This window comes from Pseudomonas sp. 13159349 (assembly GCF_013305685.1).
Classification (GTDB): domain Bacteria; phylum Pseudomonadota; class Gammaproteobacteria; order Pseudomonadales; family Pseudomonadaceae; genus Aquipseudomonas; species Aquipseudomonas asiatica.
In genome coordinates, this window is sequence record NZ_CP045553.1 from 4897539 (window position 1) to 4954374 (window position 56836).

Below are 56836 nucleotides of genomic sequence, written 5' to 3' on the forward strand. Positions count from 1 at the left end.
CATCCACCGCCACATCGCGATACTTGGGATCGTACATGTCCGGGGCACGCAACTGGATCAGGCGAATGCCACTTGCCACTGCCTTCTGGATGCCCTTGAGCATCTGCGGCACTTCCAGGCCATCGGGGGTGACCAGGTACTGATCCGGCAGGCGCGCGGCTGCAACGATCGGCTTGTTGGCCTCAGGGAATTCGTATTGGGGCAAATCGCGTGGAGCAACCCATTCCAGCGGCTGCCCTTCGGCGCCATGCGGCTCGCCGGTGAATGCCTCGACTTCGCGCACATCCAGCAGCACCTGCTTGTCCGGGTAATCGTGGCTGACCTTGATCAGCGCGCGCGAACGACTCACCTCGATACCCAGCTCCTCTCGCAGCTCGCGGGCCAGCGCCGCCTCGACGCCCTCACCCTCTTCTACCTTGCCACCCGGGAATTCCCACAGACCGCCCTGGTGCTGGGTATCGGCGCGCCGCGCGATCAGAATACGGCCGTCAGTACCGCGAATGACAGCAGCTACAACATGAATCCGTTTCACCCTTCACGCTCCGCCAGGCCAGCCTTTTGCCAGGCCTGGAAGGCTGGCCACTGATAAATGGTCTCGATATAAGTCGCCGCCTCCGCAGGCACTTCCACACGGTAGGTGCGCAGGCGCACCGCCACCGGGGCGAAGAAGGCATCAGCCAGGCTCGGCCTGCCGAACAGGAACGGGCCGCTGTCCTTGGCCGCAAGGCGACATTCCGACCACAGTGCAACGATACGGTCGATATCGATTTGAACCTCCAGCGGCACGCTGTCCAGCGCCTGGTCGCGCGACAGGTCGAACGGCATCGCGCCGCGCAGGGCGAAGAAGCCGCTGTGCATCTGCGCGCAGGCCGAACGGGCCTGGGCCCGGGCCGCCACGTCGGCAGGCCACAGCTGGGCGTCGGAATGGCGTTCGTTGAGGTATTCGGCAATGGCCAGCGAGTCGGCGATCACACCGTGCTCTGTCTTGAGCAGCGGTACCTTGCCGGTAGCCGAGAAGGCGAGGATGCGCTGACGGGTGTCAGGCTGGTTCAGCTTGATCAGTGTTTCTTCGTAAGGCACGCCAGCCAGCTCGAGGGCCAGGGCGCCACGCAGCGACCAGGAGGAATACAGCTTGTCGCCGATGATCAGGTGATAGCTCATGGTTCGGCTCCATCGTTTGGGAATTCTGGGGCTGCTTTGCAGCCCTTTCGCGACACAAGGCCGCTCCCACATGGGGCGGTGTAAGCAGGTGCTTGTGGGAGCGGCCTTGTGTCGCGATCGGGCCGCAAAGCGGCCCCAGCTACATCAGGTACGGTACTCGGCGTTGATCTTCACGTACTCGTGGGACAGGTCGGTGGTCCAGATGGTTTCGCTGCACTGGCCACGGCCCAGCTCGATACGGATGGTGATCTCTTCCTGGGCCATAACCTTGGCACCCTGGTCTTCGGTGTAGCTCGGGCTACGGCCGCCTTTGCTGGCAATGCAAACGCTGTCCAGGTACACATCAATCAGGCTCACGTCCAGCTCCGGTACGCCGGCACGGCCGACGGCGGCGAGGATACGGCCCCAGTTGGGGTCGGAAGCGAACAGCGCAGTCTTGATCAGCGGCGAGTGGGCCACGGCGTAGCCGACGTCCAGGCATTCCTGGTGGTTGCCACCGCCGTTGACCTGCACGGTAACGAACTTGGTGGCGCCTTCGCCGTCACGGACGATGGCCTGGGCCACTTCCATGCACACTTCGAACACTGCCTTCTTCAGCGCTTCGAACAGTGCGCCGCTGGCTTCGGTGACTTCCGGCAGGTTGGCCTTGCCAGTGGCAATCAGCATGCAGCAGTCGTTGGTCGAGGTGTCGCCATCGATGGTGATGCGGTTGAACGACTTGTTGGCGCCGTCCAGCATCAGGTCCTTCAGCACCGCCGGGGCAACCTTGGCGTCGGTGGCGATGTAGCCGAGCATGGTGGCCATGTTCGGGCGGATCATGCCTGCACCCTTGCTGATGCCGGTGACGGTAACCGTCACGCCATCGTGCTGGAACTGGCGGCTGGCCCCCTTGGGCAGGGTGTCGGTGGTCATGATGCCGGTGGCAGCTTCAGCCCAGTGGTTTTCCGACAGGTTGTCGAGGGCGGCCTGCAGTGCGCCTTCGATCTTCTCGACCGGCAGCGGCTCGCCGATCACGCCGGTGGAGAATGGCAGTACCGACTCGGCCGGTACGCCGGCCAGTTCGGCCAGCTTGGCGCAGGTGCGCTCGGCGGCGGCCAGGCCTGGCGCGCCGGTGCCGGCGTTGGCGTTACCAGTGTTGGTCAGCAGATAGCGCACGGTGCCCTGCACACGCTGCTTGGACAGGATCACCGGCGCTGCGCAGAAGGCGTTGAGGGTGAACACGCCAGCCACGCTGGAGCCTTCGGCGCAGCGCATGACCACCACATCCTTGCGCCCCGGGCGCTTGATGCCGGCAGAAGCGATGCCGAGTTCAAAACCCGGAACCGGGTGCAGGGTGGGCAAAGGACCAAGACCAACAGCCATTAGAGCGCTCCTAGAAAATACGGTGAACAGGTGATGGAAGAGCGGGGCCGCTTCGCGCCCCATTCGCGGCACAAGGCCGCTCCTACAAGGACATCGCAACCATTGGGGCGGGCGCGGTCCCTGTAGGAGCGGCCTTGTGCCGCGAATGGGCCGCAAAGCGGCCCCGGATGTTTCAGGTTACAACAGCCTGGTCAGATCACTCGATCTGCCCGTGGCAATGCTTGAACTTCTTGCCCGAACCACACCAGCACGGCTCGTTGCGGCCCAGCTTCTGCTCGTTGCGCACCGGTGCCGAGGCAACAGCCACTTCGGCGCCCTCCTCGTTCAGCTGCTCGCTTTCCAGGCCCGGAGCAGCGGCATGCTGGAACTGCATGCGGCTGGCCAGTTCCTCGGCCTCGCGGCGCAGGCGGGCTTCCTCTTCGACCGGGTCTTCGCGGCGTACCTGAACGTGCGACAGCACGCGGATGGTGTCGCGCTTGATCGACTCGAGCAGCTCCTGGAACAGGCTGAAGGATTCGCGCTTGTACTCCTGCTTCGGGTTTTTCTGCGCATAACCACGCAGGTGGATACCGTGACGCAGGTGGTCCATGGTCGACAGGTGGTCTTTCCACAGGTCATCCAGCACACGCAGCAGGATCTGCTTCTCGAAGGTACGCAGGGCTTCGATACCGGCCTGGTCTTCCTTCTCGGTGTACGCGGTGGTGATTTCGTTCAGCAGCTTCTCGCGCAGGGTCTCTTCGTAGAGGTGATCGTCCTCGTCGAGCCACTGCTGGATCGGCAGCTTCATGGCGAAATCGCTGGCCAGCGAAGCCTCCAGGCCGGCCACGTCCCACTGTTCCGGCAGCGACTGCGGCGGAATGTGCTGGCTGATGGTAGCGTCCAGGACTTCCTTGCGGAATTCGACGATGGTGTCGCCGATGTTCTCGGCGGCCAGCAGGCTGTTGCGCATGTGGTAGATCACCTTGCGCTGCTCGTTGGCCACGTCGTCGTATTCCAGCAACTGCTTGCGGATGTCGAAGTTGCGGCCTTCGACCTTGCGCTGGGCCTTCTCGATGGCGTTGGTGACCATGCGGTGCTCGATGGCCTCGCCGGACTGCATGCCCAGCGCTTTCATGAAGTTCTTCACCCGGTCAGAGGCGAAGATACGCATCAGGCTGTCTTCCAGCGACAGGTAGAAGCGGCTGGAGCCCGGGTCGCCCTGACGGCCGGAACGGCCACGCAGCTGGTTGTCGATACGGCGCGATTCGTGGCGCTCGGAAGCGATCACGTGCAGGCCACCCGACTCGATCACCTGCTGGTGACGTTTCTGCCAGTCGGCCTTGATCTGGGCGATCTGCTCGGCGGTCGGGTTTTCCAGGGCTGCCACTTCGGCTTCCCAGTTACCGCCCAGCAGAATGTCGGTACCACGGCCGGCCATGTTGGTGGCGATGGTCAGGGCACCTGGCGCACCGGCTTGCGCGATGATCTCGGCTTCCTTCTCGTGGTACTTGGCGTTGAGCACCTTGTGGTCGATACCTTCCTTCTTCAGGAGGTTGGACATGTGCTCGGAGGTTTCGATGGTCGCAGTACCCACCAGCACCGGGCGACCCTGCTTCATGCTTTCTTTGATGTCGGCGATGATCGCGGCGTATTTCTCGTCGGCGGTCAGGTACACCAGGTCGTTGAAGTCTTTACGTGCCAACGGTTTGTTCGGCGGAATGACCATCACGTTGAGACCATAGATCGACTGGAACTCGAACGCTTCGGTGTCAGCGGTACCGGTCATGCCGGACAGCTTGGTGTACAGGCGGAAGTAGTTCTGGAAGGTAGTCGAAGCCAGGGTCTGGCTCTCGGCCTGGATGTTCAGGTTCTCTTTGGCTTCGATGGCCTGGTGCAAGCCTTCGGACAGACGACGGCCTGGCATGGTACGGCCGGTGTGCTCGTCGATCAGCAGGACCTGGCCGTCCTGGACGATGTATTCGATGTTGCGGTGGAACAGCTTGTGCGCGCGCAGGCCAGCATAGACGTGGGTCAGCAGGCTCAGGTTATGCGCCGAATACAGGCTCTCGCCCTCGGCCAGCAGGCCGGACTGGGTGAGCATCTCTTCGATGAACTGGTGACCGGCTTCGTTCAGCTCGACCTGACGGCTCTTTTCGTCAATGGTGAAGTGGCCTTCCTGGGTGACCTGGCCTTCCACCTCCTCGATGTGCTGGGTAAGGCGCGGGATCAGACGGTTGATCTCGATGTACAGCTTGGAGCTGTCCTCGGCCTGGCCGGAAATGATCAGCGGGGTACGCGCTTCGTCGATGAGGATGGAGTCGACTTCGTCGATCACGGCGAAGTTCAGTTCACGCTGGAACTTCTCTTCCTGGCTGAACGCCATGTTGTCGCGCAGGTAGTCGAAACCGAATTCGTTGTTGGTGCCGTAGGTGATGTCGGACGCGTAGGCGGCACGCTTTTCTTCCGGCGGCTGGAAGGCCGAGACGATGCCGACCGACAGGCCGAGGAACTCGTACAGCGGGCGCATCCAGTTGGCGTCGCGGCGGGCCAGGTAGTCGTTGACGGTGACCACGTGCACGCCCTTGCCGGACAATGCGTTGAGGTACACGGCCAGGGTACCGACCAAGGTCTTGCCTTCACCGGTACGCATTTCTGCGATCATGCCCTCGTGCAGGGTCATGCCACCGATCAGCTGCACGTCGAAGTGGCGCATGCCCATCACGCGCTTGCCGGCCTCACGGGCCACGGCGAAGGCTTCAGGCAGCAACTGGTCCAGTGTCTCGCCTTTGGCCAGGCGCTCCTTGAACTCTGCGGTCTTGCCCCGCAGTTGCTCGTCGGAGAGGGCCACCATCTTCTCTTCGAGAGCATTGACGATGTTCACCGTCTTGAGCATGCGTTTGACTTCACGCTCGTTCTTGCTTCCAAAAAGTTTCTTTAACAAAGGCGCAAACATATCGGCAGGATCTTCCACACGTAGGGATGGAGGGCGGCCCCATGAGTCGCCCGTGCAGCCCTGAGGCCGCATGCGAACGAGCATTCTACCCGGAAACGATGGTGAGGAAAGTGGTGGATTTCCACGATGCTTGGACAGCGTTTTGGCGGGGGCTTGTTTTAGATAGGGGCATTTTCCCTGAGTTCAAGGTTCGGGAAGATGAAACGTATCGAGAATGAGTCTTGTCCTTGGTTGCCTGTGTCGGCCTCTTCGCGGGCTTGCCCGCTCCCACAAGATCACCACAGGTCTCAAGTGTTGCGTAATACCTGTGGGAGCGGGCAAGCCCGCGAAGAGGCCGGCACAGGCTACAAGAGGTGTTAAACTGCCGATCTTGTAACCTCATGCACATACCCATGGCCTACAAACCCTCCCCCGCCCAGCCGCCCTCGGCCCTGCTCCGCCAGGTCCGCCCGCTGCGCCTGCTGCTGAACCAGGCCGAACGCCTGGAGCACCTGCAGCGCCTGCTGGAAAGCCAGCTGCAACCGGCCGCCCGCGAGCACTGCCATGTGGCGTCGTGGCGCGATGGCACATTGTTGCTGGTGGTGACCGACGGCCATTGGGCAACCCGCCTGCGCTATCAGCAGAAACGCTTGATCTCTGCATTACAGGCCATGGAGGCATTCGCCAACCTCAGGCGCATCCTGTACAAGGTCCAGCCCCCGCTGGTGCCAGCCAAGCGTGGCGGCAATGCCGCAGAACTGTCCAATAACGCAGCCGAGAGCCTGCGCGATACCGCCGAGGGCATCACTGACCCCAAGCTGCGCGCAGCACTGGAACGATTGGCCGCCCACGCCCGGGACAAGCCATAAAAAAGGCCACCCGAAGGTGGCCTTAATGAACTAGAGAGTGTTCGAACTTACACGGCCGCAACAGGGCGCATGTACGAGATCGGTGCCGTGCTGGCATCTTCGAAGGTGACCACTTCCCAGGCATCGGTTTCGGCAATCAGCTTGCGCAACAGCTGGTTGTTCAGCGCGTGGCCGGACTTGTAGCCCTTGAACTCGCCGATCAGGCTGTTGCCCAGCAGATAAAGGTCGCCAATGGCGTCGAGGATCTTGTGCTTGACGAATTCGTCATCGGAACGAAGGCCGTCTTCGTTGAGCACACCGGTCTCGTCGACCACGATGGCGTTCTCGACACTGCCACCCAGCGCAAGGTTGTGCTTGCGCAGGTACTCGATGTCACGCATGAAGCCGAAGGTACGGGCGCGGCTGACTTCCTTCACGAACGAGGTGCTGGAGAAGTCGACGACCGCACTCTGGGTCTGGCCCTTGAGGACCGGATGATCGAAGTCGATCTCGAAGCTCACCTTGAAGCCGTCGAAAGGCAGGAAAGTGGCGCGCTTGTCGCCCTCTTCCACGGTTACCTCACGCAGGATGCGGATGAACTTCTTGGCTGCGTCCTGTTCTTCCAGGCCGGCAGACTGAATCAGAAATACAAAGGGTCCGGCGCTGCCATCCATGATCGGCACTTCCGAGGCGGAGAGCTCGACGTAGGCGTTATCGATGCCCAGGCCCGCCATGGCGGAGAGCAGGTGCTCGACCGTATCGACCTTGACGTCACCGTTGACCAGCGTCGTCGACATGGTTGTCTCGCCGACGTTGGCCGCGCGCGCCGGGATTTCGACCACAGGGTCGAGGTCGGCGCGGCGGAAGACGATGCCGGTGTCAACAGGTGCAGGCTTGAGGGTCAGGTAAACCTTCTCCCCGGAGTGCAGACCGACACCTGTGGCACGGATGGTATTCTTCAGGGTGCGTTGTTTAATCATGGCATTGGCCGCTTCAGCGCAAATTGCGAACAGGTATCAACAAAGGCTGGGGATGATAACAGACCCAACCTTTGATGAATACCAATCACCTTTATACCCCTGATAAATTCCATTAATCAGCCTGACGACGCAGGAATGCCGGGATATCGAGGTAGTCCAGGTCATCCTGAGGGTTCAGTTTAGCGGCTGCAGCAGCACCTGCATGAGCCTGGTTGCGCATTACGGTCGGGCGCTCCAGGTCACGGTAGTTGACCGCAGGCTGCTCTTGGCGAACCGGCGCCGGGTTGGAGGCCTCGTACACCTGCTGGGCAGTCTGCAGGGTGTTGTCGACCACCTTCACAGGCTTCTCGATGCGCGCGCCCAGGCCAGTAGCCACCACGGTCACGTGCAGCTCGTCACGCATGTCCGGGTCGATCACGGTGCCGACCTTGACCATGGCGTGGTCGGAGGCGAAGGCTTCGATGATGCTACCCACATCGGAGTACTCACCCAGCGACAGGTCAGGGCCTGCGGTGATGTTCACCAGGATGCCGCGGGCGCCCTGCAGGTTGACGTCTTCCAGCAGCGGGTTGCGGATCGCTGCCTCGGTGGCTTCACGCGCACGGTTCGGGCCGCTGGCACAGCCAGTACCCATCATGGCCATGCCCATTTCACCCATCACGGTACGCACGTCGGCGAAGTCGACGTTGATCATGCCCGGGCGCTTGATGATATCGGAGATACCGCGCACGGCACCGGCCAGTACGTCGTCGGCCTTGGCGAAGGCAGACAGCAGGCTGGCATCCTTGCCCAGGATGGTCAGCAGCTTCTCGTTGGGGATGGTGATCAACGAGTCGACGCTTTCGGCCAGCATGCGGATGCCTTCATCGGCGATCTGCATGCGCTTGCGGCCTTCGAACGGGAACGGACGGGTCACCACGGCAACGGTGAGAATGCCCATTTCCTTGGCCACTTCGGCGATGATCGGCGCTGCACCGGTACCGGTACCGCCACCCATGCCAGTGGTGATGAACACCATGTTGGTACCCTGCAGCACTTCAGCGATGCGCTCACGGTCTTCCAGCGCGGCCTGACGGCCGACTTCCGGATTGGCACCGGCACCCAGGCCCTTGGTCACACCAGTACCCAATTGCAGGATGGTGCGCGCGCCGATGTTCTTCAGCGCCTGGGCATCGGTGTTGGCGCAGATGAATTCCACGCCTTCGATGCTGCTCTTGACCATGTGGTTGACGGCGTTGCCGCCACCACCGCCAACACCGATCACTTTGATGACCGGGCTTTGCGGGACGTTGTCTACGAGCTCGAACATTTTCCCTCTCCTTACAGTTCTCTAGTTGTCGCGCCTACCACTACTGCTTTGAAACTTAGAAATTGCCCTGGACCCAGCGCTTGAAGCGTTCAAGCACTGGAGCCTTCGGTTCATCGCCATAGCTGTTGTTGCTGCTGTTACCGGTCAGGGGCAGGTCTTCGGTCTGCTTCTGCAGGCCGTAGGTGAGCAAGCCCACGCCGGTGGAATAGATCGGGTTGCGAACCACGTCGCTGAGCCCCCGAACGCTGTGCGGTACGCCCAGGCGTACCGGCATGTGGAAGATTTCCTCGGCCAGTTCCACGGCGCCTTCCATCTTCGCGGTGCCGCCGGTGAGAACGATGCCGGCTGGCACCAGGTCCTCGTAGCCACTGCGGCGCAGTTCGGCCTGGATCAGGGTGAAGAGCTCGTCGTAACGTGGCTCCACCACCTCGGCCAGGGCCTGGCGCGACAGCTCGCGCGGTGGGCGATCGCCCACGCTCGGCACCTTGATGGTCTCGCCGGCGCCAGCCAGTTTGGCCAAGGCGCAGGCGTAGCGGATCTTGATTTCTTCGGCGTACTGGGTCGGAGTACGCAGCGCCATGGCGATGTCGTTGGTCACCTGGTCGCCGGCAATCGGGATCACCGCGGTGTGACGGATCGCGCCCTCGGTGAAGATGGCGATGTCGGTAGTGCCACCGCCGATGTCCACCAGGCACACGCCCAGCTCTTTTTCATCGTCGGTCAGCACCGAGTAGGCCGAGGCCAGCTGCTCGAGGATGATGTCGTCGATTTCCAGGCCGCAACGGCGTACGCACTTCTCGATGTTCTGCGCCGCGTTGACCGCGCAGGTGACCACGTGGACCTTGGCTTCCAGACGTACGCCAGACATGCCCAGCGGCTCGCGCACGCCTTCCTGGTTGTCGATCACGTAGTCCTGCGGCAGGGTGTGCAGCACGCGCTGGTCGGCCGGGATGGCAACGGCCTGGGCGGCGTCGAGTACGCGCTCCAGGTCGGCCAGGCTGACCTCGCGGTCGCGGATGGCGACGATGCCGTGGGAGTTCAGGCTGCGGATGTGGTTGCCGGCCACGCCGACGAAGGCCGAGTGGATGCGGCAGCCGGCCATCAGCTGCGCTTCTTCCACGGCGCGCTGGATCGACTGCACGGTGGACTCGATGTTCACCACCACGCCTTTTTTCAGGCCGCGGGACGGATGAGTACCGATCCCGACGATTTCCAGGGTGCCGTCCTCGCCCACTTCACCCACCAGCGCCACCACCTTGGAGGTGCCGATGTCCAGCCCGACGATCATTTTGCCGCTATGCGCGTTTGCCATGGTCCTGCCTCTCTCTAATTCTTCGCAACGGCGGGTTGGGCCGTCGTCGGTGCAATCGGTTCCCGCCAACCAACGGCAAGTCCGTTGGAGTAACGCAGATCAATGCGGGCGATAGTGGTGATCTGGTCTTTGAGTGTCTTGTCGTAAATGGCAATGAAACGGCGCATCTTCTCCACCAGATGGTCGCGCCCCAGCAGCAGCTCGATGCCCGGCCCGGCGCTGCTCGCGCCCGTGGTCAGGAACCAGCTGCCTCGCTCGCGCAGCTCCAGGCGAGCGATGGAAAAGCCCAGGGGGCGCAGCATCTGGCTCAATACCTGATACTGCTGCATGACTTGTTGCTGAGCACGCTGCGGCCCGGCCAGCTGCGGCAGGTGCTCGTAGTTGGCCAGTTCGCGCGGGGTGAAGGCCTGGCCCTGGTTGTTGAGCAAGGCTTCGTCACCCCAGCGCGCTACCGGCAACTGCTCTTCCAGGCGGATCACCACCTCGTCGGGCCACACCCGGCGCACTTCGGCGTGGGCGATCCACGGCATCTGCTCGAGCTCTGCGCGCATCGCCGGCAGGTCGACACTGAAGAAGCTCGCTGCCACATAGGGCGCGATACGCTGCTGCACCGACTGCTGGCTGATGTAGCTGAGGTCGCCCTGCACGTCGATCTTGGTGATCGGCCGGTCCGCATACGGCATCAGGCGAATGGCGCCCTCGTAGGCGCCAAACCCGGCCGCCACCAGCAGCACCGGCCACAGCAGGCGCTTGAGACCACCCAGGCTTGGCCGCGGCAGGCGCGCCGATACGGGCTCGTCGGCCACCAGCCGGCTGGCACCACGCGGCACCGGCTTGCTACGGCCGGTAACGGGTTGCTGCTGACGTATCATCGCGCCTTGCATGGTTTTAACCTCGCGTCGCCACGCTCTCGGCCAGGATCGCCAGCACCAGTTGCTGGAAGTCCAGGCCGGCCGCGCGGGCCGCCATGGGCACCAGGCTATGGTCGGTCATGCCGGGTGCGGTGTTGACTTCGAGCAGCCAGAACCGGCCCTGCTCGTCCTGCATCACGTCCAGCCGCCCCCAGCCTTCGATGCCGATGGCATCGCAGGCACGCGCGGTCAGGTCGATCAGTTCCTGTTCCTTGACGCTGTCCAGGCCGCAGGGAATGCGGTACTGGGTATCGTTGGCGATGTACTTGGCGTCGTAGTCGTAGAACACGTGCGGCGTACCCAGGGCGATCGGCGGCAGTACCTGGCCGCGCAATACCGCGACGGTGAACTCCGGCCCGTGGATCCACTGCTCCACCAGTACCTGGGAATCGTATCGGGCGGCATCCTGCCAGGCGGCGACCAGTTCCTGGGCGCTGTTCACCTTGGCCATGCCGATGCTGGAGCCTTCATGGGCGGGTTTGACGATAAGCGGGAAGCCCAGTTCCGTACTGGCCTGCAAACAATCGCTTTCGCTCGCCAGCACCGCGTGGCGCGGGGTCGGAATGCCCAGGCTCTGCCACACTTGCTTGGTGCGCAGCTTGTCCATGGCCAGTGCCGAGGCAAGGATGCCACTGCCGGTATAGGGAATGCCCAGGCACTCGAGCAGGCCTTGCATGCTGCCGTCTTCACCGCCACGGCCGTGGAGGATGATGAAGGCGCGGTCGATCTTCTCGCTTTGCAGGCGGTCGAGCAGGTCGTCACCCACGTCGATGGCGACCACGTCGACACCGGCGGTGGTCAGCGCGTCGATCACTGCGGCACCGGACTTGAGCGACACTTCGCGCTCGGCGCTCTTGCCGCCGTACAGCACCGCGACGCGGCCGAACGCCTTGACGTCCAGGGTCGAGTGCAGCTTGTCGTAGGCGCTGGTCATTTCGACTTCTCCTGCTTGGCGCCAGCGAACAGCGGGCTTTTCATCAATTGAGGGGCCAGGCCGCCGACATCACCGGCACCCTGGCAGATCAGGATGTCGCCAGCGCGCAGCAGTGGCTTGACCAGCGGCGCCAGGTCGACGCCACGCTCGATGTAGATCGGGTCCAGCTTGCCGCGCTGGCGGATGCTGTGGCACAGCTGGCGGCTGTCGGCGCCGGGGATCGGCTCTTCGCCGGCCGGGTAGACCTCCATCAGCAGCAGCACGTTGGCATCGCCAAGCACCTGGACGAAATCGTCGTACAGGTCGCGGGTACGGCTGTAGCGGTGCGGCTGGTAGACGATCACCAGGCGACGGCTTGGCCAACCGCCGCGCACGGCCTGGATCACCGCAGCCACTTCGGTCGGGTGGTGGCCGTAGTCGTCGACCAGCATCACGCTGCCGCCTTCGACCGGCAGTTCGCCGTACACCTGGAAGCGGCGGCCGACGCCCTGGAAGCCGGACAGGCCCTGGACAATGGCTTCGTCGGTGATGCCTTCGTCGGTGGCGATGGCGATGGTGGCCAAGGCATTGAGCACGTTGTGGTTGCCGGGCATGTTCACCGACACCTCCAGCGGCTCGCGATCACGACGCAGCACGGTGAAGTGGGTCTGCATGCCCATCTGGCGCACGTTGATGGCGCGGATGTCGGCCTCGTCGCTGAAGCCATAGGTCACGGTCGGGCGCTTGACCTGTGGCAGGATCTCGCGCACCACCGGGTCGTCCAGGCACATCACGGCCAGGCCGTAGAACGGCAGGTTGTGCAGGAATTCGACAAAGGTTTTCTTCAACTTGTTGAAGTCACCTTCGTAGGTCGCCATGTGGTCGGCGTCGATGTTGGTGACCACGGCCACCATCGGCTGCAGGTGCAGGAAGCTCGCATCGCTCTCGTCCGCTTCGGCAATCAGGTAGCGGCTGGTACCCAGCTGGGCATTGGTGCCGGCAGCGGTCAGGCGGCCACCGATGACGAAGGTCGGGTCCAGGCCGCCAGCGGCGAACACCGAGGCCAGCAGGCTGGTGGTGGTGGTCTTGCCGTGGGTGCCGGCAACGGCCACGCCATGGCGATAGCGCATCAGCTCGGCGAGCATCTCGGCACGCGGCACCACCGGAATGCGCCGCTCGAGAGCGGTGGCGACTTCCGGGTTGGCCGGGTTGATGGCGCTGGACACCACCAGCACATCGGCGGTGGCGGCGTTCTCGGCACGGTGGCCGACGAAGATCTCGGCGCCGAACGACTCCAGACGCTCGGTGACCGGCGAAGCCTTCAGGTCGGAACCGGACACTTCATAGCCCAGGTTCAGCAACACTTCGGCAATGCCGCACATGCCCACGCCGCCGATACCGACGAAGTGGATACGGCGGATACGGCCCATCTTGGGCTGGGGCATGGCTTTCTGGCTTTCAACCATGGGCCACCTCCAGGCAGATATCGACCACGGTGCTGGTTGCGGCAGGTTTGGCCAGGCGCCGTGCGGTGCCTGCCATGACGTTGAGTTTCTCGGGTTGCATCAGCACCTCGTTCAGGCGTTCAGCGAGCTGCGCTGCGCCAGTTGTCGCTTGTGGCATCAGGAAGGCAGCGCCTTCCCGGGCCAGATATTGGGCGTTGTGGGTCTGGTGGTCGTCGATCGCATGGGGCAATGGCACCAGCATCGAAGGCAGGCCCGCTGCCGCCAGCTCACTGACGGTCAAGGCGCCGGCCCGGCACACCACAATGTCGGCCCAGCCATAGGCTTGGGCCATGTCCTTGATGAAGGGCTCTACCTGAGCCTCGACGCCCGCCTCGCGATAACGCTCGGCGGTGGCTGGCGCGTGTTGCTTGCCGGCCTGGTGGAATACCTCTGGCCGCAGCGCGGGGGGCACTTCGGACAGGGCCTTAGGCAACAATTTGTTCAATGGTTCCGCCCCCAGGCTGCCGCCCATCACCAGCAGGCGCGCACGGCGCTCGGCCAGCGGCGCGCGCAGGGCGTCCATGAACAGCTCCGGGCGCACCGGGTTGCCGGTGGTGCGCAGTTTGTCGCTGGCGGCGAAGGTGGCCGGGAAGGCTTCGCAAACACGCGCAGCCAGCGGCAGCAGCAGGCGGTTGGTAGTACCGGCGCGCGCGTTCTGCTCGTGGATCACCAGCGGTACGCCGCACAGGCGTGCGGCCACGCCGCCTGGGCCGGTCACATAGCCACCGAAGCCGACCACGCATACCGGCTTGAGCTCACGCACGATACGCCGCGCCTGCAGCACGGCCTTGACCAGGGTGAACGGCGCCTTGAGCAACGACAGCTTGCCCTTGCCGCGAAGGCCGCTGACCTGGATCAGATGCAACGGCAGGCCGGCCTGGGGCACCAGTTCGTTCTCGATGCCACGCGGGGTGCCCAGCCAGTGCACGCTGTAACCGCGCGCCTGGAATTCACGAGCGCAGGCCAGGGCCGGGAACACGTGGCCCCCGGTTCCGCCCGCCATGATCAGTACGTTCCTGCCGTCAGCGGCCATAATTGGTCTCCTCGGCAAAATCGCTTTCGCTGAATTCGTGCTCCTCACTACCCAGGTGCGTACGGCTTTCCCACTCGATGCGCAGCAACAGGCCCACGCAGGCACAGCAGATCACCAGCGAGCTGCCCCCGTAGCTGAGGAACGGCAGGGTCAGGCCCTTGGTCGGCAGCAGGCCGACGTTCACACCGATGTTGATCAGGAACTGGCCGATCCACAGGAAGGCCAGGCCGAACGCAACATAAGCGGCAAAGAACTGTTTGGCTTTTTCCGCCCACAGGCCGATATACAGGGCACGCACAGTCACGAATACGAACAGAGCAATAGTCAGCAGCGAGCCGACCACGCCAAGTTCTTCGGCCAGTACCGAGAACACGAAGTCGGTGTGCGCTTCAGGCAGGTAGAACTGCTTCTGCACGCTGTTGCCCAGACCAACGCCGAACCACTCGCCACGGCCGAAGGCAATCAGCGCCTGGGTCAGCTGGTAGCCCGAGCCGAACTGGTCGGACCACGGGTCGGTAAAGGTAATCAGGCGCGCCATACGGTAAGGCTGCGCCTGTACCAGGACGAACACCGCAACGACCGCCAACACCACCATCAGGCTGAAGCGGAACAGCCCCACCCCGCCGAGGAACAGCATGGCCGCCGCCGCGCCCATCATCACCACGGTGGCACCGAAGTCCGGCTCCATCAGCAGCAGGGCAGCCATGGGCAGCAGCACGATGAATGGCTTGAAGAAGCCCATCCAGGTTTCGCGTACCTCGGTCTGCCGGCGCACCAGGTAGCCGGCCAGGTAGATGACCACGAACACCTTGGCAATTTCCGAAGGCTGCACGTTGAAGAAGCTGAAGCCGATCCAGCGCATGGAACCGTTCACTTCGCGGCCGATGCCCGGCACCAGCACCAGCACCAGCAGGCCGAAGGCCCCCAGCAGCATCAGGAAGCCCATGCGCTGCCAGGTGGCGATCGGCACCAGCATGGTGGCGCCACAGGCGACCAGGCCGAGGAACACGTACACCAAGTGGCGGAACATGTGGTAAAGCGGGTTGCCAGACTGCACCGCAGCCACTTCCGAGGACGCCGAGGTGATCATCACCAGGCCCAGGCCCAGCAAAGCCAGGCAGCCGGCGAGCATCGCGAAGTCCAGGTCGATGCCACGGCCGCTGATCAGCGGCGACGGATAGGGCTTGAGGATGCCAAAGATCATGCAAGGCCTCCCGCTGCCTGGGCGAACAGGCGCCCGCGCTCTTCGAAGTTCTTGAACATGTCGAGGCTGGCACACGCCGGCGACAGCAGCACGGCATCACCCGGCCGGGCCAGTTCGGCGCATTGCTGTACAGCCTCGTCGAGAGACTTTACGCGGACCAGTTGCACGCCATCGCCCAGGGCTTCGGCCAGGCGCTCGGCATCACGGCCAAGCAGCACCACGGCGCGGCAGAAGCGCTTGACCGGCTCGCGCAACGCGGCGAAGTCGGCGCCCTTGCCGTCGCCACCGGCGATCAGCACCAGTTTGCCTTCGATGTCGGAACCCAGGCCTTCGATCGCGGCCAGGGCAGCACCGACGTTGGTGGCCTTGGAATCGTCGTACCAGTTCACGCCGTTGCGCTCGCGCACCCACTGGCAACGGTGGGCCAGGCCGCCGAACTCGCGCAGTGCCTCGAGCATCGGTTCGAACGGCAGGCCGGCAGCGTGCCCCAGAGCCAGAGCCGCCAGGGCGTTGCTCTGATTGTGGGCGCCACGAATCTTCAGCTCACGTGCCGGCATCAGCGCCTGGAACTCGAACGCCAGGTATTTTTCGCCGTCCACTTCACGCAGGCCGAAGGCCTTGAAATCCGGTTGGTTGAGACCGAAGGTCCAGCATGGGCGGCCTTCCACCGGCAGCGGCCGGGACAGGGCATCCTGGCGGTTGACCACGACCTGGCGGGCACCACGGAAGATCCGGTGCTTGGCCAGGTGGTAAGCCGGCAGGCCGCTGTAGCGGTCCATATGGTCTTCGCTGATGTTCAGCACGGTGGCCACTTCGGCGTTGAGCTGATCGGTGGTTTCCAGCTGGAAGCTGGACAGTTCCAGCACGTACAGCTCGACATCATCGGCCAACAGGTCCAGCGCCGGGGTACCGAGGTTGCCGCCCACCGCCACGCGCTTGCCCGCCTTGGCGGCCATTTCGCCCACCAGGGTGGTGACGGTGCTCTTGGCGTTGGAGCCGCTGATGGCAATGATCGGGGCCTTGGCGTGGCGGGCGAACAGTTCGATGTCACCGGACAACTTCACCCCACGCGCGGCCGCCTGCTGCAGGGCCGGGGTGGCAAGGGCCAGGCCGGGGCTGACATACAGCTCGTTGGCGCGGCACAGGAAGTCCACGTCCAGTTCACCACAGCGCACTTCCACCTGCGGGTAATCACGGCGCAGGGTGTCCAGTTCCGGCGGTTGCTCGCGGGTGTCGGCGACCGCAAAGGCAGTGCCCCGGCTCGCCAGGAAGCGAACCAGGGACATGCCGCTCTTGCCGAGGCCGACAACGATGCGGAATTGGTCGGAAGCGATCAAGGACACGCTCATCTACCTCAGTTTCAGGGTTGCAAGGCCGATCAGCACCAGGATCACGGTGATGATCCAGAAGCGGACGATCACCCGTGGCTCTGGCCAGCCCTTGAGTTCAAAGTGGTGGTGGATCGGCGCCATGCGGAACACGCGCTTGCCGGTCAGCTTGAAGGAGGCAACCTGGATCACCACCGACAGGGTTTCCATGACGAACACGCCGCCCATGATGAACAGCACGATTTCCTGGCGAACGATCACGGCGATGGTGCCCAGCGCGGCGCCCAGCGCCAGCGCGCCGACGTCACCCATGAATACCTGCGCCGGGTAGGTGTTGAACCACAGGAAGCCCAGGCCGGCACCGATCAGCGCGCCGCAGAACACGATCAGCTCGCCCGAGCCCGGCACATAGGGGATCAGCAGGTATTCGGCGAACTTAACGTTGCCCGACAGGTAGCAGAAGATGCCCAGGGCGCCGCCGACCATCACCGTCGGCATGATCGCCAGGCCGTCGAGGCCGTCAGTGAGGTTGACCGCGTTGCTCGAACCGACAATGACGAAGTAGGTCAGCACGACGAAGCCGATGCCCAGCGGAATGGTGACATCCTTGATGAACGGCAGGATCAGCGTGGTTTCGACGCTGGTCGGCGCGGTCTTGTACAGGAAGACGGCTGCAGCCAGGCCGAACACCGACTGCCAGAAGTACTTCCAGCGGCTTGGCAGGCCACGCGAGTTCTTTTCGATCACCTTGCGGTAGTCATCGACCCAGCCGATGGCACCGAATGCCAGGGTAACGATCAGCACCACCCACACATAGCGGTTGGTCAGGTCGGCCCACAGCAGCGTGCTGACGGCGATGGCGGACAGGATCAGCGCCCCACCCATGGTCGGGGTGCCGGACTTGGACAGGTGCGATTGCGGGCCGTCGTTACGCACGGCCTGGCCGATCTGGCGGATTTGCAGGGTACGGATCATCCACGGCCCCAGCCACAGCGCCAGGGACAACGCGGTCAGCACACCCAGAATCCCGCGCAGGGACAGGTACTGGAAGACCGCGAAGCCTTTGTGGAACTGTTGCAGATACTCGGCCAACAGCAGCAGCATTAATGTTTCTCCCCGCTGGCACCGCACAATGCCGCCACGACGTTTTCCATCGCAGCACTGCGCGAGCCCTTGATCAAGATAGTGGTGTCGCTGGCATTCTCGGCGCCAACCGCGTCGATCAGCTCAGCTTGAGTAGCGAAATGGCGGCCATTGGCTCCGAATGCCTTGACCGCGTGTGTCATGTTGGAACCCACTGCGTACAGGGCGTCGACCTTGCCACGCGCGTAGTCACCCACCTGACGGTGGCCTTCTTCCGCCCATTGCCCCAGTTCGCCGATATCCCCAAGCACCAAGACGGTGCGCCCGGAAAAGCCGGCGAGTATATCAATGGCCGCGCACATGGAGGTGGGATTTGCGTTGTAACTGTCGTCGATCACCCGCACGCCGTTCGGCGCGATCTGCGCCACGGTACGGCCCTTGACCGGTTGCACGGCAGCCAAGCCTGCGGCGATGCCGCTCAGGCTCAGACCAACGGCATGGGCAGCGGCAGCGGCGGCCAGGGCATTGCTGACGTTGTGCTCACCGAGCACATTGAGTTGCACGTCTACCGTGTCGCCAGCGCCATGCAGCTTGAACGAAGGGCAACCACGGGCATCGCGGCCGATGTCAGAGGCATGGAAATCGGCCTTTGGATTGTTGCGGGCAAAGCTGAAGACTTTGTGCGCGCCGGCACGTGCCTTCCATATATCAAAGGCCTTGTCGTCCAGGTTGAGGATGGCGATACCGCCCTCGCCCAGGCCTTCGAGAATCTCGCCCTTGGCTTCGACGATCTTTTCCGGGCCGCCGAACTCGCCAACGTGGGCGGTGCCGGCGTTGTTGATGATGACCACCTGGGGCCGGGTCAGGCCGACGGTGTAGCGGATCTCGCCAATGCGCGAGGCGCCCAGCTCGATCACCGCGGCGCTGTGCTCGGGAGCGATCTCCAGCAGGGTCAGCGGCGCGCCGAGGTCGTTGTTCAGGTTGCCGCGGGTGGCGTGCACCAGGCCACGGGTGCGCAGGATGCTGGCGAGCATCTCCTTGACCGTGGTCTTGCCGCTGGAACCGGTGATGGCCACCACCGGTTTGTCGAATGCAGCACGGTTCAGCGCGCCAAGCTGGCCGAGGGCCAGGCGGCAATCGGCGACCAGCAGCTGCGGCAGGTCGACATCGGCCACTTCACGCTCGACCAGGGCAGCGACAGCGCCCTTGGCCTTCACATCGGCCAGGTAGTCGTGGCCATCGAAGCGCGGGCCGGCCAGGGCCACGAACAGTTGCCCGGCGCCAACACTGCGGCTGTCTATGCTGACGCCGGTGAAGGTGGCGTCGGCACCGACTTGTTGACCACCCAGCGCTTTGGTCAGCTGGCTGAGTGACATCGGCTTAAGCATGTGGAGCCTCCCAGGCTGCAAGTGCCTTTTCGGCCTCGGTCAAATCGGAGAAATCATGGCGCTCGCCATTGATCTCCTGGTAATCCTCGTGCCCCTTGCCGGCCAGCACGATCACATCGTCGGCAGCGGCGGTGGCGATCAGGTGCGCAATGGCTTCGCCACGACCGGCAACGAACTCGACCTCGGCAGGCTTGGCGAAACCCGGGCGGATGTCGTCAAAGATGCGCAGCGGGTCTTCAGTACGCGGGTTGTCGTCAGTTACCAGCACGCGGTCGGCCAGGCGCTCGGCCACTTCGGCCATCAGCGGACGCTTGCCGCGGTCTCGGTCGCCGCCGCAGCCGAACAGGCACAGCAGCTTGCCGTGCGCATGCGGGCGCAGGGCTTCGAGCACTTTCTCCAGGGCGTCCGGGGTGTGCGCATAGTCGACCACCACCAGCGGCTTGTCGCCCCCACCCAGGCGCTGCATGCGGCCGATCGGCCCCTGCAGCTGCGGGGTGACCTTGAGGATTTCGTCCAGCGCGTAGTCCAGCGCCAACAGGGTCGCCACGGCGGCGAGCATGTTGCTCAGGTTGAAGCGGCCCAGCAACTGGCTGCGCAGGGTACGTTCGCCTTGGGCGGTGACCAGGGTGGCGCGCACGCCATCGTCATTGAACACGGCTTCACGGCAGTACAGCGAGGCCTCCGGGTTCTCCAGGCTGTAGCTGAGCAACCGGGTCTCGATATGGTCGACACTCGGGCGGCGGGCAAAATCGGCGGCCAGGCGACGGCCGAAATCGTCATCCAGGTTGACCACCTGGCAACGCAGGCTCGGCCAGGCGAACAGCTTGGCCTTGGCGGCCTCGTAGGCCTCCATGCTGCCGTGGTAGTCCAGGTGGTCGCGGGACAGGTTGGTCATGACCGCGATGTCGAATTCCAGAGCGGCGACCCGGCCCTGCTCCAGGGCGTGGGAGGAAACCTCCATGGCCACGGCCTTGGCGCCACCTTTCTTGAGGTCGTTGAGGGTCGACTGTACGGCGATCGGGTCGGGCGTGGTCAGGCGACCACTCTGCAGCTCACCATAGAAGCCGGTACCCAGGGTGCCGATCAGGCCGCAACGCTGGCCAAGCAAGTCCAGCGCCTGGGCCACCAGCTGGGTGACGCTGGTCTTGCCGTTGGTACCGGTAACGCCCACCAGGTTCAGCTGGCGGCTCGGTTCGCCATAGAAGCGACCTGCGATATCCGAAAGCTGGGCGATCAGGCCCTTGACCGGGATGAGCGGCACATCGGTGATTGGCAGGACGCTCGTGCCCTGCTCTTCATAGGCTACAGCGGCAGCGCCACGCGCCAGGGCATCGGCGATATGCTCGCGGCCATCGACCTTGGCGCCCGGAACAGCCAGGAACAGATCACCCGGACGCACATTGCGGCTGTCCAGCGTCAGTTCACGGATCAACGGGTCACGGCTGGCGTGAGCGAAAAGCTTGCTCAATGGCATTGTCATCATCCACGCCCTCCCTTGGCGGTTGCAGCAGCATTGACTTGCGATTGTTCTACAGGTGCCGGTGGAGGCAGGTTGTCTGGCGGAACGTTCATCAGGCGCAGAGTGCCGGACATGACCTTGCTGAACACCGGTGCCGAAACCAGGCCACCGAAGTAACCGCCCTTGCCAGGCTCATCGATTACCACGACGATGGCATAGCGCGGGTCGCTCATCGGCCCGAAGCCGGCGAACAGCGAGCGGTAGGCGTTTTCGGTGTAGCCCTTGGAACCGACGGTGGCCTTACGGGCGGTACCTGACTTGCCGGCCACGTGGTAGAACGGAACCTGGGCACGGAACACCCCGCGCGGCGCTTCGATCACCTGCTGCAGCATGCCCTGAATGGTTTCGGCGGTTTCCTTCGGAATGGCCTGCACCGCTTCCGGGGCCTTGTCGACCTTGAGGATCGACAGCGGCACCATCTTGCCGTCGTTGGCCAGCGCCGCGTATGCATGCACCAGCTGCAGGGCGGTCACCGACACGCCATAGCCATAGGACAGGGTCGCAGTCTCGGCCTTGCGCCACTCGCGATGGTTGGGCAGGTTGCCGACGCGCTCGCCGGGGAAGCCAAGGCCGGTGTACTGACCCAGGCCGACCTGGGACATGACCCGGTAGATGGCCTCGCCGCCGATGTCGAAGGCGATCTTGCTCATGCCGACGTTACTGGAGTTGATCAGGATACCGGTCAGGTCGAGGATCGGGCCTTCGCTCCTGGACACGTCCTTGATGGTGTAGCGACCAATTTGCAGGCTGCCCGGGTACACCTCGACCTTGTCGGTCGGCTTCCAGCGGCCACTTTCCAGTGCCGCACTCATGGAGATCGGCTTGACCGTGGAGCCCGGCTCGAACACGTCGATGATCGCGCGGTTACGCATGGCGGCCGGGAACATGCTGCGGCGGTTGTTGGGGTTGTAGGTCGGCTGGTTGACCATGGCCAGGACCTCACCGGTCTTGACGTCCATGATCACCAGGCTGCCGGCCTTGGCATCCTGTTCGGCAATGGCGTTGCGCAGCTCGCGGGTGGCCAGGTACTGCAGGCGCAGGTCTATCGACAACGCCAAGGTCTTCCCGGCCTTGGCGTTCTTGGTTACCTGGATGTCCTTGATCAGCCGGCCGCGCCGGTCCTTGATGACCTGCCGCTTGCCGGGTACGCCAGCCAGCCATTCGTCATAGGCCAGCTCCACCCCTTCGCGACCGTGGTCGTCGAGGTCGGTGAAGCCGACCATGTGCGCGGTGACATCACCGGCCGGGTAGAAGCGGCGGAATTCTTCCAGGCCATACACGCCCGGCACTTTCAGGTCGAGCACATGCTGGCCCTGCTCCGGGGTCAGGCCGCGGACCAGGTAGATGAACTCTTTGCTGGCCTGCTGGGTCAGGCGCTCGGTCAGCTGCTGCGGGTTCTGCCCCAGTGCTGCTGCCAGCTGCGGCCAGCGGTCCTTGGAGGCCTGCATTTCCTTGGGGTTGGCCCACAGGGTGGTGACCGGGGTACTGACCGCCAACGGTTCACCGTTACGGTCGGTGATCAGGCCGCGGTGAGCCGGGATAGGGATGTGACGCAGGCTGCGCGCATCGCCCTGCCCCTTGAGGAAATCACGGTCGACTACCTGCAGGTCGATGATGCGCCAGCAGATGGCACCGACCATCAGCGCCAGCAAGCCGATCACCACGCGGAAGCGCCAGGGGTAGAGTGCGCCTTCGAGCTTCATCATGGCGCCACCATCCGCACTTCGTCAGCCGAAGGTACGCGCATCTTCAGTTGCTCGGAAGCCAGGTTCTCGATGCGACTGGCGGCGGTCCAGGTGCTTTGTTCGAGAATCAGCCGGCCCCATTCGGCCTGGGCCTTGTCACGTTCGTTCAATTCGCCGTACAGCGTGTTGAGCAACTGACGGTTCCAGTGCGCGCTGTAGGACACGGCGATGGCCGAAACCAGCACGGCAACGAACAGCAGAAGCATCAGGAAGCTTCCGCCTGGCAAAGGTTTGGCAAACAGCCTGCTCACCGCAGCTTCTCCGCCACCCGCATAACGGCGCTGCGCGCCCGCGGGTTGGCCTTGAGCTCGGCGTCGGAAGCGAACTGAGCCTTGCCGATGAGCTTGATTTTCGGCTCGAAGACCTTGTGCTGTACCGGCAGGTTGCGCGGCAGGTTGTCAGCCTCGCCCTTGGCCAGCCTGCGCATGAACAGCTTGACGATGCGGTCTTCCAGCGAATGGAAGCTGATCACTGCCAGGCGGCCGCCCACTTCCAGCGCATCGATCGCGGCCTCCAGGCCTGCCTCGAGATCACCCAATTCGTTGTTGACGTGAATACGCAGGCCCTGGAAAGCGCGGGTCGCCGGGTTCTTGCCCTTCTCCCAGGCCGGGTTGGCCACCTTCAGCACCTCGGCGAGGTCGCCGGTGCGGGTGAACGGTTGCTGTTCGCGGCGTTGCACCACGGCGCGAGCCATGCGCTTGGCGAAACGCTCTTCGCCGTACTCCTTGAACACACGGGCTATTTCTTCTTCAGGTGCAGTGGCGATGAACTCGGCGGCGCTGATGCCCTGGTCCGGGTTCATGCGCATGTCGAGCGGGCCATCATTGAGGAAGCTGAAGCCCCGCTCGGGGTCATCCAGCTGCGGCGAGGAAACGCCCAAGTCCAGCAATACGCCGCTGACCTTGCCATCCAGGCCACGCTCGGCCACTTCCGCGCCCAGCTCGGCAAAGCTGCGCTGCACAATGACAAAGCGGCCGTCTTCGGCCGCCAGCGCTTGCCCCGTGGCAATCGCCTGTGGATCTTTGTCGAAACCCAGCAGCCGCCCTTGCGGCCCGAGCTTGCTGAGAATCAGCCGGCTGTGCCCGCCACGGCCAAAGGTGCCGTCCAGATAGCAACCGTCGGCGCGCAGGGCCAATGCCTCGACAGCTTCGTCGAGCAGGACGGTAATGTGGTTGAAGCCGCTATCTATGGTCACAGGATCAGGTCACGCAATTCGTCGGGCATGGCGCCCGGTTGTTGAATAGCTGCAAGGTCTGCTGCCGAAACCGCGTTCCAGGCATCTTCATCCCACAGCTGGAATTTGTTCAGTTGCCCCACCAGCATCGCCTTCTTGTCGAGCTTGGCGTACTCACGCAGACGGGGCGGTACCAGGAAACGCCCACTGCCATCGAGCTCCAGGTCAACCGCGTTACCGATCAGCAAACGCTGAAGGCGGCGGTTTTCCTCACGCAACGATGGCAAAGCACGCAACTTGGCTTCTATCTGTTCCCACTCATCGAGGGGATAAACACACAAGCAGGGGTCAACGGCGTCGATGGTCACGATCAGCTGACCATTGCAACGCGAATCGAGCTCGTCACGGTACCGGCTCGGCATGGCGAGACGGCCCTTGGCATCGAGGCTGACGGCGTTGGCTCCGCGGAACACGGCTGCGATTCCCCACAATGTTAGCTTTTTTGTGCCAGAAAACCCACTTCATCCCACTTTCTGCCACTTGCGCACACTATAGGAATCCGCCCGCAGCACCGTCAAGGCACGTTCGGAAGGAAAAGCCTTACAGGACCGAGATTTAGCGCAATAAAGGAATGCGGAAGGACTACCGAGCAGAAAAAAACACGAGAAAAATCAAACCCACGCAGGCGAATGGAGTTCGAAGTTAAAGTGATTTATTAAGAGTAAGATTTTTTCGGTATTACCAGAGGGCATCTGCTATCGAATAAAGCAGGGAGGGAAAGGTGGAGAGTCGATCTGTAAGCCGGGTTTTGTCGAGGACAGTCATTCCTCTACGACGGCCATCACTGGACGCCTCTAGCAACCTACCCGGTTCCGACGCGGGCCACGCCTGATGGAACCCTATTTGGTCTTGCTCCGAGTGGGGTTTACCTAGCCACGAACTGTTGCCAGCCGTGCGGTGCGCTCTTACCGCACCTTTTCACCCTTACCGGCACCGAAGTGCTTAGGCGGTTATTTTCTGTGGCACTTTCCGTAGGCTCGCGCCTCCCAGGCGTTACCTGGCACTCTGCCCTATGGAGCCCGGACTTTCCTCCCCCTGCTTTTGCGGAACAAAAGCAGGCAGCGACTGTCCGATCGACTCTCCGCCGCCAAGATTAACGGCACGCGCGCCCAAGAACAAGCAATACCGGCATTTATATCAATATGCCACTATTCGGCTTTCTGCTTTTCCAGTGCAAGTTGATACAGCAGGTTCTTGCGCACCCCGGTAATTTCCGCAGCCAGCGCCGCCGCCCGCTTGAGTGGCAGCTCGGCCAGCAGCAGGTCGAGCACCCGTTGCGCTTCGGCACTGATCGCCTGTTCGCCCTCCGGCGCACTCCAGCCACCAACCAGTACCACGCACTCACCGCGCTGCTGGTTGCTGTCACCAGCAACGAAGGCGCGAAGCTCGGCCAGGGGCAGGCCCTTGAGGGTCTCGAAGGTCTTGGTCAGTTCACGCGCCAACAACGCCGGGCGCTCGCCACCGAATACCGCTTCCATGTCTTCAAGGCATTCCAGGATACGGTGCGGGGCCTCGTAGAAGATCAGCGTGCGCGGTTCTTCCTTTACCTGCTCCAGGCGCGCCCGCCGTCCCGCCGCCTTGGCCGGCAGGAAGCCTTCGAAGATGAAACGGTCCGACGGCAGGCCGGCTGCCGACAGCGCGGCGATCAGAGCGCAGGCGCCCGGCACCGGGACCACATTTACCCCCGCAGCACGCGCCTGGCGCACCAGGTGGTACCCCGGATCGGAAATCAGCGGCGTGCCGGCATCGGAAACCAACGCCACATTCTCGCCCGCCAGCAGCTTGGTGAGAAAACGCCCGCCCTCGTCACGCTCGTTGTGTTCATGGCAGGCCGCCAGCGGCGTGTCGATGCCGAAGTGCTGCAGCAGACGGATCGAATGACGGGTATCTTCCGCCGCGATCAGGGCCACGTCCGCCAGCACCTTCAGCGCCCGGGCACTCATGTCGTCGAGGTTGCCGATAGGGGTTGCGACCACATACAGCGTCCCCACCGTGGATTTCGAAGCCCCTGCCACATCAGTCACTGCGCACACCTGTCGTTCGGATCAAAGGCGCCATTGTAGCCCGAGCGCCTGCAACAGGGCGCAAAGAACTTCGCCGACGACCGATGGCAGGCCTCCTATAGTGAAGGATCGACACGGCAACATCGCGCCCCGGCCAGCGCTTGGGTACAATTGCCGGCCACCTTGATCGAGTAACAGGACCTTTACATGATCGCTTGCCTGCGGCTGTTCACAGCCCTCTGCCTTGCTGCCTTGCTGGCAGCCTGCGCCAGCTCGCCCTCATCCAGCCTGGGCGAACTGCCACGCACCCCGGACGCCAGCATCGAGCAACTGCTCGAAAAGGCTGCTTCCAGCAAGTCCGCGGAAGACGCCGCCCTGCTGCGCCTGAGCGCAGCCGACCTGGCCTACAGGCAGAAGGACTTCCCACGCGCCGCACGCATCCTCGAGCAGGTGCCGCTGGACACGCTCAAGCCGGCCCAGCAAGTGTTCGCCAGCACCCTCGGAGCCGAGCTGGCCATGAGCCGCAACCAGCCCAAGGCTGCCCTGGCTGCCCTGGCCCACCCCAGCCTGCAGCGCGTCGCCGAACTGCCGCAAGAACAGCAAGCGCGCACCTACAGCGTGCACGCGGCCGCCCTCGAAGCCGATGGCCAGGCCCTCGCCGCCGCGCAACAGCGCGTGCTGCTGGCCCCGCTGCTCAGCGGCCAGGCCGCCAGCGCCAACAATGACGCCATCTGGGCACTGGTCGCCTCGCTGCCGGCAGAGCAACTGCAGCAGCCAGGCAACGACCAGCCCCTTGCCGGCTGGACCAGCCTGGCCTTCGCGGTAAAAAGCGCCGGCACCCTGGAGCAGCAGCAAGCGGCGATCGACGCCTGGGTCAAGCAGCACCCGGACCACCCGGCCGCCCAGCAACTGCCGCTGGCTCTGACCAAGCTCAAGGAGCTGGCCAGCCAACCGCTGACCAAAATTGCCCTGCTGCTGCCTCAGGAAGGCCCGCTTGCCGGTGTTGCCCGCGCCCTGCGTGACGGCTTCATGGCTGCACACTTCCAGGCCCAGCAAGCCGGCCAGCAGGCGCCAGCCGTGCAGGTATTCGACAGCTCGCGCATCGGCTCGCTCGACGACTTCTATCGCCAGGCCCAGGCCGCAGGCGTACAGCTGGTCATCGGCCCGCTGGAAAAACCGCTGGTCAAGCAACTGGCTGCCAAGCCACAACTGCCGATCACCACCCTGGCCCTGAACTACGCCGACGCCGGCCAGAAGGCTCCACCGCAGCTGTTCCAGTTCGGCCTCGCTGCCGAAGACGAAGCCCGTGAAGTGGCCCGTCGCGCCCGCGCCGATGGCATGGTCCGCGCAGTTGCCCTGGTGCCGAGCGGCGAATGGGGCGATCGTGTGCTTGCCGCCTTCCGCCAGGACTGGGAAGGCAACGGTGGCACTCTGCTCGCCGCCGAACGCATCGCCCAGCCGGTCGCATTGGCCCAGCAGATTGCCGACCTGTTCCAGCTGCGCCAGAGCGAAGGCCGCGCCAAGAGCCTGCAGAGCACGGTAGGTGGCAGCATCGCCGCGCAGCCGTCGCGCCGCCAGGACATCGACTTCATCTTCCTCGCCTCGACCCCGCAACAGGCCCAGCAGATCAAGCCGACCCTGAACTTCCAGTACGCCGGTGACGTACCGGTCTACGCCACCTCGAACCTGTACAGCGCCAGTGGTGACGTCAACCAGTACAACGACATGAACGGTATCCGCTTCTGCGAAACCCCGTGGCTGCTCGATACCAGCAACAGCCTGCGCCAGCAGGTCGTGCAGCAATGGCCGCAAGCGGCAGGCAGCCTGGGCCGCCTGTATGCCATGGGCGTCGACGCCTACAGCCTGGCGCCGCGCCTGGGCCAGCTGAAAGCACTACCGGACAACCGCGTACTGGGCCTTTCGGGCAGCCTGAGCATGAACGCCAACCAGCGTGTCGAGCGCCAGCTACCTTGGGCCGAGTTCGTCGGTGGCCAGGTCCAGCGCCTGCCTGACACTCCTCGCTGATGGCAGCAGCGTCGCCCACCAGCGCCGGGCAGGCAGCGGAAAGCCAGGCCCTTGAATATCTTCAAGGGCAGGGCCTGCAACTGCTGGCGCGCAACTGGCGATGCAAAGGCGGTGAGCTTGATCTGGTCATGCTCGACGCCGATACAGTAGTATTCGTCGAAGTCCGCTACCGGTTGCACGCGGGCTTCGGTGGCGCCCTTGGCAGTATCGACGGGCGCAAGCAGAAACGGTTGGTGCTCGCCGCCAGCCTGTTCCTGCAGAAGGAGCCCCACTGGGGCAACCACCCCTGCCGCTTCGACGTAGTCGCCCTACAGGGCAGCCACCATGCAGGCAGACCGCTTCAATGGCTGAAAAACGCCTTCGAATGCTGAACCCATTCCGATTTTTTTGCTCTATGTTTCGCGGGCTGGTCGTTGTTGCGCGTAGCAAAGGCCACCGCCCCACTTAAGGTCACCAGATGGACATGCAATCCCGAATTCGCCGGCTATTCCAGGCCAGCATCGATACCAAGCAACAGGCAATGGACATCCTGGCACCGCACATCGAGCAGGCCAGCCTGGTCATGGTCAACGCGCTGCTCAACGAGGGCAAGATGCTCGCCTGTGGCAACGGCGGCTCGGCCGGCGATGCCCAGCACTTTTCCTCCGAGCTGCTCAACCGCTTCGAGCGCGAACGCCCGAGCCTGCCGGCCATCGCGCTGACCACCGACAGCTCGACCTTGACCTCGATCGCCAACGACTACAGCTACAACGAAGTCTTTTCCAAGCAGATCCGCGCGCTGGGCCAGCCCGGTGACGTTCTGCTGGCGATCTCCACCAGCGGCAACTCGGCCAACGTGATCCAGGCGATCCAGGCCGCACATGACCGCGAAATGATTGTCGTAGCATTGACTGGTCGCGATGGCGGCGGCATGGCTTCGCTGCTGCTGCCCGAAGACGTGGAAATCCGCGTACCTTCGACGGTTACCGCGCGTATCCAGGAAGTCCACCTGCTGGCGATCCACTGCCTGTGTGATCTGATCGACAGCCAACTGTTCGGGAGTGAAGAATGACCCCTATGCGCCTCGGCCTTATGGCCCTGACACTGTGCCTGAGCGTCACTGGTTGCAGCTCGGTACTGACCTCTACCCGCAATTCGCCGATCGAGGACGATCGCGGAACGCGCACCATCGGCAGCAAGATCGACGACTCGCTGATCGAAACCAAGGCTTCGGTCAACATCGCCAAGGCCAGCCCTGACCTGGACAAAGGTTCGCACATCGTTGTCAGCAGCTACAACGGCATCGTCCTGCTGGCCGGCCAGACACCGCGCGCCGACCTCAAGAGCCTCGCCGAGCAGACTGCCAGCCAGGTACAGCGCGTCAAGAAAGTGCACAACGAGCTGCAGGTGATGCAACCCTCCTCCATCCTGGCGCGCAACAACGACGCCTGGCTGACCACCAAGATCAAGACCCAGATGCTGACCGACAATGCCGTGCCCAGCTCGCGCATCAAGGTGATTACTGAGAATGGCATCGTTTACCTGCTCGGCCTGGTGACCCAGCAGGAGGCCAACTCGGCCACTGCCGTGGTACAGGGCGTGTCGGGTGTGCAGAAGATCGTCAAGCTGTTCGAGTACATCGACTGATTCACTGATTGCCTGCACCGGCCTCTTCGCGGGTAAACCCGCCCCCACAGGGATCTCACAGCTTTCGAGACTTGTTGTATTCCTGTGGGAGCGGGTTTACCCGCGAAAAGGCCAGCACAGGCGACAACACTGCCCCACCCTTCAGAAATCCAGGAAACACCGCATGAAAAAGCTTCTGCTGCCTGCCCTGCTGTTCGGCACTTTCGCCACCCTGGCCGGCTGCTCTACACCAAGCCTGATCACCCTCAACGATGGCCGTGAAATCCAGGCCGTCGACGTACCGAAGTTCGACCGTGACGCCGGCTTCTATGAGTTCCAGCAACTCGACGGCAAGCGTACCCGCATCAACAAGGACCAGGTACGTACCATCAGCGACCTGTAAGCAGGGCTGGCGTAATTAAAAAAAGGCGATCCGGTTGGATCGCCTTTTTTATTACTTGACCACTTTCAGACTTGGTCGACCAGTCGGGCGTGGCGGCTGGCCACCACCCTCTGGCGGGCCATCGTCATCCGGCTGCACTTCATCATCTTCCTGCTCATCGTCATCCATCATGGACGACTCCAGCTCGAAGACCATACCCTGGCCATTCTCGCGGGCGTAAATACCCAGAATGGCACCAACCGGCACGTACAGCGAGTGAGCCACGCCACCGAAGCGGCCCTCGAAGCTGACCGCGTCGTTGTCCATGTGCAGGCTGCGCACGGCACTTGGCGAGATGTTCAAGACGATCTGGCCATCACTGGCGAAACCGTCCGGCACCTGGACCTTCGGGAATTCGGCATTGACCAGCATATGGGGCGTGCAATCGTTGTCGACGATCCACTCGTACAGTGCTCGAACCAGATAGGGGCGACTGGAGTTCATCAACGGCTCCTTAAAGCTTGCGCATTTCACGTTCTACAGAGGACAGGCTCGCCTGGAAAGGCTCGCGGGCGAACTGCCGCTCCATGTAATCCAGCAGCGGCTTGGCTTGCCGCGGCAACTCGATACCCAACACCGGCAGACGCCAGAGGATGGGCAGTAGACAACAATCGACCAGGCTTTGCTCCTCACTCATGAAGCAGGCGTACTCGCCGAACAACGGCGAGACCCCGGTCAGGCTCTCACGCAATGCCTTGCGCGCTTCGGTTCGGGCAGCCTCGCTACTGCGCGGATCGAGCACGGTATCGGCCAGGGAGCACCAGTCGCGCTGGATGCGGTGCATCAGCAAGCGACTGTTCCCCCGCGCAACCGGGTACACCGGCATTAGCGGCGGATGTGGATAACGCTCCTCGAGGTACTCCATCACCACGGTCGATTCATACAGCGCCAGGTCACGGTCGACCAGGGTCGGCACGCTGCCGTAAGGATTCACCTCGACCAGCTTGGGCGGCAGTCGACCGGGATCGACATCGATGACCTGCACGCTGATGCCCTTCTCGGCCAGCACGAGGCGTACCCGATGAGAATAGTGATCAGCGGGGTCGGAATAGCAGGCTAACCTGTTGGTTGCGCCCATGTAGCGCCTCCTCGTACGGGATGCTTGTAAAACTGTAAATGAAAACGCGCCCGTGGTGACCTGGCAGATCTGCCAGGCCACCACGGGCGCGTTCAACAACCAGAAACTACTGCGTGATCAGTGCACGTCCTTCCAGTATTCACGCTTGAGCAAGTAGGCGAATACGAAGAAGAAAGCCAGGTACAGCAACACATAGGTACCGATGCGCTGGCTTTCCAGTTTGACCGGGTTGGCCGAATAGGCCAGGAAGGTCACCAGGTTCTTGACCTTCTCGTCGAACTGCTCGGTCGTCAGGGTACCGGAATTCGGCGTAATGGTCAGCTGGTCGCAGGCTTCATGAGTCAGCGGGCTACCAGTCAGTGGGTCGAATTGCTTCTTGCCATCGGTCACGGTCTGCACCTGCTTGCAGCCAACCACCTGGTTGCCCTGCAAGCCGACCAGCACGTTAGGCATGCCGACGTTCGGGAACACCTTGTTGTTCACCCCATAAGGCCGTGACGGGTCCTCATAGAAACTGCGCAGGTAGGTGTACAACCAGTCGGTGCCACGCACACGGGCCACCAGGGTCAGGTCGGGCGGTGCGGCGCCGAACCAGGTCTTGGCGTCACTGGGCTTCATGCCGATCTGCATGTGGTCACCGATCTTGGCACCGGTGAACACCAGCTTCTCGAGCATCAGCTCGTGGGGGATGCCCAGGTCATCGGCAACCCGCTCGTAACGCTGGAACTTCGCACTGTGGCAGCCCATGCAATAGTTGGCAAAGGTACGCGCACCGTCCTGCATGGCGGCCTTGTCGCTCAGGTCGATGTCGACCTTGTCCAGCTCCAGGCCCGTTTCGGCCGCGAAGGAAAAGGCAGGCATCACTGCCAGCAAAAATACTGCAATCAACTTTTTCATCAGCCAGTCACCCTTTCCGGAACCGGTTTGGTCTTCTCGAGCCTTGTGTAGAACGGCATCAGCAGGAAGTAGGCGAAGTACAACACCGTGCACACCTGCGACAGCAAGGTACGCCCAGGTGTCGGCGCCAGCACGCCCAGTATGCCGAGGATGACGAAGGCCACGCAGAACACCAGCAGGAAGAGCTTGCTGATCCAGCCCTTGTAGCGCATGGAGCGGACCGGGCTGCGGTCGAGCCAGGGCAGGACGAACAACACGGCAATGGCCGCACCCATGGCGATGACGCCCATCAGCTTGTCAGGCACCGCACGCAGGATCGCGTAGAACGGCGTGAAGTACCACACCGGCGCAATGTGCTCGGGGGTCTTGAAGGCGTTCGCCTGCTCGAAGTTAGGTTTCTCCAGGAAGTAACCACCCATTTCCGGGAAGAAGAACACCACGGCGCAGAACACGAACAGGAACACCACCACGCCGACAATATCCTTGACGGTGTAGTACGGGTGGAACGGGATACCGTCCAGCGGGATACCGTTTTCGTCCTTTTTCTTCTTGATGTCGACGCCATCGGGGTTGTTCGAACCCACTTCGTGAAGGGCGAGGATGTGCAGGACCACCAGGCCGAGAATCACGATCGGCAAGGCAACCACGTGCAGGGCGAAGAAGCGGTTCAGAGTGATACCCGAGATCAGGTAGTCACCACGGATCCACTGGGTAAGGTCGCCACCGATCACCGGAATGGCACCGAACAGCGAGATGATCACCTGGGCACCCCAGTACGACATCTGGCCCCACGGCAGCAGGTAGCCCATGAAGGCTTCGGCCATCAGCGCCAGGTAGATCAGCATGCCGAACAGCCACACCAGTTCACGCGGCTTCTGGTAGGAACCGTAGAGCAGGCCGCGGAACATGTGCAGGTAGACGACGATGAAGAACGCCGATGCACCGGTGGAGTGCAGGTAGCGCAGGATCCAGCCGTATTCCACATCGCGCATGATGTACTCGACCGAGGCGAACGCCTCTTCTGCCGAGGGTGTGAAGCTCATGGTCAGCCACACACCGGTGACGATCTGGTTGACCAGTACCAGCAACGCCAGCGAGCCGAAGAAGTACAGGAAGTTGAAGTTCTTGGGTGCGTAATACTTGCTCAGGTGGTCTTCCCACATCTTGGTCGCGGGGAAGCGAGCATCAATCCAGTCCATGAACTTGCTCATCATGCGTTCTCCTGGTCAACGCCGATGACGACGATCTCGTCCGACTCGTAAGAGTGCGGTGGCACGGGCAGGTTGAGTGGCGCCGGCTGCGACTTGTAGACACGGCCGGCCAGGTCGTAGTGGGAACCGTGGCACGGGCAGAAATAGCCACCTACCCATTTCGGGCCAAGGTCAGCGGGTGCGACTTCCGGGCGGAAGGTGGGCGAGCAGCCCAGGTGTGTGCACAGGCCAACAAGGATGAGGATTTCCGGCTTGATCGAACGAACCTGCGGATCGACGTAGGTGGGCTGCACCGAGGCCTTGGACTCGGGGTCAGCCAGATCACCTACGACCTTTTTCAGGTTACCGAGGATCTCGTCCGTTCGCCGCACGATGAACACTGGTTGACCGCGCCACTCGGCCACCATCTGCTGGCCGGCCTCGACCTTGGCGATATTGACCTTCACCGGTGCACCCGCGGCTTTCGCCTTGGCACTGGGAAACCATGACCCCACGAACGGTACCGCAGCCCCCACTGCCCCCGCCGCCCCGACTACGGATGTCGCGGCTACGAGGAAGCGGCGCCGGCCTGCGTTGACGCCGTCATTGCTCATTCAGTCCTCTCCCATCAGCTTGCTTGACCAGTTGGACCTGGCCTGTACTTAGGTAATGTCTGTGCACTAAAAATTGGCCGCCATGGTAAGAAACAAATCCACACACTGACAAGGTGATTACCCGGGGAACGGGCTACAACCCTCGCTTTGCTTGATCTGCGTCTATGCGGCAAGTCGTCACGGACATGCTGACAGGTTAGTTCAAGACATAAAAAAAGCCCGGTTCCAAAGAACCGGGCTTTTTTCGACTGCCGAAGCGGTATTAACGCTTGGAGTACTGAGGACGCTTACGCGCTTTACGCAGACCCACTTTCTTACGCTCGACTTCACGAGCGTCGCGGGTGACGTAGCCAGCACGACGCAGAGCGCCACGCAGGGTTTCGTCGTATTCCATCAGAGCGCGGGTGATACCGTGACGGATCGCACCGGCTTGACCGCTGACACCACCACCGGAAACGGTGACGTAGATGTCGAACTTCTCAACGGTTTCGGTCAGCTCGAGCGGCTGACGAACAACCATGCGAGCGGTTTCGCGACCGAAGAACACGTCCAGAGAACGGTTGTTGATGGAAATGTTACCAGTACCCGGACGCAGGAATACGCGAGCGGTTGCGGTCTTGCGACGGCCAGTGCCGTAGTTTTGAGTCGCCGACATAATGAACTATCCCGTTAGATCTTCAGTTCTTGAGGCTGCTGAGCAGTGTGTGGGTGAGCAGCACCCGCGTACACTTTCAGCTTGCGGTACATGTCGCGACCCAGCGGGTTCTTCGGCAGCATGCCTTTGACCGCAGTTTCGATAACACGCTCAGGGGCCTTGGCGATCAACTTCTCGAAGTTGATTTCCTTGATACCGCCCGGGAAACCGGAGTGGGAGTAGTACATCTTGTCGGAAGACTTGGCACCAGTCACACGAACCTGCTCGGCGTTGATAACGACGATGTAGTCGCCGGTGTCAACGTGAGGGGTGTATTCTGGCTTGTGTTTGCCACGCAGACGGCTAGCGATTTCGGTAGCCAGACGACCCAGGGTCTGGCCAGCGGCGTCGACTACGAACCACTCGCGCTTTACTGTTTCCGGTTTAGCAGTAAAAGTTTTCATTCTCTAAAGCCTCAGAGGCCGCCCAGCGAAAAATAGACGGCGAATCTTACTGGATAGTGCACAGCTTGCCAAGGGCAAGCGCGCAGCCGAACGCTGACGCTTTTGGGGGCTCGGGTCAGGCACGCCAATGTTCGACGGGGTTCTTCCTGCGTGGTGGTGCATCACTTCCGCCACACGGAGAGGTGCCGAATTATCCAGATTGCGCGAAAAATTTCAACCTGCTTTGATGGGCTTCTTTGCCAAGGAGTGTCTATCCGATGGAATACCGCCAGCTTGGCCGTACCGACCTCAATGTCAGCGCCCTGTGCCTTGGAACCATGACCTGGGGCGAACAGAACAGTCAGGCCGAGGCCTTCGAGCAGATTGCCCGGGCCAAGGCCGCCGGGGTCAACTTCATCGACACCGCCGAAATGTACCCGGTGCCGCCCCGCCCCGAAACCTACGCCGCCACCGAGCGCATCATAGGCAACTGGTTCCGTGACAATGGCGATCGCGACGACTGGGTGCTGGCCAGCAAGGTCGCCGGCCCCGGCAACGGCATCAGCCACATTCGCGACGGCCAGCTCAAGCACAACCGCCAGCATATCGTCGCGGCGCTGGACGAGAGTCTCAAGCGCCTGCAGACCGACCGCATCGACCTGTACCAGCTGCACTGGCCCGAGCGCAGCACCAACTTCTTCGGCAAGCTGGGCTACCAGCATTTGCCACAGGACCACTTCACCCCGCTGGAAGAAACCCTCGAAGTGCTCGACGAGCAGGTACGCGCGGGCAAGATCCGCCACATCGGCCTGTCCAACGAAACGCCGTGGGGCACCATGAAGTTCCTGCAACTGGCTGAAAGCCGCGGCTGGCCGCGAGCGGTATCAATCCAGAACCCTTACAACCTGCTCAACCGCAGCTTCGAGGTGGGCCTTGCGGAAGTGGCCATCCGCGAGCAATGCGGCCTGCTGGCCTATTCGCCGCTGGCGTTCGGCATGCTCTCCGGCAAATACGAGAACGGCGCACGCCCGGAAAACGCACGCCTGACCCTGTTCAGCCGCTTTGCCCGCTATTCCAACCCACAGACCGTGGCGGCCTGCAGCCGCTATGTGCAGCTGGCCCGCGAGCACGGCCTGGACCCGGCGCAGATGGCCCTGGCGTTCGTTACCCGGCAGCCGTTCGTGACCAGCAATATCATTGGCGCGACCAGCCTCGAACAGCTGGACAGCAACCTTGCCAGCCTCGAGCTGAGCCTGAGTGATGAACTGCTGGCGGCGATCGAGGCGATTCACCAGGAGCAACCGAACCCGGCGCCTTGAGCCGGACCCTGTGCCCACTTCGAGGCCTGTGGGACACCTGCAGGAGCAGCCCTTGTGCTGCGAAGAGGTCTGTATGGCTGAAGGTTGCCTGTGGCAGTAATGGCCTCTTCGCAGCACAAGGCTGCTCCTACCGGTTGGCGCTGCCCCTCTGCTGCACAGGCTAGACACAATCGCCAAAAAATAAGACGATCCAGCCGGTGATTGACCACTCTACCCTATAAGAACAATGACAATGATGTTTACCCAACCCTCCGCGTCGCTGCGGCGCGTCAGCATCCTGGCCATTGACAAGGTGTTCGCTTCGACCTTGATGCAGGCCAAGGATTTCTTCCACCTCGCCAGCTTGCGCTACAGCAAGCAACTGGGCCTGGGCCTGCAGCCCATGTTCGAGATTCGCCTGGTGAGCCCGGACGGCCAGCCCGTGGACAGCTTCAGCAATGTGCAGTTGCCAGTCGAAGGCGGCCTTGACGACGCAGACGTGATCATCCTTCCGGCCTTCTGGGATGACTTCGACAACCTGCTGCAACGTTATCCACAGGTACTGCCTTGGCTGCGTGAACAGCATGCCCGTGGCTCGGTGCTGTGCGCCGAGGCCAGTGGCGTATTCTGGCTGGCCGAGTCCGGCCTGCTCGATGGCAAGGAAGCGACCACCTACTGGCGCTTCTTCAACAGCTTTGCCGAACGCTTCCCGAAGATCCGGCTGAACCAGGACAAGCATCTGACTGATGCAGACAACCTCTATTGCGCCGGCGGGACCACTTCAGCCTGCGACCTGTACATCTACCTGATCGAACGCTTCTGCGGCGCCAACGTGGCCCGCGCCGTGTCCCGCGACATCCTCTACGAAGTGCAGCGCAATTACACCCCGGGACGCATGGGCTTTGGCGGGCAGAAGCTGCACCAGGACCTGATCATCCTGCAGATACAGCACTGGCTGGAAGAACACTTCGCCGACAAGTTCCGCTTCGAGGACGTGGCTCGCAACCACGGCATGAGTATTCGCAATTTCATGCGGCGTTTCCAGAGCGCTACGGGTGACAAGCCGCTGCACTACCTGCAACGGTTGAGGATCGAGACGGCCAAGGGCTTGTTGTCGAGCACGCGCAAGAGCATCAAGACCATCAGTTATGAGGTGGGCTATGACGATGCCAGTTTCTTTGCGCGGCTGTTTCGTCAGCATACCGAGCTGTCGCCGAACCAGTATCGGCAGCAGTTCATGCAGGAGGCTTGAGGCCTTCTGGGGCTGCTTTGCAGCCCTTTCGCGACACAAGGCCGCTCCTACATGGAATCGCGTGATCCTGTAGGAGCGGCCTTGTGTCGCAAAAGGGCCGCAAAGCGGCCCCGGCAATTTCAGGGCTTGTGCGCCCGCGCCAGGAACTCGTGCGACTGCATCTCCAGCAAGCGGCTCAGGGTACGCTGGAACTCGAAGGCCAAGCGCCCACCGGTATACAGGTCCTTCAGCTCCACCTCGGCCGAGATGATCAGCTTGACGTTGCGGTCGTAGAACTCGTCCACCATGTTGATGAAGCGGCGGGCGATGTCGTCGGTGGTGACGCCCATCTGCTCCACGTTGCTCAACAGCACGGCATGGAAGATCTTGCCCAGTTCGATGTAGTCGTTCTGGCTACGAGGGCCGTCGCACAGCGCGCGGAAGTCGAACCAGGCCACATCGTCACAGGTCAGCAGGGCCTGGATCGGGCGATTCTCGATCATCAGCACGTCGTTCTCGACCGCCTGGGTGCACTCAGGAGTCAAGGCCTTGAAGCTGGCGCGCAGGCTCTGGTGCGCCGCCTCATCGAGCGGGTAGTGGTACAGTTCGGCCTGCTCGAGGTGACGCAGACGATAGTCGACCCCGCTGTCGACGTTCACCACGTCGGTGTACTGCTTGATCATGGCGATGGCCGGCAGGAAGCGCGCGCGCTGCAGGCCGTCCTTGTACAGGCCGTCAGGCACGATGTTGGAGGTAGCCACCAGCGATACGCCGTTCTTGAACAACTCTTCCATCAGGGTGCCGAGAATCATCGCGTCGGTAATGTCCGACACGAAGAATTCGTCGAAACAGATGACCTTGGCTTCTTCGCTGAAGCGCTTGGCAATGATGGTCAGCGGGTTCTTCTCGCCCTTGAGGGTTTTCATTTCCTCGTGCACACGCTTCATGAAGCGGTGGAAGTGCGTGCGCATCTTCTGCTTGAACGGCAGCGCCTCGAAGAAGGTATCGACCAGATAGGTCTTGCCGCGCCCTACCCCACCCCAGAAGTACAGGCCCTTGACGGGGGTCTGCTCCTTCTTGCCGAACAGCTTGCCGAACACGCCCGGCTTGTTGTTCTGCGCGTGTACCAGGTCATCGTACAGGCGCTGCAGGTGACGCACCGCAGTTTCCTGCGCCGCGTCATGGAAGAAGTCGGGACGTTTCAGATCTGCTTGATATCGTTCTAGGGGCGTCATGATTCGTTAGCGAGGCAACAAAAAACGGGCCGTCACTGTAGCGACAGGCCCGCTTAATGGCAATCAGTCTGTGGGAGCGGGCGTGCCCGCGAACACCGGCAAAGCCGGTGCCATGCAACGCGGCGCCTGTTTCGCGGGCACGCCCGCTCCCACAGTTTCACCATCTTCAGTCCGGTTGTGGCGCAAGCGCTGCACGCAGGCTTTCGATGGCCGAATCACGGGCTTCGGCGCTGTCGAACTGCGGCCCGTCGGCAACCTGTTCACCGTTCAGCCACAGACCGAAACCCAGGCCTTCGACGCGTACATCCGCCTCGCCACCTTGCTGCAGCTGCTTGCTCACGGCGCCGGCGCTCTTGCCGTCGGCGAAGCTGCGCGACAGCAGCAGTTGCTCGCCATCAGCGGCAAGCAGACGGAAGCGGAAGCTGCCGTCTTCATCGCGGAAACTGACGAAACGCGCACTCTTGGCGGCCTTCTTCTTCACTTCGGTGCTGGCCTGCACGCTGCTACGGAACGAACGCAGGCCAACGGCCTCGCGCAGCTGCTCGAGGAATGGCGTGGCGATCTTGCGAGCCTTGGCAGCGCCGGCCAGCAGGATGTCTTCCAGGTCCGCCGGACGGGCGATCAGCTGGTGGTAGTACTCGCGCTTCTCGGCCAGCTGGCCGTCCAGCAGCTGGAACAGCCGCTGCTTGGCCTCGCCCCAGCCCAGGCCCTGCAGCAGCTCGTCACGGAACTCCGCGCACTGCGCCGGCGTAGAGAAGGCCTGGAACAGGGTGAACAGGTGCGCGTTGTCCGGGTCTTTGGCTTCGCCAGGCGCACGCGAGTCGGTGACGATGCGCGAGATGGCGTCTTTCATCTCCTTGGCGCTGGTGAATAGCGGGATGGTGTTGTCGTAGCTCTTGGACATCTTGCGCCCGTCCAGGCCCGGCAGGGTCGCCACGCTCTCCTCGATCACCGCTTCCGGCAGGGCGAAGAAGTCCTTGCCCTGGCCGAACAGGTGGTTGAAGCGCTGACCGATGTCGCGGGCCATTTCCACGTGCTGGATCTGGTCACGACCGACCGGCACCTTGTTGGCATTGAACATCAGGATGTCCGCAGCCATCAGCACCGGGTAGCTGTACAGGCCCATGGTCACGCCGGCATCCGGGTCTTCGCCATTTTCCAGGTTCTTGTCCACCGAGGCCTTGTAGGCGTGTGCACGGTTGAGCAGGCCCTTGGCGCTGACGCAGGTCAGCAGCCAGGTCAGCTCGGGGATTTCCGGGATATCGGACTGGCGGTAGAAGGTCACCTTGTCCGCATCGAGACCGCCGGCCAGCCAGGTGGCGGCGATTTCCAGGCGCGAACGCTGGATGCGCAGCGGGTCGTCGCACTTGATCAGGGCGTGGTAGTCGGCCAGGAAGTAGAACGAGTCGACACCGGGCTGCTGGCTGGCACGGATCGCCGGGCGGATGGCGCCGGCGTAGTTGCCCAGGTGCGGAGTGCCGGTGGTGGTGATACCGGTGAGAATGCGCGTGGTCATGGGTGTTCGCTTATTCAGGCTTGGCTCAGTTCGAAAGGCGCGGCAGCAGCAGATCCTTCAGATCGGTCAGCTTGCCATGGAAGAAGTGTCCGCATTCTGCCACTTTCAGCAGCTCATGGGGGCGCGACAGGCTGTCGGACCAATCGTAAACCAGCTGCGGCGCGACGACTTCGTCGGCGTCCGGCTGCACCACGGTGATCGGGCAGCGCTGCGGCAGCGGGAACTCCGCCGTCAGGCGCATGACCGCCGGGGCGATCATGAACAGCTGTTGCAGCTCTACTCCGGCAGCTTCCAGGCGGCCGGCCAGGCTGGTGGCGACGAAGCCGCCGAACGAGAAACCCATCAGCACCAGCGGCAGGCCCAGGTGCTTTTCGCGCAGCCAGGCCGCAGCGGCCTCGGCATCGGCCACTTCGCCAGCACCCATGTCATGACTGCCGGCGCTCTGCCCGACGCCACGGTAGTTGAAACGCAGGGTCACATAGCCGGCGTCACGGGCGGTGCGCTGCAGGGTCGAGACCACCTTGTTGAGCATGGTGCCGCCCTGGACCGGGTTGGGGTGGCAGATCAGCACCACGCCACGGGCATTGGCCACGTCCAGGTACAAGGCTTCCAGCTGGCCGCTGGGGCCATCGATGAACAAGGGGGTTTCGCGGACAAGCAAGGCACTACTCCGTGACCTCGGGAGGGGTCGATTCGTCTAGATGAGGAATTCTGTTCTGATTTGCGATCGCTCGCGGTATACAGCGCAGGTCTGAGCCGTTAACGTAAAGCAAAGCCGTTTATAGAGGAAGGACTCGTGGAACTCTCGCTCCTTGTTTGGTTGTTGCCGACCCTGGCCCTGGTCATCGGCGTGGTGGTTGGGTTCGTCGTCGCTCGCCTGCTGCCCAATGCCGCGCCGAGCAGCACCCAGCGTCAACTGGATGATATCCAGAAGCGCTTCGACAGCTATCAGAACGAAGTGGTTACTCATTTCAACAGCACGGCCGTGCTGGTCAAGAAACTGACCCAAAGCTATCAGGACGTGCAGGACCACCTGGCCGAAGGCGCCAACAGCCTGGCCCTGGACGACGTCACTCGCCAACGCTTGCTGGCAGCCCTGCACTCCGAGGCAGCGCAAGGCCCACGCGACCGTTTGACCCCGCCGAAGGACGCCGAAGTGCCACGCGACTACGCGCCGAAAGCACCGAACTCGCCGGGCATGCTTGACGAGAGCTACGGGCTGAAGCGCTGATCTGCAGAAAATGACAAAGGCCTCGCAAGAGGCCTTTTTCATGGGCTGGATTCATTGGCCTCTTCGCGGGTGAACCCGCTCCCACAGGGGCGGCGCAGGTTTCAAATACTGCGCCTGACCTGTAGGAGCGGGTTTACCCACGAAGAGGTCAGCCCAGGCAACCTAGCTGCAGGCCTGCAATGCCTGCTCGACATCCGCCAGCAGGTCCTCCAAGTCCTCCAGCCCCACCGACAGGCGCACCAGCCCCTCCGATATCCCGTGATGCGCCCGCTCCTTCGCGGTATAGCTGGAGTGCGTCATGCTCGCCGGATGCTGCGCCAGCGACTCGGCATCGCCCAGGCTCACCGCCCGCGCAAACAGTTGCAGAGCATTCATGAACCTGCGCCCGGCCTCGATCCCCCCCTTGAGCTCGAAGGCGATCATCCCGCCCGGCAAACGCATCTGCCGCTGCGCCAGCTCGTACTGGGCAAACGACGGCAAACCTGGGTAGTGAATCAGCTCCACCTGCGGCTGCCGAGCCAGAAGCTCCGCCACCTGCTGGGCATTGGCGCAATGTCGGTCCATGCGCAGGGCCAAGGTCTTGATACCGCGCATCAGCAGCGCCGCATCGTGGGGTGACAGCACCGCCCCGGTCATGTCCTTCAGCCCTTCCAGGCGAATGCGGTCGACCAGCGCCTTGCGCCCCACCACCAGACCGGCAGTGATATCGCCGTGGCCACTCAGGTACTTGGTCGCCGAATGCACCACCAGGTCCGCTCCCAGCTCCAGCGGCCGCTGCAGGTAGGGCGTGCAGTAGGTGTTGTCGACCACGACATGCACATCATGCCCGCGCACCGCCTGGGCCACCGCGGCGATATCCACCAGCTGCATGTTGGGGTTGGCCGGCGTTTCGAAGTAGATCATCCGCGTCTTGCTGTTGATCGCCGCTTTCAGGGCCTTGGCATCGTTCAGGTCGACATGGCGGATCTTCACCCCGAATTCACCAATGCCATGGTGCAGGAAAGCAAAAGTGCAGCCGTACAATGTGCGCCCGACGATCAGCTCATCACCAGGGCGCAACAGGGTCCAGATCGTCGAGGTGATGGCCCCCATGCCCGACGCCAATGCCAGCCCCGCCTCGCCGCCCTCCAGCGAGGCCATGCGCTGCTCCAGCAGAGCCAAGGTAGGGTTGGAAATGCGGCTGTAGAAATGCCCCGGCTCCTCCCCGGCGAAGCAAGCAGCACCGTATTCGACTGTGGGGAAGGCATAGGTAGCGGTCTGGTACACCGGCGGCACCAGGGCGCCATTGTGGGAAAGCGGATCGTAGCCATGGTGAATGGCCCGCGTGGAAAAACCGGTGTTGTTATGGGAGTCGCGCATGGCAACAGCCTCTTGTGGTTTGCTATAAGCTTATGCCACCGAGCTGCCCGATTTTTTCCAAAATGGCCCACGCATACGCGTACTTGTTGGAATAAAAACAATAATTACCGGACCAGGAGGGCAAAACATGCCTTCACGCCTCGACCGCACCGACCGCGCCCTGCTCGCTGCCCTGCAGGACAATGCCCGCCTCACCGTTGCCGAACTTGCCGACCAGGTAGCGCTAACAACCTCGCCGTGCTGGCGGCGGGTCAAGTTGCTGGAGGACAACGGCTACATCACCGGCTACCAGGCCATCCTCTCGCCCAAGTCGCTGGGATTTGGCGTGACCGCGTTCGTCAGCATCATGATGGACTCGCACACCAAGGACATGGCGCTGGCGTTCGAGCAGCGGTTGATGGAGATTCCCGAGATCGTTGCCTGCCACAACATTTCCGGGAGGTATGATTTTCTGCTGGAGATCCTGGCGCGGGACCTGGAGTCGTTCGGCGAATTCACCCGCGAAGTGCTGCAGCGGTTACCGGGGGTGAAGGAGATCTATTCGAGTTTTTCGTACAAAGCGGTGAAGGAAAAACGGGTGATAACGGTGTCGGAAAAACATATCTAGGACAGGTCTTTCAGCACGCCAGGAACGGTCCTACTGATTACCGAACCGCAGCCGACATACAGCGAGTTACATTTACGGAAAGCTAGCCCATGTAGCGATCAGGAGAACCTACATGGCTAAAGACAACGCATATTATCTCGATGAAGCGCTATACATCAGTGCGCAGCCACCAACGGGCATTGAGCTGCATTATATTGGCGGTGGTGGTGGGCCGGGGGGAGGTGGCTGGGGGCTTAGCGACGGGTATCCTCGCGGGACCAGTCCAACCAAAAGCGATATTGCACGCGTAATTTCCACTCGAAAGGTGTTCGCAGAGGAATACCATGTCATTGAAAAAGATTATTTGGAAAAATACCGTCAAGAGACGAACCAGCTGCCAAGCACAATTGCAGCATTGAAGTCCCAAATAAAAGCGGAAGCGAGCCAGGCAGGCGCCCCTCTGACAGCGGCATCAGCCGAGCAGGTCATTCTCACCACACGCATCAATCAGATGCGTGATCTTTATCTACAGATCCTGCCCGACGCCAACAGTTATTTCGGTGCACCCGCGTTCTATAAACGCGGTGATTCAATGATGAGCCGATTTCTCGACCCGGGCTTTTTCGCCGCAACAACGGGTGAAGAACTGGGGGCAGAATGGGGCGCCAAACTGCACAGTTCATGGGATGGCGCCTATCGCCTGCATCTTGAAGCACTCAAGATTCAGGCACTGGCAGATGACCTGGAAAGCCTGGCAACACAAGTGGATCAGGATGAGCTGAGTCATCAGCCGATGGACTTGTCGCAGGCCATTGCCCGAAGAACAGCGCAAATCCATGCAGAGCGGCAAATTCATTTCAACTGCTTGCCCAGTGTTATTCAGCACGAGTTGGGGCAGACAGTCATTGACGACGCACTCTCGCTCGTTCAGGCACTCAGTGCTTATCTAGCCACTGCTGTTGCCCTGATCCAGGGCAAACAATCGCAAATCCCGTCATACCCGGACCAAAACCCTCAAATCAACGGCCCTCTGTCAAAGCCGCAACTCGAAGGGCTTCTGCACCTCGTGGATGAGCAGCGGTTACGGCGTGCCGGTCCACGCTGGAAGGAGTATCACCAGGCGCTTGCTCTGACCGAATCGATCCGGTTTCTGGGTGTCTACACAAGTGCCACGCAAAACCTGGTGCAGCGCGCCGTTGAGGTAGAGAGCCTGCAAGGGCAACTCGCCGCACAAGAAGAAGCTGCGCGCCAGCAGGCCGAAGCTGAGCGCTCGGCGGCGGAAGCCGAGCAACAATGGCAGGAGGCTATACGCCAGCGCGTGCGCTATAACCACCAGGCGCAGCTTGCAGGATCAGCGCCAGCCGTAATCCCCATCGGCGCTGCAACCTTTGCAATTGCCGAAACATCGTACACAGCGTTGAGCAAAGCAATAACTTCGGCGATCAGTCGTCTGGTTGCTGTTTCTCTTCGCTCGCTTTCCGTTGGCACCCTCGCAATGGCCTGGCCATCGACACTGGGCAACAGCGAACGCCACTACCTCATCAGCACCCCACTATCCAGCCTGGTACCACCTGACGGGCCAGACATTGCCGCGTTGGCCGCAACATCCACCAGTATCGACTTACCGTATCTCATGGCAGGGGCCGAAAGCGAAGACACCCTGGACCTGTATGTGGTGCCAGGCGGCAAACCGGTAGCGGTTCGTGCAGCAACGTTCGACACGGAACGGCAGGTGTACAGCCTGGCGCTGGACAATCCTCAGCGGATTCTGACGTGGACACCTGCCAGTGCTCCGGGTGGTGAGCAAGGAAGTTCCACCAGCCTTCCGCAACTACCCCCAGGCACCATCGTCTATGCCGGTAGCAGCCTGAACCCTGTGAATAACGAACAGGAAGGCTACCCCGCGCTTGATCTGCTGGATCAGGAACGACTGATCATTACCTTCCCCATGGACTCGGGATTACCGCCTATTCTGGTGGTGTTCAAGAGTCCGCGATATGAGCCAGGTATTGTCATGGGCTCAGGGGCGGAGATCGATGGCATCTGGCTTGGGGACATAACCAGAGGGGCCGGAGCAAAAATCCCGACACAAATTGCAAATGCGCTGAGGGGAAGAGAGTTTCGAGACTTCGATGAGTTCAGAACCGCATTCTGGAAGGCGTTATCCGATACCCCAGAGCTTTCTAGCCAATTCAATGATGCAAACAAGAGTCTCATCGCCAAAGGGCGCGCGCCCAGAGCGCGTGACAAAGATCACCACAAAGGTCACGCAACCTTCATACTCCACCACGTGATTCCAATTTCCGAGAGCGGGGCTGTATACGACGTAGACAACTTAAGAGTAGTTACACCAGCGGCGCATCATGCCATTCACTATGGGGCCTCCGAATGACTCAAAAAGCCACGATCTCCGAATATACAGAACTTGACTTCTTGAATTTCATCAAATCAATAATCAACCCACCAGACAACATAAGCGATCAAGAACTTGATGCACAAATCATGGCATTCAAGACTCTGAGCGAACACCCCAACGGGTCAGACCTAATTTATTGGCCTGAAGCAGACGGCCTTGACACGCCTGAAGAAATTCTACGCATAATAAAAGAGTGGCGTGCAGCCAACGGCAAGCCAGGATTCAAACCAGAATGAATTCGACACCCCGCTCACGCGGGGTGTACCACCAAAGCGCAACTCAGTAAAAATTTCCAAACATCCACAGGAAGGCTGCGCCAAGCGCGTTTTGGGCAATGGCCGCAACGGTCGCCTATTTACCGACCAGTATCTCAAGGCCGCTGGCTTTGGCGGCTATAAATAGCAGGATAAAAAAACCCGCCGAGGCGGGTTTTTTCTTGCAGGGGCGCTTAGATCGCGCCACGCTGACGCAGCACGTCCAGCACCTGCTTCACGCCCTCATCCACGCTCGTGGCCTGGGTATCGATCACAAGGTCGGCATCCAGCGGCACATCGTACGGGAAGCTTTCGCCCGGGATGTTGTCGCCACCAGCAGCGTACAAGCCTTGCGGGTCACGCTCACGGCAGGCCAGCGGCGAGGCCTGGACGTAAACGGTCACCAGGCGCTCCTTGCCGATCAATGCCTTGGCCTGTTCCCGGCCTTCTGCATCCGGGGCCACGAACGCGGCCAGAGTCAGCAGACCGGCTTCGTTGAACTGGCGCGCCACATGGGCGGCGCGGCGCCAGTTCTCGGTGCGGCCGGCACGGTCCTGCGGCAAGCCCTTGTTCAGGTCATGGCGCAGGTTCTGGCCGTCGAGCACGTACACTGCACGGCCCATGTCGAACAGCTTGCGCTCCACGGCATAGGCCAGGGTGCTCTTGCCAGCGCCGGACAGGCCACTGAACAGCACGGTGGCAGGCTGCTGGCCGAAGCGCAGGGCGCGCTCTTCGGTGGCCACATGGCACAGCTTGCCATGATGGCCGGTGCTGCCGTGCGGCAGGACTGGCGGGGCGATGATCATGCCGGCGCCGACCGTGCCGTTGGTCAGCCGGTCGATGACGATGAACGCACCGGTGGTGCGGTTGCTTTCGTAACCGTCCAGGGCAATCGAGGCGTCCAGGGACACCTTGACGCGGCCGATCTCGTTCAGCTGCAGCGCGCTGGCAGCGCCCTGCTCCAGGGTGTTCACATCGACCTTGTGGGTGATGCTGGCAATCGAGCCCGGCACGTAGCTGGTGGCGCGCTTGATGTCGTATTTCTTGCCCGGGAGCATCGGCTCCTCGGCCATCCACACCAGCATGGCGTCGAACTGGTCGGTGACCGGCGGGACGTTGTCGGCATGCACCAGCAGATCGCCACGGGAGATGTCGATCTCGTCTTCCATGGTCAGGGTCACGGCCTGGCCGGGGCCTGCGTTTTCCAGCTCGCCTTCGTAGGTGACGATGGACTTGACGCGGCTGCTCTTGCCCGACGGCAGCACGACGATTTCGTCACCCTTGTGCACCACGCCGCTGGCGATGGTGCCGGCGAAACCGCGGAAGTTCAGGTTCGGGCGGTTGACGTACTGCACCGGGAAGCGCAGGTCGGTGAAGTTGCGGTCGGCCGACACTTCGACGGTTTCGAGGATTTCCATCAACGTCGGCCCGGCATACCACGGCGAACGCTCGCTGTGGTTGACCACGTTGTCGCCCTTGAGCGCCGACATCGGCACGAAGTGCAGGCTGCTCGGCACCAGGTTGATGGCTTCGGCGAACTTCAGGTAGTCGGCCTTGATCGATTCGAAAACGCCCTGATCGAAGCCCTTGAGGTCCATCTTGTTGACCGCGACCACGATGTGCTTGATGCCCAGCAACGAGGCAATGTAGCTGTGGCGGCGAGTCTGGGTCTGCACGCCGTAGCGGGCATCGACCAGGATGATCGCCAGGTCGCAGGTGGACGCGCCGGTAGCCATGTTGCGGGTGTACTGCTCGTGGCCCGGGGTGTCGGCAATGATGAACTTGCGCTTGGCGGTGGAGAAATAGCGGTAGGCGACATCGATGGTGATGCCCTGCTCGCGCTCGGCCTGCAGACCGTCGACCAGCAGCGCCAGGTCGACTTCCTCGCCGGTGGTGCCGACCTTTTTCGAATCGCGAGTGATGGCCTCGAGGTGGTCCTCGTAGATCATCTTCGAGTCATGCAGCAAGCGCCCGATCAGGGTGCTCTTGCCGTCATCCACGTTGCCGCAGGTGAGAAAACGCAGCAGTTCTTTGCGCTCGTGCTGAGCCAGATAAGCGAGGATGTCTTCGCTGATCAAATCGGATTGGTGCGACATGGAGTAACCCTGAAAATTAGAAGTAGCCCTGACGTTTCTTGTCTTCCATGGAACCGGCGCCATCGTGGTCGATGACTCGGCCCTGGCGCTCGGAAGTGCGCGTCAGGAGCATTTCCTGAATGATGTCGGTGAGCGTCTCGGCTTCCGACTCGACAGCACCCGTCAACGGGTAGCAGCCAAGGGTACGGAAACGCACCTTTTTCTTGACGATGCGCGCTTTCTCTTCATCGGTAAGATGTTCGAGGATGCGCTCGTCGTCTATCATGATCAGGGTGCCGTTCTTCTCGATGACTTCACGCTCGGCGGCGAAGTACAGCGGCACGATCGGGATGCCTTCGAGGTAGATGTACTGCCAGATGTCCAGCTCGGTCCAGTTCGACAGCGGGAAGACGCGGATCGACTCGCCCTTGTTGACCTTGCCGTTGTACACGTTCCACAGTTCCGGGCGCTGGTTCTTCGGGTCCCAGCGGTGCTTGCTGTCACGGAACGAGTACACGCGCTCCTTGGCCCGCGACTTCTCTTCGTCGCGGCGCGCACCACCGAAGGCGGCATCGAAACCATGCTTGTCCAGCGCCTGCTTCAGGCCCTGGGTCTTCATGATGTCGGTGTGCTTGGAGCTGCCATGGGTGAACGGGTTGATGCCCTGCGCCACACCCTCGGGGTTGACGTGGGTGATCAGCTCCAGGCCCATTTCCTCGACCATCTTGTCGCGGAAGCTGTACATCTCCTGGAATTTCCACTGGGTGTCGACGTGCATCACCGGGAACGGCAACTTGCCTGGGAAAAAGGCCTTGCGCGCCAGGTGCAGCATCACGGCGGAGTCCTTGCCGATCGAGTACAGCATCACCGGGTTGTCGAACTCGGCGGCCACCTCGCGGATGATGTGGATGCTCTCCGCCTCCAGCTGTTTCAAGTGCGTCAGTTTGTCGACCATGGCTACTCACGAAAAACGATCTTATGGACGGCCTGCGGGCCGTGTTCGAGCGAGCCACTTTATCACAGCGGCTGCTTCTATTTAGGAGGCTGGCTAGATCGAAAAAGTCTAACGATATGACTGGGGGTTTGGGCTGGCAGGCCCGGTATTGGTCTCTGGACATGCACAGGATCTGTAGGAGCAGCCTTGTGCTGCGAAGAGGCCGTTACTGCCCAAAAAGCTCTTTTGCCTCACTGGCCTCTTCGCAGCACAAGGCTGCTCCTACAGGGACCGCGCCATCAACACTGTATCCGCGAAGAAGGCGACGCCGATGTCAGATCGGGTTTGGGCAATCGATGAACAGGTGCTCCACGGCAAAGCGCCGCGCCAGGTAATCACCCAGCGCCTGCACCCCATACCGCTCGGTGGCATGGTGCCCGGCGGCAATGAAGCTGACGCCATTCTCGCGGGCACTATGGTAGGTCTGCTCCGACGCCTCGCCGGTCAGGTACAGGTCCACCCCGGCCGCGATCGCCGTGTCGATGTAGCCCTGCCCGCCTCCGGTGCACCAGCCGACCCGCCGGATCATCTGCTCACCCTCTACCAGCAAAGGCTCACGCCCCAGAACCTCCCGCACTCGCCGGGCGAAGTCGAGCGCAGTCATCGGCTCGGCCAGCGAGCCGACCAGGCCGACCACCTTGGGGTTCTCCGGGTCCAGCGGCCCTTCGACGGTGATGTCCAGTTGCCGCGCCAGTTGCACGTTGTTGCCCACGTCCGGGTGCACGTCCAGCGGCAGGTGGAACGCCAGCAGACTGATGTCGTTGTTCAACAGGGTTTTCAGCCGGCGCTGCCGGATGCCGGTGACGCAAGGGTTCTCTCCCTTCCAGAAGTAGCCATGGTGCACCAGCACCAGGTCGGCCTCGGCTTCGACTGCCGCATCCAGCAACGCCTGGCTGGCGGTAACGCCGCTGACGATGCGGCTGACCTGCGGCCGGCCTTCGACCTGCAGGCCGTTGGGGCAATAATCCTGGATCTTCGCGCTGCCCAGGTAACGCTCGGCTTCCTCGACCAGGGTGTTCAGAGCGACGGCCATGAAAATCTCCTCGAAATCTGCGTTTTTCTCGGGCACAACGCCCATGCAACGCCCGTATAATGCCGGCCATTATGGGCCGTCGCCGGCACTGGGGGAACCGGTGTATGATCGCGCGCGCTCATGCCCACCGCACGGTCATCGTCCCCGGCTATTTCCAGGATTCATTCATGTTCAAGGCTTTGCGTTATTTTGGCTGGCCCCTGCTTACCGGCGTACTGATCGCCATGCTGATCATCCAGCGCTTCCCGGAGTGGGTCGGCCTGCCCAGCCAGGACGTCAACCTGCAGCAGGCACCGCAGACCACGCGGATCATGCAGGGCCCGGTATCCTACGCCGACGCCGTGACCCTGGCCGCCCCGGCGGTGGTCAACCTGTACACCACCAAGGTGGTGAACAAGAGCGCCCACCCGCTGTTCGAAGACCCGCAGTTCCGCCGTTTCTTCGGCGACAACCTGCCCAAGCAGCGCCGCTGGGAGTCGAGCCTGGGCTCGGCGGTGATCATGAGCCCCGAAGGCTACCTGCTGACCAACAACCATGTCACCAGCGGCGCCGACCAGATCGTCGTGGCCCTGAAGGATGGCCGCGAGACATTGGCCCGGGTCATCGGCAGCGACCCGGAAACCGACCTGGCGGTGCTGAAGATAGACCTGAAGAGCCTGCCGGCAATCACCATCGGCCGCTCCGACAACATTCACATCGGTGACGTGTCGCTGGCCATCGGTAACCCGTTCGGGGTCGGCCAGACCGTGACCATGGGCATCATCAGCGCCACTGGCCGCAACCAGCTGGGCCTGAACAACTACGAAGATTTCATCCAGACCGACGCGGCGATCAACCCGGGTAACTCCGGCGGTGCGCTTGTGGATGCCAACGGCAACCTGATCGGCATCAACACGGCGATCTTCTCCAAGTCCGGCGGTTCGCAAGGTATCGGCTTCGCCATCCCGGTGAAACTGGCACTGGAGGTGATGAAGTCGATCATCGAGCACGGCCAGGTGATCCGTGGCTGGCTGGGCATCGAAGTACAGCCACTGAGCCAGGAACTGGCCGAATCGTTCGGCATGAAGGACCGCCCGGGCATCGTGGTGGCGGGCATCTTCCGCGAAGGGCCGGCGGCAAAGGCCGGGCTGCAGCTGGGTGACGTGATCCTGAGCATCAACGGCGAGCCGGCCGGTGACGGGCGCAAGTCGATGAACCAGGTGGCGCGGATCAAGCCCAACGAGAAGATCACCATCGAGGTGATGCGCAATGGGCAGCAGTTGAAGCTGATCGCCGAGGTGGGCCTGCGGCCACCACCGGCGCCGGCAGTCGCCAAGGAAGAGAAGTAAGGCTGCGATCTGGTCTCTGGGGGGCTGCTTCGCAGCACGAGGCTGCTCCTACAGGAGATCGCATTTCCCTTGTAGGAGCAGCCTTGTGCTGCGAATGGGCCGCAAAGCGGCCCCGGCTACATCAATGCAGGATCTGGCTCAGGAACAACTTGGTCCGGTCACTGCGTGGCCGGTCGAAGAAGTCATCCGGCGCCGCCTGCTCGACGATCTCGCCCTTGTCCATGAAGATCACCCGGTTCGCCACGGTCCGGGCAAAGCCCATCTCGTGGGTCACGCAGAGCATGGTCATGCCGTCCTCGGCCAGGCCCACCATGGTATCGAGCACTTCCTTGACCATTTCCGGGTCCAGCGCCGAGGTCGGTTCGTCGAACAGCATAATCTTCGGTTTCATGCACAACGCGCGGGCAATCGCCACACGCTGCTGCTGACCACCGGACAACTGCCCCGGGTACTTGTGCGCCTGCTCCGGAATACGCACCCGCTCCAGGTAGTGCATGGCGATTTCCTCGGCCTTGCGCCGCGGCATCTTGCGCACCCACATCGGCGCCAGGGTGCAGTTCTCCAGGATGCTCAGGTGCGGGAACAGGTTGAAGTGCTGGAACACCATGCCCACTTCGCGGCGGATGGCCTCGATCTGCTTGAGGTCGTTGGTCAGCTCCACACCATCGACCACGATGCGCCCCTGCTGGTGCTCTTCAAGGCGGTTGAGACAACGGATGGTGGTGGACTTGCCAGAGCCGGACGGCCCGCACAGCACGATGCGCTCGCCCTGGCGCACGTTCAGGTTGATGTCCTTGAGCACATGGAACTGGCCGTACCACTTGTTCACGCCCTGCATCTGGATGATGCCTTCGGGGCCGGCAGGCTGCTTGATCGCTTCACTCATTTCGAAACTCCTAACGCTTGTGGCCAGTGTCCAGCTTGCGCTCCAGATGCATGGAGTAGCGGGACATACCGAAACAGAAAATCCAGAACACCAGGGCGGCGAACACGTAGCCCTCGGTAGCCATACCCAGCCAGGCCGGGTCGGCAGCAGCTTGCTTGACGCTGTTCAGCAGGTCGAACAGGCCGATGATGATCACCAGGCTGGTGTCCTTGAACAGGGCAATGAAGGTGTTGACGATGCCGGGAATTACCAGCTTGAGCGCCTGCGGCAGAATCACCAGGCCCATCGCCCGCCAGTAGCCAAGGCCCATGGCCGCGGCAGCTTCGTACTGGCCCTTGGGGATGGCCTGGAGGCCGCCACGCACCACCTCGGCGATATACGCCGACTGGAACAGGATCACGCCGATCATCGCCCGCAGCAGCTTGTCGAAGCTCATGCCCTCAGGCAGGAACAACGGCAGCATCACCGATGACATGAACAGCACGGTGATCAGCGGCACGCCGCGCCAGAACTCGATGAAGGTCACGCACACCACCTTCACCGCAGGCATTTTCGAGCGCCGCCCCAGGGCCAGCAGGATTCCCAGCGGCAATGCGCCGACAATGCCCACGGTGGCAATCACCAGGGTCAGCATCAGCCCGCCCCACTGGCTGGTAGGTACGCTTTCCAGGCCCAGCATGCCCCCGTGCAGCAGGGTGTAGGCCAGCAGCGGGTACACCACCAGGAAGCCAAGGCCGTAGAAGGCCTTGCGTGGGAAGCGTTTGATGAACAGCGGGGCGGCGCCAAGCACGGCAAGCCACACGGTCAGGTCCACGCGCCAGCGCAACTCGGCCGGGTAGTAGCCGTACATGAACTGGCCGAAACGCTGCTGCACGAACACCCAGCAGGCGCCCTCCTTGGTGCAGTCGGCGCGGGTGGTGCCGACCCAGTTGGCATCAAGCAACGCCCACTGCAGCAGCGGCGGCACGATCAGCCAAACCAGGTAGATGGCAAACAGGGTCAGCAGCGTATTGAGCCAGCTGGAGAACAGATTGGCACGCATCCATGCGAGCACGCCGACGGTTTTCACCGGTGGCGGCATGTCGGGTTTGAAAACATGGGCATTCACGGGCGTATCCTCACCGCTCGATCAGCGCAATGCGCTTGTTGTACCAGTTCATCAGCAGCGAAATACTGATGCTGATGGCGAGATAGACACTCATGGTGATGGCGATCACCTCGATGGCCTGGCCGGTCTGGTTGAGCACGGTACCGGCGAACAGCGAGACCATCTCCGGATAGCCGATACCGGCCGCCAGCGACGAGTTCTTCGCCAGGTTCAGGTACTGGCTGGTCAGCGGCGGAATGATCACCCGCAGTGCCTGGGGGATGATCACCTTGCGCAGGGTCGGCCCCTCGCGCAGGCCCAGCGAACGCGCGGCCTCGGTCTGGCCATGGCTGACCGAACGGATACCGGAGCGCACGATCTCGGCGATGAACGCAGCGGTGTAGATGGTCAACGCCAGGGTCAGCGCCAGCAGCTCGGGGATCAGTACCCAGCCACCGACGAAGTTGAATCCTTTCAATTGCGGCACTTCCCAGTGCACCGGGCTGCCGAACAGCAGTGCGCAAACGCCTGGGATGGCGATGAACAGCGCCAGCCCCACCCAGAACTTGTGGAATGGCTCACCCGTCTCGTCGAAGCGCTTGTTGGCATAACGCACCATCACCACGATGGCCAGCAGCGCCAGGACCAGGGCCACGACGAACGGCCAGAAGCCTTCGGCCATGGACGCGCCGGGCATGTTCAGGCCACGGTTGCTGATGAAGAAGGTGTCGTCGATATTGATGCTGCCCCGCGGTCCCGGCAGGGTCAGGAACACGGCGAAGTACCAGAACAGGATCTGCAACAACGGCGGGATGTTGCGGAAGGTTTCCACATACACGGTCGCCAGCTTGTTGATCATCCAGTTCGGCGACAACCGCGCCACACCGATGATGAAGCCAAGGATGGTCGCCAGCACCACGCCGATGAACGTCACCAGCAAGGTGTTGAGCAGGCCGATGACGAACACCCGCGCATAGCTGTCTGATTCCACGTAGGGGATCAGGTGCTGGGCGATGCCGAAGCCGGCACTGCGGTCGAGAAAGTCGAAGCCCGAGGTGATACCCCGGTGTTGCAGGTTGGTTTGCGTGTTGTGGAACAGATACCAGCCCAGACCGACCACGAAGACTATCGTGAGAATCTGGAACAGCCACGCGCGCACACGTGGATCGCTCAGGGATAAACCCCTTTGTGCGCCGATTCGATTTTGCATGAAGTGCCCCGGAAAGTAGGGTTCCGAACAGCCTGCGGCGGCGGGATGCCGCCGCAGGGTGCAGCCATCAGCGCACAGGTGGCGCGTACTGGATGCCGCCGTTGTTCCACAGGGCGTTCATGCCACGGTCGATCTTCAGGTCGGTGCCCTGGCCCAGGTTCTTCTCGAACACTTCGCCATAGTTGCCGACTTGCTTGACGATCTGCACTACCCAGTCCTTGGGCAGCTTGAGGTCCTTGCCATACTCGCCGTCCGCCCCCAGCAGGCGAGCAACGTCCGGGTTCTTGGTGCCTTTGGCCTCGGCCTCGACGTTCTTCGAGGTGATGCCTGCCTCTTCGGCGTTGAGCATGGCGAACAGGGTCCACTTGACGATGCTGAACCACTCCTCATCGCCTTTGCGCACCACCGGGCCCAGCGGCTCCTTGGAGATGGTTTCCGGCAGTACCACGTATTCGGTCGGCGCGGCCAGCTTGGAGCGTTGGGCGAACAGCTGCGACTTGTCCGAGGTCAGCACGTCGCAACGGCCGGACTCCAGCGACTTGGCGCTTTCGTCGGAGGTATCGAAAGTGATCGGCGTGTACTTCAGTCCATTGGCGCGGAAGAAGTCCGACACATTCAGCTCGGTGGTGGTACCGGCCTGGATGCAGATGGTCGCGCCATCAAGCTCCTTGGCGCTGGAAACACCGAGTTTCTTGTTGACCAGGAAGCCGACGCCGTCATAGTAGGTAACACCGGCGAACACCAGGCCCATGCCGGCATCACGCGAGCTGGTCCAGGTGGTGTTGCGCGACAGTACGTCGACTTCGCCCGACTGCAGTGCGGTGAAGCGTTCCTTGGCGTTGAGCTGGCTGAACTTGACCTTGGTCGCATCGCCGAATACAGCGGCGGCTACGGCGCGGCACACGTCGGCGTCGATACCAACGATCTTGCCCTGCGCATCAGGTACCGAGAAGCCTGGAAGACCGTCGCTCACGCCACACTGGACGAAGCCCTTCTTCTTTACCGCATCCAGGGTGGCGCCGGCCTGGGCGCTGCTCACGGCGCCCAGCGCGGCGGCAGCGGTCAGGACTGCCAGGGTGGTTTTCAACATCTTCATTCACAACCTCCAAATCGCTCTTGTTGTATCGAGCCGGAATTGCACCGCACCCTTTTGAGGCGTATCCGACCCGTATTGGCTTGTTATTGGGTCAATGGCGCAATGGACTGTTCTGTGACAGCCTTCGCGTGCAAAGGGTGTTACCGTCACGGCCTGCCCTTTGCATCATTGGTTGAATTGCAAAGCGCGTACCAGAATTTACGGCTGTAGCGTTTAAGCGCTCGTCAAGTAGGGAAAGTTGTATCGTTGCGACATTCTTTTTCCGACAATCATTTCCAGCGCCTTCTTTTCACGCACGCCATAACAAGACCCGCACACTTTCGGAGCAGTCATGACCAACCCGCTGATTCTCGAACCGCAGAAAACCGCAGACGCCTGTGTGATCTGGTTGCACGGCCTGGGTGCCGACCGTTACGACTTCCTACCAGTGGCCGAATTCATGCAGGAACGCCTGCTCAGCACCCGTTTCGTCATGCCCCAGGCTCCCACCCGCCCGGTAACCATCAACGGCGGCTACGCCATGCCCAGCTGGTACGACATCAAGGCCATGACCCCGGCCCGCGCCATCGACGAGGCGCAGCTGGAGGAATCGGCCGAACAGGTCATCAGCATGATCAAGGCCGAGCAGGCCAAAGGCATCAGCCTGTCGCGGATCTTCCTGGCTGGCTTCTCCCAGGGTGGCGCGGTGGTGCTGCACACTGCCTATATAAAGTGGCAAGAAGCGCTGGGTGGCGTGATCGCCTTGTCCACCTACGCCCCCACCTTCAACGACCAGCATCAGTTGAGCGCCTGCCAGCAACGCACCCCGGCCCTGTGCCTGCATGGTGTGCACGACCCGGTGGTGATCCCTTCCATGGGCCGCACCGCCTTCGAGTACCTCAATACCTGGGGCGTTGCCGCCCGCTGGCACGAATACCCGATGGAACACGAAGTGGTGGTGGAAGAGTTGAGCGACATCCACGACTGGCTGAGCAAGCAATTGCAATAAGCCAGGGCTGTCTGTAGTTGTAAGGCTATTCCACTACGCCGCGCCTGAATCTTGCATTACACTGCCCGGCGTACATTCCTTAACCAGTTGATGAGACGATCGTGCTCAAGGCACTCAAGAAAATTTTCGGCAAGGGAGACGCCGCGCCACAGGCCGTCGCTCCTGCTGCCAGCGTGACGCCGCCTGCGCCCGCACCCACCAGCGAGGCCCGGCCTGCGGAAAAACCGGCCGCACCACGCGCCACCCCCACTCCCCAGGCCGAACAGCCTGCCGCCGTTACGCCAGCCGCCGACAAGCCGGCCAAGGACAAACCGCGTCGCGAGCGCAAGCCCAAGC

The 56836-nt window shown here is 62.2% G+C and carries 54 protein-coding genes and 1 other RNA gene (2 of these 55 only partly in view); 15 read left to right on the top strand and 40 right to left on the bottom strand.

Features of this window, described 5'->3' with window-relative positions; translation table 11 throughout:
- From GEV38_RS22575 to secA, 4 genes are all read right to left on the bottom strand, one after another.
- Positions 1–532 carry the 5' portion of a Nudix family hydrolase gene (locus GEV38_RS22575; protein WP_015271701.1) on the bottom strand. Its footprint begins 413 nt before the window's first position, so 532 of the gene's 945 nt are visible here — the first part of the coding sequence; the start codon lies at positions 530–532; its stop codon lies off the left edge, out of view.
- A complete protein-coding gene (locus GEV38_RS22580) occupies positions 529–1161 on the bottom strand; it encodes a glutathione S-transferase family protein (RefSeq protein ID WP_054573312.1) in 633 nt (210 codons plus the stop codon). The genes GEV38_RS22575 and GEV38_RS22580 overlap by 4 nt, the downstream gene beginning before the upstream one ends.
- Positions 1162–1305: 144 nt before the next feature.
- Entirely contained in the window at positions 1306–2523 is a 1218-nt protein-coding gene (gene argJ / locus GEV38_RS22585; protein WP_023662147.1) for a bifunctional glutamate N-acetyltransferase/amino-acid acetyltransferase ArgJ, read from the bottom strand.
- A gap of 196 nt (positions 2524–2719) precedes the next feature.
- Positions 2720–5455: a preprotein translocase subunit SecA gene (gene secA, locus GEV38_RS22590; RefSeq protein ID WP_015271704.1), complete on the bottom strand. Its 2736-nt coding sequence runs from the start codon at positions 5453–5455 to the stop codon at positions 2720–2722.
- A gap of 392 nt (positions 5456–5847) precedes the next feature.
- Here secA and GEV38_RS22595 point away from each other — a divergent pair, with 392 nt between their 5' ends.
- Positions 5848–6303 (top strand): DUF721 domain-containing protein, encoded by a 456-nt coding sequence (locus tag GEV38_RS22595; RefSeq protein ID WP_015271705.1) that lies wholly within the window; start codon positions 5848–5850, stop codon positions 6301–6303.
- A 47-nt stretch (positions 6304–6350) separates the two neighbouring features.
- Here the strand turns inward: GEV38_RS22595 and lpxC are convergent, their stop codons facing one another.
- The 18 genes from lpxC to rsmI all read right to left on the bottom strand — a co-directional run bounded on the left by lpxC (position 6351) and on the right by rsmI (position 25770).
- Complete coding sequence (lpxC, locus tag GEV38_RS22600) at positions 6351–7262, bottom strand: UDP-3-O-acyl-N-acetylglucosamine deacetylase (RefSeq protein WP_003260771.1); 912 nt, start codon at positions 7260–7262, stop codon at positions 6351–6353.
- 112 nt (positions 7263–7374) lie between these two features.
- A complete protein-coding gene (gene ftsZ, locus GEV38_RS22605; RefSeq protein WP_003260772.1) occupies positions 7375–8571 on the bottom strand; it encodes a cell division protein FtsZ in 1197 nt (398 codons plus the stop codon).
- A gap of 55 nt (positions 8572–8626) precedes the next feature.
- The gene (gene ftsA, locus GEV38_RS22610; RefSeq protein WP_015271706.1) at positions 8627–9883 is read right to left on the bottom strand and encodes a cell division protein FtsA; all 1257 of its coding nucleotides are present in this window, start codon (positions 9881–9883) and stop codon (positions 8627–8629) included.
- A gap of 14 nt (positions 9884–9897) precedes the next feature.
- A complete protein-coding gene (locus GEV38_RS22615; protein ID WP_012274056.1) occupies positions 9898–10767 on the bottom strand; it encodes a cell division protein FtsQ/DivIB in 870 nt (289 codons plus the stop codon).
- A gap of 4 nt (positions 10768–10771) precedes the next feature.
- On the bottom strand, positions 10772–11728 hold the full coding sequence (locus tag GEV38_RS22620; RefSeq protein ID WP_015271707.1) for a D-alanine--D-alanine ligase: 957 nt from the start codon (positions 11726–11728) through the stop codon (positions 10772–10774).
- The gene (gene murC / locus GEV38_RS22625; protein WP_013974110.1) at positions 11725–13173 is read right to left on the bottom strand and encodes a UDP-N-acetylmuramate--L-alanine ligase; all 1449 of its coding nucleotides are present in this window, start codon (positions 13171–13173) and stop codon (positions 11725–11727) included. Before murC ends, GEV38_RS22620 begins: the two co-directional genes overlap by 4 nt.
- Positions 13166–14245, bottom strand: a complete 1080-nt coding sequence (gene murG, locus GEV38_RS22630) for an undecaprenyldiphospho-muramoylpentapeptide beta-N-acetylglucosaminyltransferase (protein ID WP_015271708.1) — start codon at positions 14243–14245, stop codon at positions 13166–13168. Before murG ends, murC begins: the two co-directional genes overlap by 8 nt.
- Positions 14235–15449 (bottom strand): putative lipid II flippase FtsW, encoded by a 1215-nt coding sequence (gene ftsW / locus GEV38_RS22635; RefSeq protein WP_100412767.1) that lies wholly within the window; start codon positions 15447–15449, stop codon positions 14235–14237. Before ftsW ends, murG begins: the two co-directional genes overlap by 11 nt.
- Complete coding sequence (gene murD, locus GEV38_RS22640; protein WP_015271710.1) at positions 15446–16792, bottom strand: UDP-N-acetylmuramoyl-L-alanine--D-glutamate ligase; 1347 nt, start codon at positions 16790–16792, stop codon at positions 15446–15448. Before murD ends, ftsW begins: the two co-directional genes overlap by 4 nt.
- A 6-nt stretch (positions 16793–16798) precedes the next feature.
- Positions 16799–17881, bottom strand: coding sequence for a phospho-N-acetylmuramoyl-pentapeptide-transferase (gene mraY / locus GEV38_RS22645; RefSeq protein ID WP_015271711.1), 1083 nt, complete (start codon positions 17879–17881; stop codon positions 16799–16801).
- Positions 17881–19248, bottom strand: coding sequence for a UDP-N-acetylmuramoyl-tripeptide--D-alanyl-D-alanine ligase (gene murF / locus GEV38_RS22650; RefSeq protein ID WP_015271712.1), 1368 nt, complete (start codon positions 19246–19248; stop codon positions 17881–17883). The genes mraY and murF overlap by 1 nt, the downstream gene beginning before the upstream one ends.
- On the bottom strand, positions 19241–20731 hold the full coding sequence (gene murE, locus GEV38_RS22655) for a UDP-N-acetylmuramoyl-L-alanyl-D-glutamate--2,6-diaminopimelate ligase (protein WP_170976258.1): 1491 nt from the start codon (positions 20729–20731) through the stop codon (positions 19241–19243). Before murE ends, murF begins: the two co-directional genes overlap by 8 nt.
- Entirely contained in the window at positions 20728–22470 is a 1743-nt protein-coding gene (locus GEV38_RS22660) for a penicillin-binding protein 2 (RefSeq protein ID WP_161551483.1), read from the bottom strand. The genes murE and GEV38_RS22660 overlap by 4 nt, the downstream gene beginning before the upstream one ends.
- Positions 22470–22763, bottom strand: a complete 294-nt coding sequence (gene ftsL, locus GEV38_RS22665; RefSeq protein ID WP_003260787.1) for a cell division protein FtsL — start codon at positions 22761–22763, stop codon at positions 22470–22472. Before ftsL ends, GEV38_RS22660 begins: the two co-directional genes overlap by 1 nt.
- Positions 22760–23707 (bottom strand): 16S rRNA (cytosine(1402)-N(4))-methyltransferase RsmH, encoded by a 948-nt coding sequence (rsmH, locus tag GEV38_RS22670; protein ID WP_015271715.1) that lies wholly within the window; start codon positions 23705–23707, stop codon positions 22760–22762. The genes ftsL and rsmH overlap by 4 nt, the downstream gene beginning before the upstream one ends.
- Positions 23704–24159: a division/cell wall cluster transcriptional repressor MraZ gene (gene mraZ / locus GEV38_RS22675; protein WP_004575120.1), complete on the bottom strand. Its 456-nt coding sequence runs from the start codon at positions 24157–24159 to the stop codon at positions 23704–23706. Before mraZ ends, rsmH begins: the two co-directional genes overlap by 4 nt.
- Before the next feature lie 308 nt (positions 24160–24467).
- Positions 24468–24827, bottom strand: an RNA gene (gene rnpB / locus GEV38_RS22680) — RNase P RNA component class A.
- A gap of 67 nt (positions 24828–24894) precedes the next feature.
- A complete protein-coding gene (gene rsmI, locus GEV38_RS22685; RefSeq protein WP_043935900.1) occupies positions 24895–25770 on the bottom strand; it encodes a 16S rRNA (cytidine(1402)-2'-O)-methyltransferase in 876 nt (291 codons plus the stop codon).
- Positions 25771–25956: 186 nt separating this feature from the next.
- On the opposite strand from rsmI, the gene GEV38_RS22690 reads away from it, so the two are divergent.
- The 5 genes from GEV38_RS22690 (at position 25957) to GEV38_RS22710 (ending at position 29782) form a co-directional block, all read left to right on the top strand.
- On the top strand, positions 25957–27774 hold the full coding sequence (locus GEV38_RS22690; protein ID WP_015271717.1) for a penicillin-binding protein activator: 1818 nt from the start codon (positions 25957–25959) through the stop codon (positions 27772–27774).
- The gene (locus GEV38_RS22695) at positions 27774–28145 is read left to right on the top strand and encodes a YraN family protein (RefSeq protein WP_039613002.1); all 372 of its coding nucleotides are present in this window, start codon (positions 27774–27776) and stop codon (positions 28143–28145) included. The genes GEV38_RS22690 and GEV38_RS22695 overlap by 1 nt, the downstream gene beginning before the upstream one ends.
- Positions 28146–28231: 86 nt before the next feature.
- On the top strand, positions 28232–28825 hold the full coding sequence (locus GEV38_RS22700; protein WP_012274070.1) for a phosphoheptose isomerase: 594 nt from the start codon (positions 28232–28234) through the stop codon (positions 28823–28825).
- A complete protein-coding gene (locus GEV38_RS22705; RefSeq protein ID WP_015271720.1) occupies positions 28822–29400 on the top strand; it encodes a BON domain-containing protein in 579 nt (192 codons plus the stop codon). Before GEV38_RS22700 ends, GEV38_RS22705 begins: the two co-directional genes overlap by 4 nt.
- Before the next feature lie 163 nt (positions 29401–29563).
- On the top strand, positions 29564–29782 hold the full coding sequence (locus GEV38_RS22710; RefSeq protein WP_003260792.1) for a YgdI/YgdR family lipoprotein: 219 nt from the start codon (positions 29564–29566) through the stop codon (positions 29780–29782).
- A 51-nt stretch (positions 29783–29833) separates the two neighbouring features.
- Here GEV38_RS22710 and GEV38_RS22715 read toward each other — a convergent pair whose 3' ends face one another.
- The 7 genes from GEV38_RS22715 to rplM all read right to left on the bottom strand — a co-directional run bounded on the left by GEV38_RS22715 (position 29834) and on the right by rplM (position 34698).
- Entirely contained in the window at positions 29834–30265 is a 432-nt protein-coding gene (locus tag GEV38_RS22715; RefSeq protein WP_015271721.1) for a ClpXP protease specificity-enhancing factor, read from the bottom strand.
- A 10-nt stretch (positions 30266–30275) separates the two neighbouring features.
- Positions 30276–30899 carry a glutathione S-transferase N-terminal domain-containing protein gene (locus GEV38_RS22720; RefSeq protein ID WP_015271722.1) on the bottom strand — a complete coding sequence of 208 codons (624 nt, stop codon included), beginning with the start codon at positions 30897–30899 and terminating at the stop codon, positions 30276–30278.
- A gap of 117 nt (positions 30900–31016) precedes the next feature.
- The gene (locus tag GEV38_RS22725; RefSeq protein ID WP_013974125.1) at positions 31017–31796 is read right to left on the bottom strand and encodes a cytochrome c1; all 780 of its coding nucleotides are present in this window, start codon (positions 31794–31796) and stop codon (positions 31017–31019) included.
- Positions 31796–33007, bottom strand: a complete 1212-nt coding sequence (locus GEV38_RS22730) for a cytochrome bc complex cytochrome b subunit (RefSeq protein WP_003260795.1) — start codon at positions 33005–33007, stop codon at positions 31796–31798. Before GEV38_RS22730 ends, GEV38_RS22725 begins: the two co-directional genes overlap by 1 nt.
- Entirely contained in the window at positions 33007–33600 is a 594-nt protein-coding gene (gene petA / locus GEV38_RS22735) for a ubiquinol-cytochrome c reductase iron-sulfur subunit (RefSeq protein WP_015271723.1), read from the bottom strand. Before petA ends, GEV38_RS22730 begins: the two co-directional genes overlap by 1 nt.
- A gap of 262 nt (positions 33601–33862) precedes the next feature.
- Positions 33863–34255 carry a 30S ribosomal protein S9 gene (rpsI, locus tag GEV38_RS22740; RefSeq protein ID WP_003260797.1) on the bottom strand — a complete coding sequence of 131 codons (393 nt, stop codon included), beginning with the start codon at positions 34253–34255 and terminating at the stop codon, positions 33863–33865.
- A gap of 14 nt (positions 34256–34269) precedes the next feature.
- Positions 34270–34698, bottom strand: coding sequence for a 50S ribosomal protein L13 (gene rplM, locus GEV38_RS22745; RefSeq protein ID WP_003260798.1), 429 nt, complete (start codon positions 34696–34698; stop codon positions 34270–34272).
- Between the two features lie 257 nt (positions 34699–34955).
- Here rplM and GEV38_RS22750 point away from each other — a divergent pair, with 257 nt between their 5' ends.
- The gene (locus tag GEV38_RS22750; protein WP_015271724.1) at positions 34956–35996 is read left to right on the top strand and encodes an NADP(H)-dependent aldo-keto reductase; all 1041 of its coding nucleotides are present in this window, start codon (positions 34956–34958) and stop codon (positions 35994–35996) included.
- 310 nt (positions 35997–36306) lie between these two features.
- Positions 36307–37227 carry a GlxA family transcriptional regulator gene (locus GEV38_RS22755; protein ID WP_169774643.1) on the top strand — a complete coding sequence of 307 codons (921 nt, stop codon included), beginning with the start codon at positions 36307–36309 and terminating at the stop codon, positions 37225–37227.
- A 119-nt stretch (positions 37228–37346) separates the two neighbouring features.
- On the opposite strand, the gene zapE is transcribed toward GEV38_RS22755, so the two are convergent.
- From zapE to GEV38_RS22770, 3 genes are all read right to left on the bottom strand, one after another.
- Positions 37347–38441: a cell division protein ZapE gene (zapE, locus tag GEV38_RS22760; protein ID WP_015271725.1), complete on the bottom strand. Its 1095-nt coding sequence runs from the start codon at positions 38439–38441 to the stop codon at positions 37347–37349.
- 166 nt (positions 38442–38607) lie between these two features.
- Complete coding sequence (locus tag GEV38_RS22765) at positions 38608–39957, bottom strand: tryptophan--tRNA ligase (RefSeq protein ID WP_015271726.1); 1350 nt, start codon at positions 39955–39957, stop codon at positions 38608–38610.
- Between the two features lie 25 nt (positions 39958–39982).
- Complete coding sequence (locus GEV38_RS22770; protein WP_015271727.1) at positions 39983–40618, bottom strand: alpha/beta hydrolase; 636 nt, start codon at positions 40616–40618, stop codon at positions 39983–39985.
- A gap of 135 nt (positions 40619–40753) precedes the next feature.
- Here GEV38_RS22770 and GEV38_RS22775 point away from each other — a divergent pair, with 135 nt between their 5' ends.
- The gene (locus GEV38_RS22775; RefSeq protein ID WP_003257164.1) at positions 40754–41188 is read left to right on the top strand and encodes a YhcB family protein; all 435 of its coding nucleotides are present in this window, start codon (positions 40754–40756) and stop codon (positions 41186–41188) included.
- 162 nt (positions 41189–41350) lie between these two features.
- Here the strand turns inward: GEV38_RS22775 and GEV38_RS22780 are convergent, their stop codons facing one another.
- Positions 41351–42547 carry a methionine gamma-lyase gene (locus GEV38_RS22780; protein WP_054573309.1) on the bottom strand — a complete coding sequence of 399 codons (1197 nt, stop codon included), beginning with the start codon at positions 42545–42547 and terminating at the stop codon, positions 41351–41353.
- A gap of 127 nt (positions 42548–42674) precedes the next feature.
- Between GEV38_RS22780 and GEV38_RS22785 the strand changes: the two genes are divergently transcribed.
- From GEV38_RS22785 to GEV38_RS22795, 3 genes are all read left to right on the top strand, one after another.
- Positions 42675–43154 (top strand): Lrp/AsnC family transcriptional regulator, encoded by a 480-nt coding sequence (locus tag GEV38_RS22785; protein WP_054573308.1) that lies wholly within the window; start codon positions 42675–42677, stop codon positions 43152–43154.
- A gap of 112 nt (positions 43155–43266) precedes the next feature.
- Positions 43267–45525, top strand: coding sequence for an S-type pyocin domain-containing protein (locus GEV38_RS22790; RefSeq protein WP_173896021.1), 2259 nt, complete (start codon positions 43267–43269; stop codon positions 45523–45525).
- Complete coding sequence (locus tag GEV38_RS22795) at positions 45522–45785, top strand: bacteriocin immunity protein (RefSeq protein ID WP_015271731.1); 264 nt, start codon at positions 45522–45524, stop codon at positions 45783–45785. Before GEV38_RS22790 ends, GEV38_RS22795 begins: the two co-directional genes overlap by 4 nt.
- 212 nt (positions 45786–45997) lie before the next feature.
- Here GEV38_RS22795 and cysN read toward each other — a convergent pair whose 3' ends face one another.
- From cysN to GEV38_RS22810, 3 genes are all read right to left on the bottom strand, one after another.
- Positions 45998–47899 (bottom strand): sulfate adenylyltransferase subunit CysN, encoded by a 1902-nt coding sequence (gene cysN / locus GEV38_RS22800; protein ID WP_054573306.1) that lies wholly within the window; start codon positions 47897–47899, stop codon positions 45998–46000.
- Between the two features lie 16 nt (positions 47900–47915).
- A complete protein-coding gene (gene cysD / locus GEV38_RS22805) occupies positions 47916–48833 on the bottom strand; it encodes a sulfate adenylyltransferase subunit CysD (RefSeq protein WP_013974136.1) in 918 nt (305 codons plus the stop codon).
- A 313-nt stretch (positions 48834–49146) separates the two neighbouring features.
- Complete coding sequence (locus GEV38_RS22810; RefSeq protein ID WP_015271733.1) at positions 49147–49905, bottom strand: Nif3-like dinuclear metal center hexameric protein; 759 nt, start codon at positions 49903–49905, stop codon at positions 49147–49149.
- Positions 49906–50072: 167 nt separating this feature from the next.
- Between GEV38_RS22810 and algW the strand changes: the two genes are divergently transcribed.
- Positions 50073–51233: a Do family serine endopeptidase AlgW gene (gene algW / locus GEV38_RS22815; RefSeq protein ID WP_015271734.1), complete on the top strand. Its 1161-nt coding sequence runs from the start codon at positions 50073–50075 to the stop codon at positions 51231–51233.
- A gap of 121 nt (positions 51234–51354) precedes the next feature.
- On the opposite strand, the gene GEV38_RS22820 is transcribed toward algW, so the two are convergent.
- The 4 genes from GEV38_RS22820 to GEV38_RS22835 all read right to left on the bottom strand — a co-directional run bounded on the left by GEV38_RS22820 (position 51355) and on the right by GEV38_RS22835 (position 55512).
- Positions 51355–52119 carry an amino acid ABC transporter ATP-binding protein gene (locus GEV38_RS22820; RefSeq protein ID WP_003251792.1) on the bottom strand — a complete coding sequence of 255 codons (765 nt, stop codon included), beginning with the start codon at positions 52117–52119 and terminating at the stop codon, positions 51355–51357.
- 10 nt (positions 52120–52129) lie between these two features.
- Positions 52130–53227, bottom strand: coding sequence for an amino acid ABC transporter permease (locus GEV38_RS22825; protein ID WP_013974139.1), 1098 nt, complete (start codon positions 53225–53227; stop codon positions 52130–52132).
- A 10-nt stretch (positions 53228–53237) separates the two neighbouring features.
- The gene (locus GEV38_RS22830) at positions 53238–54416 is read right to left on the bottom strand and encodes an amino acid ABC transporter permease (RefSeq protein ID WP_054573304.1); all 1179 of its coding nucleotides are present in this window, start codon (positions 54414–54416) and stop codon (positions 53238–53240) included.
- A gap of 67 nt (positions 54417–54483) precedes the next feature.
- Complete coding sequence (locus GEV38_RS22835) at positions 54484–55512, bottom strand: amino acid ABC transporter substrate-binding protein (RefSeq protein WP_054573303.1); 1029 nt, start codon at positions 55510–55512, stop codon at positions 54484–54486.
- Positions 55513–55843: 331 nt separating this feature from the next.
- Here GEV38_RS22835 and GEV38_RS22840 point away from each other — a divergent pair, with 331 nt between their 5' ends.
- Both GEV38_RS22840 and rhlB read left to right on the top strand, forming a co-directional pair.
- Positions 55844–56500 (top strand): alpha/beta hydrolase, encoded by a 657-nt coding sequence (locus tag GEV38_RS22840; protein ID WP_015271737.1) that lies wholly within the window; start codon positions 55844–55846, stop codon positions 56498–56500.
- A gap of 101 nt (positions 56501–56601) precedes the next feature.
- Positions 56602–56836 carry the beginning of an ATP-dependent RNA helicase RhlB gene (rhlB, locus tag GEV38_RS22845; RefSeq protein WP_054573302.1) on the top strand. The gene runs 1229 nt beyond the window's last position, so only the first 235 of its 1464 coding nucleotides appear in the window; the start codon lies at positions 56602–56604; its stop codon lies beyond the right edge, outside the window.

Excerpts from the sequence above, each read along its gene's own strand:
- GEV38_RS22580 (WP_054573312.1), bottom strand. The coding sequence starts at position 1,161 with ATGAGCTATCACCTGATCATCGGCGACAAGCTGTATTCCTCCTGGTCG.
- argJ (WP_023662147.1), bottom strand. The coding sequence starts at position 2,523 with ATGGCTGTTGGTCTTGGTCCTTTGCCCACCCTGCACCCGGTTCCGGGT.
- secA (WP_015271704.1), bottom strand. The coding sequence starts at position 5,455 with ATGTTTGCGCCTTTGTTAAAGAAACTTTTTGGAAGCAAGAACGAGCGT.
- GEV38_RS22595 (WP_015271705.1), top strand. The coding sequence starts at position 5,848 with ATGGCCTACAAACCCTCCCCCGCCCAGCCGCCCTCGGCCCTGCTCCGC.
- lpxC (WP_003260771.1), bottom strand. The coding sequence starts at position 7,262 with ATGATTAAACAACGCACCCTGAAGAATACCATCCGTGCCACAGGTGTC.
- ftsZ (WP_003260772.1), bottom strand. The coding sequence starts at position 8,571 with ATGTTCGAGCTCGTAGACAACGTCCCGCAAAGCCCGGTCATCAAAGTG.
- ftsA (WP_015271706.1), bottom strand. The coding sequence starts at position 9,883 with ATGGCAAACGCGCATAGCGGCAAAATGATCGTCGGGCTGGACATCGGC.
- GEV38_RS22615 (WP_012274056.1), bottom strand. The coding sequence starts at position 10,767 with ATGCAAGGCGCGATGATACGTCAGCAGCAACCCGTTACCGGCCGTAGC.
- GEV38_RS22620 (WP_015271707.1), bottom strand. The coding sequence starts at position 11,728 with ATGACCAGCGCCTACGACAAGCTGCACTCGACCCTGGACGTCAAGGCG.
- murC (WP_013974110.1), bottom strand. The coding sequence starts at position 13,173 with ATGGTTGAAAGCCAGAAAGCCATGCCCCAGCCCAAGATGGGCCGTATC.
- murG (WP_015271708.1), bottom strand. The coding sequence starts at position 14,245 with ATGGCCGCTGACGGCAGGAACGTACTGATCATGGCGGGCGGAACCGGG.
- ftsW (WP_100412767.1), bottom strand. The coding sequence starts at position 15,449 with ATGATCTTTGGCATCCTCAAGCCCTATCCGTCGCCGCTGATCAGCGGC.
- mraY (WP_015271711.1), bottom strand. The coding sequence starts at position 17,881 with ATGCTGCTGCTGTTGGCCGAGTATCTGCAACAGTTCCACAAAGGCTTC.
- murF (WP_015271712.1), bottom strand. The coding sequence starts at position 19,248 with ATGCTTAAGCCGATGTCACTCAGCCAGCTGACCAAAGCGCTGGGTGGT.
- murE (WP_170976258.1), bottom strand. The coding sequence starts at position 20,731 with ATGATGACAATGCCATTGAGCAAGCTTTTCGCTCACGCCAGCCGTGAC.
- GEV38_RS22660 (WP_161551483.1), bottom strand. The coding sequence starts at position 22,470 with ATGAAGCTCGAAGGCGCACTCTACCCCTGGCGCTTCCGCGTGGTGATC.
- GEV38_RS22690 (WP_015271717.1), top strand. The coding sequence starts at position 25,957 with ATGATCGCTTGCCTGCGGCTGTTCACAGCCCTCTGCCTTGCTGCCTTG.
- GEV38_RS22695 (WP_039613002.1), top strand. The coding sequence starts at position 27,774 with ATGGCAGCAGCGTCGCCCACCAGCGCCGGGCAGGCAGCGGAAAGCCAG.
- GEV38_RS22700 (WP_012274070.1), top strand. The coding sequence starts at position 28,232 with ATGGACATGCAATCCCGAATTCGCCGGCTATTCCAGGCCAGCATCGAT.
- GEV38_RS22705 (WP_015271720.1), top strand. The coding sequence starts at position 28,822 with ATGACCCCTATGCGCCTCGGCCTTATGGCCCTGACACTGTGCCTGAGC.
- GEV38_RS22710 (WP_003260792.1), top strand. The coding sequence starts at position 29,564 with ATGAAAAAGCTTCTGCTGCCTGCCCTGCTGTTCGGCACTTTCGCCACC.
- GEV38_RS22715 (WP_015271721.1), bottom strand. The coding sequence starts at position 30,265 with ATGAACTCCAGTCGCCCCTATCTGGTTCGAGCACTGTACGAGTGGATC.
- GEV38_RS22720 (WP_015271722.1), bottom strand. The coding sequence starts at position 30,899 with ATGGGCGCAACCAACAGGTTAGCCTGCTATTCCGACCCCGCTGATCAC.
- GEV38_RS22725 (WP_013974125.1), bottom strand. The coding sequence starts at position 31,796 with ATGAAAAAGTTGATTGCAGTATTTTTGCTGGCAGTGATGCCTGCCTTT.
- GEV38_RS22730 (WP_003260795.1), bottom strand. The coding sequence starts at position 33,007 with ATGAGCAAGTTCATGGACTGGATTGATGCTCGCTTCCCCGCGACCAAG.
- petA (WP_015271723.1), bottom strand. The coding sequence starts at position 33,600 with ATGAGCAATGACGGCGTCAACGCAGGCCGGCGCCGCTTCCTCGTAGCC.
- rpsI (WP_003260797.1), bottom strand. The coding sequence starts at position 34,255 with ATGTCGGCGACTCAAAACTACGGCACTGGCCGTCGCAAGACCGCAACC.
- rplM (WP_003260798.1), bottom strand. The coding sequence starts at position 34,698 with ATGAAAACTTTTACTGCTAAACCGGAAACAGTAAAGCGCGAGTGGTTC.
- GEV38_RS22750 (WP_015271724.1), top strand. The coding sequence starts at position 34,956 with ATGGAATACCGCCAGCTTGGCCGTACCGACCTCAATGTCAGCGCCCTG.
- GEV38_RS22755 (WP_169774643.1), top strand. The coding sequence starts at position 36,307 with ATGCAGGCCAAGGATTTCTTCCACCTCGCCAGCTTGCGCTACAGCAAG.
- zapE (WP_015271725.1), bottom strand. The coding sequence starts at position 38,441 with ATGACGCCCCTAGAACGATATCAAGCAGATCTGAAACGTCCCGACTTC.
- GEV38_RS22765 (WP_015271726.1), bottom strand. The coding sequence starts at position 39,957 with ATGACCACGCGCATTCTCACCGGTATCACCACCACCGGCACTCCGCAC.
- GEV38_RS22780 (WP_054573309.1), bottom strand. The coding sequence starts at position 42,547 with ATGCGCGACTCCCATAACAACACCGGTTTTTCCACGCGGGCCATTCAC.
- GEV38_RS22785 (WP_054573308.1), top strand. The coding sequence starts at position 42,675 with ATGCCTTCACGCCTCGACCGCACCGACCGCGCCCTGCTCGCTGCCCTG.
- GEV38_RS22790 (WP_173896021.1), top strand. The coding sequence starts at position 43,267 with ATGGCTAAAGACAACGCATATTATCTCGATGAAGCGCTATACATCAGT.
- GEV38_RS22795 (WP_015271731.1), top strand. The coding sequence starts at position 45,522 with ATGACTCAAAAAGCCACGATCTCCGAATATACAGAACTTGACTTCTTG.
- cysN (WP_054573306.1), bottom strand. The coding sequence starts at position 47,899 with ATGTCGCACCAATCCGATTTGATCAGCGAAGACATCCTCGCTTATCTG.
- cysD (WP_013974136.1), bottom strand. The coding sequence starts at position 48,833 with ATGGTCGACAAACTGACGCACTTGAAACAGCTGGAGGCGGAGAGCATC.
- GEV38_RS22810 (WP_015271733.1), bottom strand. The coding sequence starts at position 49,905 with ATGGCCGTCGCTCTGAACACCCTGGTCGAGGAAGCCGAGCGTTACCTG.
- algW (WP_015271734.1), top strand. The coding sequence starts at position 50,073 with ATGTTCAAGGCTTTGCGTTATTTTGGCTGGCCCCTGCTTACCGGCGTA.
- GEV38_RS22820 (WP_003251792.1), bottom strand. The coding sequence starts at position 52,119 with ATGAGTGAAGCGATCAAGCAGCCTGCCGGCCCCGAAGGCATCATCCAG.
- GEV38_RS22830 (WP_054573304.1), bottom strand. The coding sequence starts at position 54,416 with ATGCAAAATCGAATCGGCGCACAAAGGGGTTTATCCCTGAGCGATCCA.
- GEV38_RS22835 (WP_054573303.1), bottom strand. The coding sequence starts at position 55,512 with ATGAAGATGTTGAAAACCACCCTGGCAGTCCTGACCGCTGCCGCCGCG.
- GEV38_RS22840 (WP_015271737.1), top strand. The coding sequence starts at position 55,844 with ATGACCAACCCGCTGATTCTCGAACCGCAGAAAACCGCAGACGCCTGT.